This window comes from Asticcacaulis endophyticus, assembly GCF_014652575.1.
In the GTDB taxonomy this organism is placed as follows: domain Bacteria; phylum Pseudomonadota; class Alphaproteobacteria; order Caulobacterales; family Caulobacteraceae; genus Asticcacaulis; species Asticcacaulis endophyticus.
This window is the reverse complement of the sequence record NZ_BMZB01000001.1, coordinates 689,897-747,567: the sequence shown is the minus strand read 5'-3', so window position 1 is coordinate 747,567 and position 57,671 is coordinate 689,897. Positions and strand designations below refer to the sequence as shown.

Below are 57,671 nucleotides of genomic sequence, written 5' to 3'. Positions count from 1 at the left end.
ATGAAAGAAGGTCCACGGCACCGTTTGGGTCGAGGCAATCACATCGGGGGCCGCAGTTTCCGGCATGTCCACCCGAACCTGAGCATCCTTACCCAGACTCCAGATATTCAGACAGATAACCACCCAAAGTGGCAGTAACCACCACAAAGGGAGCGCTCGGTTATCAATAACCGCGACCGTCATATCAATTGCCCCTGAATAATACTCAGACCGTAATGAAATTAACGCATCATTAACCCTTTGAATTACGCTACAAACAATAACCTATACGGGCATAATATACCCGTACAGCCTTTTATTTGGTTAACTGATATGATGATTTATCACGTTTGGTTTCAATAGAAATTTGTCTTTATTATCAGCCGATAAGCTCACCCAACCCCACCGATCCGTGACTTGACATTGCACCGTTTCAGCCCAAAAACTTTGTGATCACATTTATTGAGGCTTCCCATGTCACCCAAAGCCGCCGATCTTATGGCCCGCCGTCATGCTGCCGTTGCCCGCGGCATCGGCCACGCCACCTCGATTTTCGCGGCCCGTGCCGAAAATGCCGAACTGTGGGACGTAGATGGACGCCGCTACATCGACTTTGCCGGGGGGATCGCCGTGCTCAATACCGGCCACCGCCACCCGAAGGTTCAGGCCGCCGTTCTGGCACAGTTGGATGCCTATACCCACACCGCGTTTCAGGTTGCGCCCTATGAGCCCTATATCGCTCTGGCCGAAAAGCTGAACGCGCTCGCCCCCATCGACGGGCCAGCCAAAAGTGCCTTTCTGACGACGGGTGCCGAAGCGGTCGAAAACGCCATCAAGATCGCCCGCGCCTATACCGGCCGGGATGGGGTGATCGCCTTTAGCGGCGGGTTTCATGGCCGCACGGCACTGACCTCGGCGCTTACGGGCAAGGTTGTGCCGTATAAAAAGGGATTAGGGCCGTCTCAGGCCGGGGTCTATCACGTCCCGTTCCCGTCCGAAGCGAGCGGCATCACCGTCGAGGACAGCCTGAAAATGCTGTCCTATCTGTTCAAGGCTGATATTGACCCTTCGGCGGTCGCGGCCATTATTATCGAGCCGGTACAGGGCGAAGGCGGGTTCCTGATCACCCCGCCGGAGCTGATGCGGGCCTTGCGCAGCCTGTGCGACGACCACGGCATAGTCCTGATCGCCGATGAGGTTCAGACCGGTTTTGGACGGACAGGTAAGATGTTTGCCATGGAAAACTATGACGTAAAACCCGATCTGATCACTATGGCCAAATCGCTGGCGGGCGGTTATCCGCTGTCCGGTGTGGTGGGTAAGGCCGCCATTATGGATGCACCGGACTTAGGCGGACTTGGTGGCACTTACGGCGGTAATCCGGTTGCTTGTGCGGCGGCGCTGGCGGTGCTGGAAGTCATTGAGACGGAGCATCTGCTCGACGCCGCCAACCGTCAGGGGGCCTGGTTCATCAGCCGCCTGACCGAACTGTCCCAGCGCAATGACATCGTCCCGATCAGTTCGGTGCGCGGCCTAGGTGCTATGATCGCCTTTGATATCGTCACCGAGCGCGGCCGTTTTACCCCCGATGCCGCCACCACCAAGGCGGTGACAACAAAGGCGCAAAGTCTGGGCCTGATCCTGCTGTCGTGCGGGGTTTACGGCAATACCATCCGCCTGCTGGCGCCGCTGACCGCCCCGGACACCGTGATTGAAGAGGGCTTCAACCTGATGACCGAGGCGCTCAAGCTATAGATGATTTAACGGCTTTCTTTTTAACGTCTAACGGGACGCACGGATGAGATATGGCCTTCAAGACCGATCCTGCGCAGGGATTCGTAGCTGCCGTCCACCACCGTGCAACGACCGCGGAAGAAGGCGTTTTCGCACACTTCCCACGCCCCGCGGCCACGCACATCAAGCGAGCGGGCCACATCGTTAAAGCGCATACCGCTCAAGTCGGTGATAGCGTCATTAATGGTAATGCTGCGGCCATTAAAGCCGTTGCTGGAATAGAGGGTGAGGGACGAACCATAGCCACCACCACCACCACCACCGCCGGGGCCGCCCGGATAACCGCCACCCGGTCCGCCGGGATATCCCCCGACCTCACACCACAGATTACCATTGCGGTTTTCAACCCAGCCGCGGCGGCAGTCGCGCAGACTCAAAGACGTGTATCTGTAACCACCGTTCTTGGTGCGGCACTGGGCGGTCAATTGCCCGCGCCGGACATCAATGTCGCGGCAGGACTGGCGGTAATTGCCTTCGGGCAGATTGTTACCGCCCGGCCCGCCGCCCCAATGGCGCTCTTCGGCCTGGGCGCTGGCCGACGCCGGCGACAGGGCTACGATTGCACAAGCGGCTAGTGCGCTCAGCGACGACCACATAAGGGTTTTGGATTTAATAGCAGGTATTGCGGTAAACATGAGCGAGGCTCCCTGTTAGAGCGTTTTCCCATCAAATGGAATCATTTGATGGATAGATGAGAGCACCACATAAAAATTAGAGCATTTCATCTGATGTAATCAGATGAAAATTTGCTCTAGGAATGGCACGCTTAACTATAGACGCACCCGATATGAACCTGACCTGAACGCGCGGGTTAGCGTCATGCCGGATTATAGCCCTAAGCCGACAGCACATCCAGCAGGGCCGCCTTATCAGGGCTTAAGGTCTCACGCCGCACCATCAAAGCGCCCTCCAGCGTGCGGCGATAGATGTTGTTGACTGGCGCGCGTTCACCTCCGACCAGATCGCTCAGCAGGCCGCGCACATGGTCGAGCGTATCATTAAAGCGGGCCATGATCGCAGCGATGCTGGCATGGTCATCGTCGCGCCAGCAGTCATAGTCGGTGACGATGTTCAGGCTTAGGTAATTGATCTGGGCTTCACGGGCCAGAAAGACCTCTGGCGCTTGAGTCATGCCGACCAGATCGGCACCGATGGTACGCAAAAATTCGCTCTCGGCCTTGGTGCCCAGACGCGGCCCATCGACGCAGGCATAGGTCGCCCCGGTGTGAACCAGAAGATTACGTGTATCCGCTGCCTTTTGCACCCAGCGCGTCATGTCCGGGCAGGCGGGTTCTGCCGTCGAAATGTGCGCCGACAACCCGCCGCCGAAAAAGGTCTTTTCACGCGGATACTTGATCAGGTCGATATATTGCGACGCCAGCACCAGTTGCCCCGGTTGCAAATGTTCGCGCAACGACCCCACCGCCGATACCGCCAGGATCTGCGTCACCCCCAGAACTTTGAGCGCATAGATATTGGCGCGGTAATTGACTTCATGGGGCAGGAACTGATGGTGGCGGCCATGACGCGGCAGAAAGCACACCGCCTGCCCGTTCAACTCTGCCCGCACAATCGGGCCTGACGGAGCACCAAAGGGCGTATCAACCTCAACCGTGTCGATAACGCTAAGGTGATCCAGATGATAAAGACCGGTTCCGCCGATAATGGCCAGCATGGGTAACACCTTCTTTGTAATGGTCGTGACAACCTAACGGTAATCTCAGCCCGGTCAAATATCGTCTGATTGACAAGTGGTCATTTTTCAAATCTAGTCATAATCAAACATAATTTGTCACGACTTCTCACGCGGTTGGAGACATATGGGCTACAGGGAGATATCCATGCGTACTGTTTATGCAGCCATAACGGCGGCGTTTCTATTTGCGTCCTCAGTATCGGCTCAAACCACCACGCAAAATTTCGATAGCGGCTGGGTGTTTGCCAAGGGTGATGTCGAAGGCGCGGAAACCATAGCGGGCGCAGGCTCCGGCTGGGAAAAGGTCAGTCTGCCCCACGACTGGGCCATTGCCGGGCCGTTTGATCAGTATGCGCCGTCGACCGGCTCCGGCGGCTGGTTGCCGACAGGTGTGGTCTGGTATCGCAAGCCGTTTACCCTGCCCGACACCGACAAAGGCAAGCGCGTCTTTATCGAATTTGACGGCATTATGGAACGCGGCGGCGTGTGGATCAATGGCCACCATGTCGGCCACCGGCCCAACGGCTATTCCAGCGTGCGTTATGAGATCACGCCGCACCTGAAATATGGTCAGGAAAACGTCATCGCCGTGCGGGCGGATACCTCGGCGCAGCCGGCCTCACGCTGGTATGCCGGAGGCGGCATCTATCGCCACGTCAAGCTGATCACATCGGGCGATATCCATGTCGACGGCTGGGGCACCTATGTCACCACGCCGGTCATCGAAGCGGGTCGCGCCACGGTTAAGGTCGAAAGTGCGATCATCAACCACTCGAAATCCGAGCGCACCGCCCATCTGGAAATCAGCCTGACCGGCCCGGATGGCAAGCCTGCGGGCACCTTCAAGGGCGCGCCGCAAACCCTACCGGTCGGTCGCAGCCTTAAACTGAACGCTGAGGGCGCGATTATTAATCCGAAACTATGGGATATCGGTCAGGGCCATCTTTACCGCGCCGACATTAAGGTCATCTCTGATAGCGGCGAAGTTCTGGAAACCGACACCCAGAGCTTTGGCGTGCGCCAGATCGAGTTCCGCGCCGACACTGGCTTTTGGATCAATGGCAAAAATGTAAAGCTCAAAGGCACAGCCATCCATGCCGATGGCGGGGCGTTCGGCATGGCCGTGCCGCTGTCGTTTTATGAACGCCGCCTGCGCGGTCTTCAGGCGCTCGGCGTCAATGCCATCCGCACCGCCCACCATCCATTCTCACCGGAATTCCTCGACCTGTGTGACCGGCTGGGTATCGTTGTTATGAACGAAGCTTTTGACATGTGGACGGTGGCCAAGAGCCCGAACGACTATCATCTGTTCTTCACGGACTGGTCGTCGCTGGATGCGCGCGATTTCGTCAAGCGCGACCGAAACCACCCGTCGGTCGTCATCTGGTCGATCGGCAATGAAATCCACGACACCCCCTATCCGGTGGTCGCTAAATCGATCGTGGCGCGCCTGAAAACCATCTTCAATACCGAAGACCCGTCGCGGCCGGTGACCATGGCTCTGTTCCGGCCCAACACCACTAAGGACTATGAGAACGGTCTGGCCGATATGCTGGATGTGGTGGGCCAAAACTACCGCGAAAATGAACTGGCCAAGGCCCATGCCGATAAGCCGACTCGTAAGATCATCGGCACCGAAAACGGTAAGAACCGCGCCAACTGGTTGCCGGTGCGCGATAATCCGGCCTATGCGGGCATGTTCCTGTGGACCGGCGCCGACTATCTGGGTGAGGCCGACCGCGCCGGTTGGCCGTTTATTTCCAATCCGTCGGGTCTGGTTGACCGCACGGATGTCGTCAAGCCGATCGGCTGGGAGCGGGCGTCGTGGTGGTCAGAGACGCCGGTCGTCAAGATCGGCCGCCGCGTTACCGAAGTGATTGATACCTCTGAGTTACCCACCATGGTTGGCGTCGCAATGCCGCAGCCCAAGGGGCCGGGCGTGCTCAATGACTGGACGCCATCTGATAGTTCAGCGCACACGGAGAAGGTTGAGATCGTCACCAATGCGGCTGAGGTTGAGCTGTTCCTGAATGGTAAGTCCCTCGGCAAAAAGCCACGTAATGCCGACGACAGCGCCATCAAATATGATGTGGCTTATGCCGCCGGTACGATCCGGGTCGCAGCCTTCGATGGCGCGGGCAAAAAGGTGGCCGAGGATGAACTGAAAACGGCCGGGGCACCGGCGGCGGTGCGCCTGATCGCCGAACAAACCGCCATTGCCCCGACCTTTGATGATATTGGTTATATCCGCGCCGAAGTCGTCGATGCCAGGGGCGTGCGCGTGCCAAACGCCAGCACTCAGTTAACCGCAGCGGTTGACGGGGCCGGTGCGCTGGCCGCCTTTGACAATGGTGACCCGACCGACTCGACCGTGTTCCAGTCTCCGACTCGTAAGGCATGGAACGGTCGGGCTCTGGTGATGGTGCGCGCAACCGAAACCACAGGTAAAATCAAGGTCACCGTCAGCGGCGATGGGCTTAAACCCGCAACCGTCACGCTCAACGCGAGGAAGTAATAATGCGCCAGATACTGACCCTTACCGCAGCCCTGATCGCCCTCACCCTACCTGCCGCCGCGCAAGACAGCTTTCCGGTGACCATCACGGTCGATGCCTCAAAACCGACCGGGCCGCTTAAACCCGTCTGGCGCTTTTTCGGGGCTGATGAGCCCAACTACGCCACCATGAAGGACGGCCAGAAACTGCTGGCGCATCTGGGTGAACTTAAACCCAAGCAGGTCTATTTCCGCGCCCACAACCTGCTCAATACCGGCGATGGCACCGCCGCTTTCAAGTGGGGCTCGACCAACGCCTATACCGAAGATAAGGACGGAAATCCGGTCTATAACTGGATGATCACCGATATGATTATCGACAGCTACCTTGACCGTGGTGTGCGGCCCTATCTCCAGATCGGGTTTATGCCGGAGGCCCTGTCGTCGGGCCCCAAAGATATGCCTTACCGCCATTCGTGGCGGCCCGGCTTCAAGTACGAACTGATCGAAGGCGGCTGGAATTATCCGCCCAACGACTACAAGAAATGGGAAGAACTGGTCTATCAATGGACCAGGCACAATGTCGAAAAATACGGCAGGGACGAGGTTCTGACCTGGTATTTTGAGGTGTGGAATGAACCGAACGGCCCGTCCTACTGGAAAGGCACACCCGAAGAATTTTATAAGACCCACGACTATGCCATTGCCGGGGTCAAACGCGCCCTACCCGAAGCCAAGGTCGGCGGGCCGGATGTCGCCGGTTCCGGCGGCGCGTTTATGGACGGCTTCTTAAAGCACGTTGTGTCGGGTAAAAACTACGCCACCGGTGAGACCGGAACACCTACGGACTTTCTGGCCTTCCACGCCAAGGGCAGCCCCAAATTTGTGGATGGACATGTTCAGATGGGCATGAACAACCACCTGAAAGCCGTCGATAACGGCTTTAAGAAAATTGCCGCTATCCCTGAGCATAAAAACACCCCCATCGTCATCGGAGAGAGTGATCCGGAAGGCTGCGCCGCCTGCCCCGGCCCGCAAAACGGCTATCGCAACGGCACCATGTATTCTAGCTATACCGCCGCCTCCTTTGCGCGCATCTGGGAGCTGTCGGAACGGCATCAGGTCAATCTCGACGGGGTGCTGACCTGGGCTTTTACCTTTGAGGATCAGCCGTGGTTTGCTGGCTATCGTCAATTGGCCAGCAATGGCATTGACCTGCCCGTGCTCAATGTCTTTCGCATGTACGCCAAGCTGGGGCCAGAGTCGGTGACGGCCAGCAGTTCAGCGCAATTGCCACTTGATGATATGATCTCAGGCGTGACGCAAAAGAACGATGTCGGCGTCATGGCCACCCGCGAAGGCTCAAAAATTGCGGTTATGGTCTGGCACTACAATGATAACGACCAGAAGGGGCCGGAGGCGAACCTTAGCGTGAAACTGTCTGGATTGGGCAAGGCCAAGGTGCGCAAAGTCACGCAGTATCTAGTCGATCCGCACACGGCCAATGCCTATGCCGAGTGGCAAAAAATGGGCTCACCGCAATCGCCCGATCAGGATCAGTATAAGGTGCTTGAGGCGGCATCAGTCATGCACCCCAAAACCCTTGCCCCCTTGACCGTCACTAAAGGGACGGCAGGCCTGGATATCACTCTGGTTCGGCAGGGGGTTATGCTACTGATCATCGATTAGCCATCTTTTATTTCACAGCGCTTTTACTGGTCACAGAGTTGCCATTATCCGGCGATGATATACCCTTATGGGCATCAGGGATTTCAGGAGGCTGGCGGATGATCACACTTACCGTAAATGGCAAGGCACACCGGCTTGATGTGCCCGAAGACATGCCGCTTTTGTGGGCGCTGCGCGATGAGCTTGAGCTTCCCGGCACCAAGTTCGGCTGCGGGGTCGCCCAATGCGGAGCCTGCACGGTGCATATTGATGGGGTTGCCACCCGCGCCTGCGCTACCCCTGTGGGATCGCTGGAAGCCGGGGCCAAGATCACGACGATTGAAGCCATTGGCGCCACCGCTCAGGGCAAGGCCCTGCAAGCAGCCTGGCTTGAGGTTGATGTCATGCAGTGCGGCTATTGTCAGGCCGGTCAGATCATGTCTGCGGCGGCCTTGCTGAAGACTACGCCCAAACCGACCGACGATGATATCGATGCGGCCATGGAGGGCAATCTGTGCCGCTGCGCCACCTATAAGCGCATCCGTGAAGCCATTAAATCGGCCGCCGGTGTGGCGCTGACCGACACGCGGGAGGCTTAACTATGGATGATGCTTCTTTTAAACCGTCTCGCCGTTTGTTTCTGGCATCGGGTTTGGCTACCGGTAGCGCACTTGTGGTCGGGTTCGGCTTTGATGCCGTGGCGGCCAGCGAAGGTGCCACCCGACTGGGCGATTATGTCGCCATTGCGCCCGATGGTGTGGTCACCATCCGCGCCAAGAACCCTGAAATCGGTCAGGGCATTAAGACCATGCTGCCCATGCTGATCGCCGAAGAGATGGATGTGGCGTGGGAACAGGTACGCATTGAGACCGCCCCTGCCGACGAAAAACGCTTTGGGGCGCAGTTTGCGGGCGGGTCGATGTCCACGCCCATGAACTATGAACCCATGCGTCGGGTGGGTGCGGCCACGCGAGCCGTGCTGATCGAAGCGGCGGCAGTGGTTCTTAAAAAGCCTGCCGCCGAACTGACGATCGAAGCCGGTGTCGTCCACCACAAAGCCTCACGCACAAAAGTGCCGTATGGCAAACTGGTGGCCGCGGCGGCTATACTCAAGCTTCCCGATCCGGCCAGCGTCACCTTAAAACCCGACAGCGCCTTTACCATCATCGGCAAATCCAAGGGCGGTTACGACAGTCCGGCCATCGTCGAAGGCAAGCCGATCTTCGGTATTGATGTGGCCGTCCCCGGCATGAAATATGCCGTCTTCGTCAAGCCGCCGGTTTACGGCGCGAAACTGAAATCGGCCAATATCGATGTCATCAAAGCCTTAAAAGGCGTCACCCATGTCTTTACCCTGCAAGGGTCCGGCGATTTCCACAGCCTGCAGGACGGGGTGGCGATCGTCGCCGACAAATGGTGGTACGCCAAGGCCGCACGCGATCAGTTAGAGATTGTCTGGGATGATGCCGTAGGCTCCCCTCATGATAGTGCAACCTATGCCGCCAAAGCCAAAGAACTGGCTAAGACCAAAGGCGCTTCGGTGGCCTCAAACGGCGATACCGATGCCGCCCTCAGCAAGGCCGCCAAAAAGATTGAGGCCTGGTACGAAGCCCCGTTCCTCGCCCACGTCCCAATGGAGCCGCAAAACTGCACGGCCAAGGTCACGGCTGACGGCGTTGAAATCTGGGCACCGACCCAAGCCCCCGCGTGGGGCCGACCTCATGTCGCCAAGGCTTTAGGCATATCTGAGGATAAGATCACCATCCACATGATCCGCTGCGGCGGCGGCTTTGGGCGCCGACTTGAAAACGACTATATGGTCGAAGCCGCGGCCATCGCCCAAAAGGCCGGTGTCCCGGTCAAGCTGGTCTGGACGCGTGAAGATGATGTCGCCTACGACTATTTCCGCCCCGGCAACTACCATAGGTTTGAGGCGGCCATTGAAGGCGGCAAGATCACGGCCTATAAGGCCCGCGCCGTCACCTTTGCCCGCGACGGCAAGGTGGCGCAGGGGGCCGGTATCGGGCCGCACGATTTTGTGCCGCTAATCAGCCCGAACTACGTCCTTGAACAGCACCTGATCGAAACCCTGATCCCCACCGGATATCTGCGCGCGCCGTCATCAAACGCGCTGGGTTTTGTCCATGAATGCTTCCTAGATGAAATCGCGGGCGCGTTGAACAAAGACCCGTTTACCCTGCGTCAGGAGATCGTGGAGGCGGCGATTGCGTCGCCTCGCCCAGTTAAAGACGGTGAGCGCGGCCCGTCTTATGAGCCCAAACGGCTTAAGGCCGTGCTGGAGACTTTGCGTACCCGCAGCGGCTGGGATGCGGCCAAATCCGGCAATGGCATCGGCTATGGTGTGGCGACCTATTTCAGCCATCGTGGCTATTTTGCCGAAGTGGCCAAGGTCAAGGTCGATGATGATGGCAACTGGAAGGTGCTTAAGGTGTGGGTGGTCGGCGATGTCGGCCGCACCATCATCAATCCTACAGGGGCCGCCAATCAGGTCGAAGGCTCGGTCATGGATGGGATCGGTGAAATGATGTCGGAGATTACCTTCGATAAGGGCCGCGCGGTTCAGAGCAATTTTCAGGACATACCTATGATCCGCATGTCTCAGGCCCCGCATATCGACCTGCATTTTGAGCTGTCGGATAATGGACCTACGGGATTGGGCGAACCCGCCCTGCCGCCGGTTATCCCTGCGGTATGCAACGCCATATTTGCCGCCACCGGCGTGCGGGTGCGTAAGCTGCCACTGCTGCCGGAAACAATTGCGAAAGCGGCGCGGACCTGAGTGCAGATAGCTCATCCGCACTATCAGGACTATGTGCTGGATACCTACCTCGGCTGGCGGGGTGAGGGGCAGCGCTGTGCTCTTCTGACCCTGATCGCCACCACCGGCGGGTCGCCGCGCCCGGTCGGATCACAGATGGCCGTGTGCGAAGACGGTCGCCACGTCGGCATGATCACCGGCGGCTGTGCGGAAAGCGCGCTGGTTCATGATGCGATTATGGCTATTGATCAGGGTTCGGACTATATTGAGCGCTATGGCGAAGGGTCGCGCTTTAAGGACATTACCCTGCCGTGTGGGGCCGGGCTGGACATCCATTTTGCCGTGACTCTGAGCGATGATGAGGTGCGCCGAATTGTGGACGCACACGCCGCCCGTAAGCCCGCGCAGATGGTGATGGGCGGATTTGTGCGCCGCTATCGCCCTGCGGGTCGGATCGTGATTGTGGGTCAGGGTCCAATCGTCATTATGCTGGCGCAACTGGCCGTGATGGCGGAGATGGAAACGGTTATCTACAGCCCTGATGCGATGATTGAACAGGCCCTGCCTGATGTGCGGCCTCTGCGCGGTGACGGCGATTTTGACGCTGATCTGCTGGATGCCAACAGCGCGCTAATCACCCTGTTTCATGACCATGCGTTTGAGCCACTGATCCTCAAAGCCGCCCTGAACAGTCCGGCGTTTTATATCGGGGCCTTGGGCAGCAAACGCGCCCATCAAGCCCGTCTGAAAAGTTTGCGCGGTCAGGGTGATGTAGGGCGTATTCACGGGCCGGTCGGGCTGGATATCGGGGCCAAAACGCCACCGGAAATTGCTTTGTCGATTATGGCGCAGATTATCGAACACTGGCGCAAATCATGACGCTGGCCGCGATCATACTGGCCGCCGGGGCGTCACGGCGATTTGGAACTGAGGATAAGCTACAGGCGCGATTAGCTGACCGCACCGTGCTTGACGCCGCCATTGTCGCCACCGAGGGACTGGCGCAGCGTATAGTCGTCACCCGCGCCCCTACGCCTGTGCCCGAAGGCGTAAAAGTGGTGATCAATCCCGATGCCGATGCGGGCATGGGTGGATCGCTGGCGTTAGGGGTGGCATCGCTTGCCCCATGCGACGGGGTGTTTGTGGTGCTCGGCGATATGCCTCTGATCCCGCAGACGGTTTATGTGCAACTGGCCGACCGCTTGCCCGGCCATGATATTGTAGTGCCGACGCATGACGGGCGCGATGGCCATCCGGTGTTGTTTGCCGCCACCTGCTTCGATGACCTGCGCGCATTGTCCGGCGACACAGGGGCGCGCGGCCTGATCACCGGCGGTCGTTACCGCGTGGCACGTCTTGAGGTTGGCACTGAGGCGATAGTGCAGGATATTGATACCAAAGATGATCTGACGGCGCTGACAAACCGGTCTAAGACAGCCACATGAATACACCTGATCATATCATTGCCGCCCAGAGCCGCATCGCCGGCTTTGTTCATCGCACGCCGCTGATGGAGTCAGGCACGCTCAACGCCATGCTGGGTCACCGCATTGTCTTTAAGTGCGAGAATCTGCAAAAAATTGGCGCTTTTAAGGTGCGCGGGGCGATGAATACCCTGCTGACCCTCAAAGAACAGGGTGCAATGCCGGAGCGGGTGACCTGTTTTTCGTCGGGCAATCACGCTCAGGCCGTGGCTTACGGCGCCAAAATTCTGGGCTTGAAAGCGACCATTTTTATTCCGCAAACCGCCTCATCGCTTAAAGTTGCTGCCACACGCGCGCACGGGGCCGAGGTTGTGGTCACCAAAACCCGGCAGGAAGCCGAAAGCGCGGTGCAGGCCGTCATCGATCAAGGGGCGGTGTTCATCCATCCCTATGACGACGACCGCGTCATGGCCGGTCAGGGTACAGCCGCCTTGGAAGCGTTTCAGGATGGTCCCGCATTTAGTGCGGTATTCGCACCCTGCGGTGGCGGTGGGCTGGTGTCCGGTACCTGGCTGGCCGCGCAGGCTACATCCCCCGAGACCAAGGTTTTCGGGGTTGAACCGCTCAATGCCAATGACGCCGCCCGCACTTTGCGCGACGGGAAGATTTTCAAATGGGAGCAAGCACCGGATACCATCGCTGATGGTGTGCGCACCCTATATGTCAGTGAACGGACATTGGCCTTTCTGAAACAGACCGCCGGGGTGCTTGAGGTCTCAGAAGACGATATCATCTACTGGACCCAGTGGCTGACCCATCTGCTGAAACTGACTATTGAGCCGACCTCGGCCGGCTGTATGGCCGGTGTGGTGGCATATCTGCGCGCCCAAACGACGCCGCAGACGGTTCTGGTGATCCTGTCGGGCGGCAATGTCGCCCCTGAAACTCAAGCCCAAATCTGGGCTGAGGATCGTCTGGGGACAGTGCCGTGTCTTTAACGGTTGGCTGCCGTCATAAAAAATTGACCTGAAATCGAAATAAATCAATCCCTTGAGGTGGACATGACCGGCTGGATAGGGGATTAATTCTATGGGGGCGCGCTAAACGATATTTTTAAGGACTAAGCATGGCCCAATCCGGCAATCCCAACACCGCCAAGACGACCCAAACTAAGGACGTGCCGGTGCTGCCGATCTGGAGTCTGGTGGTTCCCGTGGCCGGTTTGCTCGCCATAGCGCTCCACGCCGCCTATCTGGGGCTTTTCGGGGTTATTGTCGCCGCTATCATCATGATGGGCTGCGTGCTGGCCGCCGTTCACCATGCCGAGGTTGTCGCCCATAAGGTCGGTGAACCGTTCGGGACTCTGGTGCTGGCCATTGCGGTCACCATTATCGAAGTCGCCCTTATTGTGTCGCTGATGATGTCCGATCCGGGCGAAAAGGCCACGCTGGCGCGCGACACGGTCTTTGCCGCGGTGATGATCATCATGAACGGGATTGTGGGCTTATGTCTGCTGGTCGGGGGCGCACGCCACCATGAGCAGAAATTTGTGCTACGCGGCGTCAGTTCGGCCTTTTGCGTGCTGGCGGCGATGGCGTCTTTGTCGCTGATCCTGCCGAACTTTACATCGTCCGCACCCGGCTCATTCTATTCCCCGCCGCAGCTTATCTTTGTGGCCGTGGTATCGCTGATCCTTTATGGTACCTTTGTGCTAGTGCAGACGGTCCGGCACCGAGATTATTTCCTGCCGGCCGGTGATGGCGATCTGCCGCAGGATGTCCATGCCGAACCGCCCACCCATCTGCAATCATGGATCGCGGTCGGTGCCCTGATTGTCGCCCTGGTCGGGGTGGTTCTGCTGGCCAAAAGCCTGTCGCCCCATATCGAAGCCGCCGTCGGGGCCGCCGGTCTGCCGCTGGCGTTCGTCGGGGTGCTGATTGCCGGTCTGGTGCTGGCCCCGGAAAGTCTGGCAGCCGTCAAAGCTGCCCGCCGCAACCGTATTCAAACCAGCCTCAATCTGGCGCTGGGGTCGGCGCTCGCCACCATCGGCCTGACCATTCCGACCGTGGCGGTTTTGTCCGTGGTCATGGACTGGCCGCTGGCGTTGGGGCTTGATCCAAAGTCGATGATATTATTGTTGCTGTCGTTTATCGTCTCGATCTTTTCGCTCGGCACCGGACGCACCACAATCCTGCAAGGGATAACCCATCTGGTGATCTTCGCGACCTACCTGTTTGTGACGATTGTGCCGTAATTAACGGATAGAAGTGATTTCGATCTCGGACCCTGCCGCCTGTGCCTCATCACCCACGGATTTACCCAAAAGGGCGCGGGCCAGCGGTGAGACATAGGAAATGCTGCCCTTAGCCGGATCGGCCTCATCCTCACCGACAATGCGAAAAGTCTGGGTGCGGCCATCGTCGCGTTCAATCGTGACCGTGCAGCCAAATACGACCGTTTCGGGATGACTGACCGGCGCGATGCGCTGGGCCGAGCCTAAACGCGCCGTATAATAACGCAGATCGCGCGTCGCCCGTGCCATAGCGGTGCGGTCTTCGTTGATGCTGCCCGATGCCTGCGCGGCCCCATAGGCGGCCTTGGCCTCAGCAAAGGCGGCTTCAAGTTGGCTCAGGCCCTGCGGCGTGACCAGATTAGGATGGGGCGAGATCGGCCGATCCGGCAGATTGGCGGCAGCGGCTTCGTGATCTTCGTCTTTGGTAAAGGCAACACTCATGCTGAGAGTTTAGCATGGGCCTAGTTATCGCGCCAGCCAGCCGCCATCCACCGGGATGATCGCGCCGTTGACATAGTCCGACGCCTTGGACGACAGGAACACTGCTGCCCCTTTCAGATCGTCAGGCTCGCCCCAGCGCGCGGCGGGGATACGGTCAAGGATCGCCTTGTTGCGTTCGGCGTCGGCCTGTAGCTGAGAGGTCACGTCGGTGGCAAAATAGCCGGGGGCTATGGCGTTAATATTGAGGCCCTTAGAGGCCCATTCATTGGCCAGCAGCTTGGTAATGCCCGCAATGCCCGATTTCGAGGCCGTATAGGGCGGGACGCGGATGCCGCCCTGAAACGACAGCATGGAGGCGATATTGATGATCTTGCCTGACCCTTGCGCGATCATGTGGCGGCCCACGGCCTGACACATAAAGAATGCGGATTTGATATTGACGTTCATCACCGCGTCCCAGTCTTCCTCGGTGAAGTCAACGCTGTCGGCGCGGCGGATAATGCCGGAATTGTTGATCAGGATGTCGATCCCGCCCAGGGCCGAAATCGTTGTGTCCACGATCTCAGGGATGGGTGCGGTCGAGGTCAGGTCGGCCTTGATGAACACAAACTTGCGGCCCAAAGCTTCGACCTTGGCCTTGGTTTCATCCGGCGTGTTATTACCGACAGCGGCAATATCGGCCCCTGCTTCGGCCAGAGCGACTGCCATCGCCTGTCCCAGTCCGCGATTGGCCCCGGTAATCAGGGCGCGTTTGCCGGTCAGGTCGAACAGGTTAGACATAGGATAGCTCGCAAATCATTGGGGAGGTCTGTTAGCATAGCCCCCAAAGCCCGCGGATCAACCCTATTTCGGCGGATAAAGCCGAGCGTCCACCGCGGCGTTACGATCCACGGTCAGCTTGCCGTCCGCATATTTCACTTCGGCGACCTGAATGACCGTGCGCTGGTTCCAGTACGGATCGGTTTTGGCCTGTGGTTCACTATGCTGATGGACGAAGTAATAGATAAAGGCCCGCTCAACCCCGTCCTTGCCGGTACCTACGACAATATCAGGGTGCTGGCCCTTGTTGGTGTCGGTAGGCTGCGTGCCCGGCTGCTCCAGCAGGCGATCCGGTTGCAGCGTCCAGTCGGTCGCATCATCAGAGCTTAAGGCAATCAGGCCTTTCCACGCATCGGCCACCATCCAGTAGTGCCCTTTGAAACGAAACACCTTTGGCCCTTCGGCAGCGATATCAACCACCGGCGTGTCATTCCGCACCCAGGTCTTGAGGTCTTTGGAATCAGCGGCCAACAGGCGTGAACCCTTACGCTCATCCTTGAACCACATGCGGTAACTGTCACCGATTTTGATGACGCTGGCGTCGATCACCTTATCGCCCAGATCGAGCGTTTCGCCGCAGTCCCAGGTTTTTAGATCAGAGCTGGTCAGATGCACAATCTGGCGCGGATGGTTCCAGTTGGCAAACACGCCCGGCACAACCGTCAGCCACATATGCCAGGTGTCGCCGTCCTTAAACACTTCCGGCGCCCACAGGGTCTCACCGGTGCAGCTTTGCGGAATCGCCGCCTGCCCGCCATAACGCCACGTCAGACCATCGGTCGAGGTCGCAATACCAATCGGCGTGCCATGCACCCAGCGCACATCCTTTGGGTCCGGGAATTTCAGCGACGCCCGCCGGTTGGTGTAGAACATCTTCCATTGCGCATTTGGGGTGTCATAGACAATCGACGCATCCGCCGCCCCGTCAAACACCGGATCGCGATAGAGCGGTTTAGGGGCCTCAGCCGTAGCCTGCGCCATCACGGCGGGTGCAACCGCACACATCAGCCCCACGGCCAGATATAAAGATCGCATGGTTTTCTCCCGCTGTGTTATTATTGGTCTTAAACAATCAATTCAGATCATACACAGGCAGCGATCCCCGTAAAAGTGTAAAGGTTTCGCGCATATATTTTCACTAAAGAAAAGATTCATACATCCCTGACATAAAGTGCGTCATTTTTGCATCTGCGCTATGGCAATCCGGGCTGAACATCTTTTGGTCGCAAGACTCCTTGCCATATATCCGACGGAAATTTAACAGGCCTTGCGTATAATCCGACAAATGCCACTCTTCCGAAGAAGACCTAATAATGAAAAATAATAATCTACTCCTGTCTGGTTCGCGGTTTCGTGCTTTGAGGAACGGCACGGCGCTCAGCACTCTGGCGGCGCTGGTGTTAGCCGCGCCTGTGTGGGCACAAACAGCACCGACACCGGCCCAAACGCCCGTTCAGACGACAGCCCCGGCTCAGGCCCAGCCGCCTGCGACCGAAAAGAAACCTGATGAACCGCTCAAGACCACGCCGGTTGAGGCCGAAGCGCAGGAAGGCCCGACCACGACCGTGACCGTGGCTGCCGAGCGCCCGCAAAACCGCGCCGACCGTCAGGTGTATGACCCCAAGACCGACGCCGAAACCCCGGTCAGCGTGGCCGCCGATACTCTCAATAAGGTGCCGGGCGTGGCCGTTGATCCGGAAGGCAATGTCACTCTGCGCGGATCGGGTGTGACGATTCTGGTTGATGGCAAGCCGTCCACGGCCTTGCAGGGCGAGAACCGCGCAGCCACCCTGCAATCCCTGGCGTCGGAAGACATCGATTCTATCGAAGTCATGAACAATCCGGGCGCGCAGTTTTCGTCCGAAGGTTCCGGCGGGATCATCAATATCGTCATGAAGCGCGGCCGTTTTGTGCAGCAAAAACCGACCCTTACGCTCGGCAAAGGCACGGATGACCGTTACAACGCCAATTTCTCGGCCAGCCGTCAGATCACGCCCAAGCTGATCCTGAACGGCAGCGTCAATATTCGTCACGATGGCCGCCCCAATGAATCGACCGATGACCGAAAGCGCATCAATGCCCTGACCGGTGAGACGACCCGTGCGGTCACGGAAAGCTATAACCCGCGCTTAAGCGATATGATGTCGGTTAACGGCGGGCTGAACTATCAGATCAACGACAATGACACCCTGGCTGGTAATGTCAGCTATCAGCGCCGTGAAGGCAGCAACACCGGCCTGAGCCACAGCCTGATCTATGATGTGAACGCCGTCCTGACGCAGGATTATAACCGCATCAGCCGCGGTGAAAACAACAATGAAACGGTTGAAGGTACGCTGCGGTTTGACCACAGAGGCGATACCGAAGGCGAGACCTTAAAGTTCAATCTGCGCTATTCGGAAAATACCGGCGACAGCCAGAGCGAAAACTCGACCCTCTATAGCTATGCCGTGCCCGCACGCACCGACAGCAGTGACCGCAGTAACCGCGACACCAAAGAAAAGCTGTTGAACCTGAGCGGTGACTATACCCACGGGCTATGGGGCGGGGACGCCTCGACCGGTTTCGATATCCAGAACCAGAAAAGCTACAGCCGCACCTTAAATCAGCGCACCGGCGGCACCTCGCTTATTCCGGATCAGGACACGATCACGGATATCGTGCAGACCATCAGCGCCTTTTATGTCAATTACAGCAAGGCCTATACGGATAAGCTGAGCCTCAGCAGTGGCCTGCGGGTTGAACGCACCGATGTCGAGATCAAGACCGGCACAGGCGGCGAAAGCAACTACACCAATGTCACGCCGAGTGTGAACCTGAGCTATATATTGTCGCAGGCGGAGCGTTTGCGCGTAGGCTATTCGCGCCGCATCCGCCGTCCGGGCGCTATGGAACTTGACCCGACCATTGTCTATTATAGTGATCAATACGCCTCTGCGGGTAATGCCGACCTGAAACCGCAGGAAACCGATAAGTTCAGCGTCCGTTACGAATACCAAAAAAGCGGCTACAGCTATAATGTCGAAGCTTTCTACAGCAAGGACTCAAAGGTTATTGCGCCGGTTAGCTACTATATCTCTGATACGGTACTGCTGCGCACCCGCGCCAATCTGGGTGAGCAGCAGTCCGGCGGCCTTGAAATGTCATTTGATGGCAGGCTGACGGAAAAACTGCGCATGCGGGCCTCTAGCACGGTCACCTATTTCGAGGTGCAGTCCTATGATCGTAACCTGATGCCTTATGAGCGCACCGGCACTAACGTCAGTGGACGGATAAATGCCGACTACAAGATGACGGCCAAGGACACCGTGGGCGTGAACATCAATGTGCAGGGTAAGCGCATCGATCGCGAAAGCTATACCGATCCGTTCGCCACGGCCAATGTCAACTATTCGCACCGTTTCAGCAACAAGCTGTTTCTGTCTCTGAACGTGACCGATATCTTTGAATCGGCCAATACCAAGACCTATACCCGCAGCGATACGCAGGAAGGTATCCGCGAGCGTAAGCAACAGGGGCAAGTGGCCTATCTGACCCTGCGTTATGTCTTTGGTGAGGTGCGCGGCACCCAGCCGCAAGAGGATATGCCCCAGGGCCCTCGTGGGCCGCGCGGCAACTGGGGCGGTGGCCCCGGTGGTGGCGGGCCGATGTAATCAAGTTAAAAACCCCGGTCGAAAGTCCGGGGTTTTTTGTGCGCTTAATCGACCGGATTTTTCTGAAACCAGTCAACAATCCCCGGCATATCATCCTCAAAACCGCCGGGAATATAGATATTGAGCACACCGGCACGGTCCGGCGACTGGTTTTCAAAATCGTGGATCACACCGGCGGGCACACGCACGAACGACCCTTTGGCGGCATCAATCCACTGATCCCCAACCAGAAAGGCGACGCGGCCTTCGATGACATAAAAGATGTCTTCGTTGTCGCTATGGACGTGCTTGCCCGGCCCGCGGGTATAGGGCTCAAGCCACCATTCCGAGATCGAATAGCGGCCGGAAGTTTCTTCACCATCCGATTTAAAGATGCTGGTCATGCGGCCCAGCGGGTAGCGACGGCCCTCACCGGGGCCAAGAACGATAGCGGTCTGTTCGGTTATCATACGGCAGGCCTCCGTTATAACTAAGCCTACCAACTTAAGTGTATTATCGACTTAGAACAACTCAGGTGACAGAGGTGTGAAGAGTTCCGTGATCAGCGCGTTATCGACGTCGTCCGCGTGCGCAGGCGACCAGCGCGGATTTTGGTCCCGGTCGACCACCACAGCGCGCACGCCCTCAGCGAAATCAGCCCTGCGGGTCAGGCGGCGCGCCAGCCGGTATTCCTGTATCATCACGTCTTCAAAGCGGGTCATGGCGCGGCCCATCCGCAGGTGTTTCAGGGTCACCGTCATGGATACCGGACAGCGGGTTTTGAGTATCTGCGCCTGTGCTCGTCCCCAGTCACTACCGGCCTCAAGGGCTGTGATAATCTCCGGCACGGTATCACCGGCGAATGCGCGGTTGATCTCGGCCATATGCGGCGCGTAGGCGGGTTCAGCCAAATGGGATTTGAGCAAGACGTCACTGCCATTCAAAAGCCCCGACTTAAACTCTGCCGCATCGGCCACATAGTGGGTAGCAATACCAGCAGCAACCACATCCGCCCCCTTCAACCGCGCCCCGGTCAGCGCCAGCCATGTGCCCAGATACCCTGATAATCTCGGTAAAAACCAGCCTGCGCCCACATCGGTAAACAGACCGATGGCCGTTTCCGGCATGGCAAAGACGGTGTTTTCGGTCGCGATCCGGTGCGCGCCATGGACCGAAATCCCGACGCCACCGCCCATGACAATGCCGTCCATCAGGGCGATGACCGGCTTGGGGTAGTTATGGATCAGCACGTTCAGCCGGTATTCGGCAGTAAAAAACGCTTCCATCAGCTTGCCATCGCCACCCACGCTATCGGCCAGAGCGCGAATATCACCCCCGGCACAAAACCCGCGCGTGCCCTCGGCATGGTCGATCAGGATACGCGCCACAGACGGATCATCGCGCCAGCCGCTTAAGGCTTGCGCCATCGCTTCAACCATCGCAAGGGTCAGGGCATGCAGGGCTTTGGGCCGGTTCAGCGTGATCCGGCCCACGTCATCCACCCGGCGAATAATCAGGTCTAAGGTCATGCGACCGTTTTACACGGTTTCGGTGATGCGTGTCTTTATTTGCCGCGCCGCCATCAGCCTGGCGCGCGCCAGAGTGTCGGCAACGTCCTGGGTCATGCGTCCATCGCGCTTCGCCGCCGCAAAGATACCCTCCAGACGTGGCCCGATGGCATCAACCTGAGCCCGCACCGTCGCAAGGGTCTGGCCGCCCAGATATTCGCCGCTGACCATGATGATGCCGCCGCCATTAATGACATAGTCCGGCGCGTACAGAATATCGCGATCGGCCAGAATCTCACCGGCTTTCGGTGTCAAAAGCTGGTTGTTGGCACCGCCCGCGACAATCGGCGCTTTCAAACGGGCAGCCACGTCTTCGGTAATCGCCCCGCCCAAAGCGCAGGGGGCGATGACATCGGCGTCCTGCACCAATATGCTGTCAACGCTTGTGATATCGGCCTGATAACGCGACTGCATCAGGGCCACGCGATCCGGGTTGATATCGGCCACGATCAGGCGCGCCCCGCGCTCATGCAGTTCCTGACACAGGTGGCCGCCGACGCCGCCCAGCCCCTGCACCGCCACGCGCACCCCATTTAGGTTGTCGCGGCCCAAACGAGTGCGCACCGCCGCTTCGATGCCGACGCGCACCCCGCGGGCGGTAAAGGGCGACGGATCACCCCCGACCCCACCGGCACCGGTCGCCAGCCCCGACACAAAACGCGTCTCGGTCGCGACCATCTTCATATCGGCCACCCCGACCCCGACATCTTCGGCGGTGATATATTGCCCGCCCAGACTATCGACCGCCCGACCAAAGGCGCGAAACAGGGCGGCGCGATTCTCAGAATGCACCGGCCCCACAATAACCGCCTTACCCCCGCCCAGCGGCAGATCGGCCATGGCGTTCTTATAGCTCATGCCGCGCGACAGCCGCAGCGCATCACGGCGGGCATCGCCAAAGCTGTCATAGGTCCACAACCGGCACCCGCCAGCCGCGGGCCCCATGGCGGTCGAATGGATGGCGATAATCGCCTTAAGGCCGGTATCCGGATCATCGACCTCAAGGATCTTTTCGTGGTGGTCGAAATCGGGATGATCAAACATGGTGGACTTCCTTAAGGTTAGATATTTCGGTCTTGGCAACCGGACGGGACAGGCGCGCCATCAGGGCGTCACGCTGAGACTGCATGTCCTGAATGGATTTAAGCTTGATGTGACCAAAGCCCCTGACCTCTTCGGGCAGGCGGGCCAGCGCCACACAAGTGTCGGCCCTGGCAGGCGTAAAGACGGCGCAAAGCCGGGTGATCAGTACACGGTAATCGTCGATCATCTGGCGCTCCAGACGCCGCTCTTGTGTCGCGCCGAACGGATCAAATGGCGTGCCGCGTAAAGCTTTGAAGCGCTTAAGCACGGCAAAGGCGCTGAATATCCACGGCCCGAAACGCCTTTTTTTCGGCACACCAGTCGTCGGGTCTTTGCGCGCCCACAGCGGCGGAGCCAGCCAGACACTGACCTTGGTGACGCCCTCAAACTGGGCGTCGCGCAGGGCCGTCATCTGCGGATCGGTATGCAGGCGGGCGACTTCGTATTCGTCCTTATAGGCCTTGAGCTTATAGAAATTACGCGCCACGGCCTCAGTGAAACCAGCATGGCCGGTGGCCTTGGCGCGATCCACCAGCGTCAGATAATCCTCAGCATAGGCGGCGTTTTGATAGGCGGTCAGATCCACGACGCGGCGGGCCACAAAGGCCTCAAGATCAAAGGCGGGCGACGGGGGCGCGGCCTCGGTGACCCGTCCAGCGGCATGTGCCCGCCCCAGAGCAAAGGCACGTAAATTAGCCTCGACATCCGCCCCGTTCAGCCGGATCGCCTGCGTAATGGCGGCGCGTGACAGGGGGATCAGACCGGCCTGCCAGACGGCCCCCAGCAGGATCATATTGACATAGACCGCATCGCCCAAATACCGCCGCGCCAGTCCGGTAGCTGTGATTTCGGTCAGGGTTTTGCTGGCCAGCCTGACCCGGCGCGTCATGCCGTTGCGGTCAAAACGCGTGCGGGTATCGACCGTAAAATCCGCCGTCGAAGTCAGGTCAGCGTTCAGCGCCACCACCGTCTTATCGGGATTCATCAGGGGCAGGGTCGATTTGGCGTGAGCCTGCACCATGTCGGCGGCGATGACGACATCAGCCTGACCCAGCGGTATACGCGGGCCATTGGGGATTGCCCCTTGCAGGCTGAGGCGCAGGTGGGAATCGACCCCGCCGCCCCGTTGGGCCAGACCTTGCTGATCAACGGCCGTGACTTGCAACCCGTCAATATGGGCGGCCATGCCTAGAATGGCACCCAGTGAGGTCACCCCCAGCCCGCCAATGCCGGTGATCAGCAGGTTGAAGGTAGAGGTCAAAGCAGGCGGCATCACTTCCGGTAAATCAGAAATAATGCCGGTCATGGCGTCGGCGGGCGCCCGCTTCACCTGCGCCCCCTCAAGGGTCACAAAGCTGGGGCAAAAGCCGTTCAGGCATGAGGTATCGACATTGCAGGCCGATTGATCGATCTCACGCTTGATGCCAAACTCGGTGTCTTTGGGGGCGACCGCGATGCAGGCCGATTTGACTGAGCAATCGCCGCAGCCTTCGCACACGCGCTCATTGATAAACACTCGCTGCGTCAAGGCCGGGGCGTGACCGCGCTTGCGGCGGCGGCGCATTTCGGTGGCGCAGGCCTGATCATAGAGCAGCACCGTCACGCCCTTGGTGGCGCGCAGTTCGGTCTGCACGGCCTCCAGGTCATCGCGGTGCCGGAAAGTCACGCCCGCAGGCAGGGCCGGATCATGGCGCCAGCGGTCGGGTTCCGGCGAGACAAAAACGATGCACTTCACCCCTTCCGCCGCCACCTGCGCGGCTAATAGGGCGGGTGTCAGATAGCCATCGACGGCCTGCCCGCCGGTCATGGCGACCGCATCATTATAGAGGATTTTGTAGGTAATATTTAAGTTCGCGGCGGCCGCCTGACGCAGGGCCAGTATCCCGGAATGGAAATAGGTGCCGTCGCCCAGATTAGCAAAGACATGGGCTTCATCGGTGAACGGGGCCTGACCCATCCAGGTGATGCCCTCAGCCCCCATATGGGTATAAAGCTCCGACCGGCGCGGCAGGAAGGTCGCCATATAGTGACAGCCAATCCCTGCCAGAGCGCGCGACCCTTCGGGCAGCATGGTCGAGCGCGAATGGGGACAACCGGCGCAGAAATAGGGCTTACGGGCATGGATCGGCACCGTCTGCTCACGGCTGTGGTGACGGGCCGTTAGCCTGCGAAGCCGCTCCGGTGCGACCGCGCCATCAGGCATGATATGGGCGATGGCCAGTGCGACCTCAACCGTTTCCAGCTCCAGAACCTCGGATACCAACGGGTGGCCATCAGCGTCCTTTTTGCCGAGGATGCGGGGGTGGTTGGGCAGGGGGTAGAGCGCGTTTCTTAGCTGGCTCTCAATAACGTCGCGGCGCTCTTCGATGACCAGCACGGTTTCCAGCCCACGGGCAAAGGTGGTGGCGGCCTGCGCATCCAGCGGCCAGACCATACCGACCTTCCATACCCGCAAACCGACGTCGCGGCAGGCGGCAGCATTCAGACCCAGCAGGGTCAGGGCCTCCATGACCTGATGGAACACCTTGCCCGACGCCACAATCCCAAGCCGCGCGCGCGGCGCATTGAGCGCGATCCGGTCTAAGCCATTCAAATGACCAAAGGCCACTGCGGCGGGTAACCTGAAATGGCGGTGGCGGAACTCCTTGGCCTGCGGCGGGTCAGGCACACGGATATGCAGCCCCTCCGGCGGCAGGTCTATGTCAGGCAAATTAGGTGTGCCTTCAAGCGATGGGAGGGTGATGCTGGCACCCCCATCCATCAGGTCGGAGACGGTTTTCAGCGCCACCCAGCAGCCGGCAAAGCGCGACATCTCAAGCGCCCGCAGACCAAAGTCGAGGATTTCCTCGACGCTGGACGGGGCTATGATCGGGATTTCGGCATCGATCAGGGCGTGATCGCTTTGATTGGGCAGGGATGACGACTTACACGCCGGATCATCGCCAACCAGTGCGACCACGCCGCCATAGCGCGACGTGCCGGCCATATTGGCGTGTTTGAGCGCGTCGCCTGAGCGGTCAACGCCGGGGCTTTTGGCGTACCACAGACCAAATACACCGTCTTTTTTGGCGCCTGAAAATAGCGGCACATGCTGCGATCCCCACACGGCCGCCGCCCCCAGGTCTTCGTTGACGGCGGGCTGAACGACGATATCGGCGGCGTCTAAATAGGCTTTGGCCTGTTCAAGTTGCAGGTCGTAGGTGCCGAGCGGTGAGCCGCGATAGCCGGAGATAAAGCCGCCGGTATTGAGCCCGTTCAGGCGGTCGAGGGCGGCAATCATCAACGGCAGCTTCACCAACGCCTGCACGCCGGTCATATAGGCTGGCCCGCCACTCAGCCTGTATTTATCCTCAAGCGTCACACCGGTGCGCATAGGCGTTTCCTGTAACTTTATACGGCTTGAGAAGCCATGTGTTTTCAGGACAGATTAACCCCATATAAGCAAAATTACTTTCTGATCATTGCGCGCATTGCACAAAAATCCGGAATGAAATTCTGAAAATATATGTTATCGTAGAATAAAACTAATAGCCGGAAACAGGGAAATGCCGAGAACCACCGACACCAAAGGTCTGGACGAGACCGACCGGAAAATCCTCAGATTGCTGCGCACAAATTGTCGGCTGACGACGCAGGAAATCGCCGATCAGGTGGGGTTGTCGCAGACCCCGTGCTGGTCGCGGATCAAGCGTCTGGAGGAGGCCGGGGTCATATCCGGCTATGTGGCCATCCTTGATCAGGCCAAGGTCGGACGGCCCGATACCTTTATCGTCGAGGTCAATCTGGAAAACCATGATGATGAAAAGATCGAGAACTTTTCACGACACCTTCAGCAATTGCCCGAAGTGATCGATGTCTATCTGACGACCGGCGAATTCGACTATGTGATCATTGTCGCGGTCGATGGACCGGAAGGCTATGAGACCTTCCTGCGCAAAAAATTATTGAAGTTCGAGGGCATAAAACACACCCGCTCGATCTATTGCCTGCGCCGCCTCAAGCGCGACGTATCACCTATGATTTAGGCCTCAACCGGCTGCGGAACCGACAGATCAAGCGCCTGAAGCTGGCTAAGCCTTGCCTGAAGGCGCGGGATATTGCGAGCGGCATAATCCTTGAGCGGGCCGGTGGCATCATCGCGGACATAGGCTTCGAATACCGACACCGCCCCCTGATAAACGGTTTGCCCCACATCGACAAAGGTTTGATCAAAACCAGCGGCTTTGGCATGCTGCAGATCGTCGACCCAGCCATGATAGATCGGTTTAAAGTTCGATTTCTTTTCGCTCACGCCCGAAGATGGGCTCCGCGAGGGCGGCGAACGATCGCCGACGCCCGGTCGGGCGCTTTCGCTCGATAAAACGTCGTTTTCTCTCGCCACATCCATGATCTCAATCAGGTCGCCGGTGACGTCACCTTCTTTTTCGAGCACATGGTCGGCAAAGGCGCGTACATCGTCATTGGTGGATTTTTCAACCGCCAGACGGGCCAGACTGCTTTCAAAGGCGTTCAGGCTGCGGGCGGTTTTCAGGAAGGTCTCATCCGATACCCGCGCCAGACGTTTGCGCAGGCGGTGCAGGCGCACATCCTCCGCCAGGCGCAAGGCAAGGCCCGCAATCCCTAAAATACCCGCCGCAAACTTCAGATGACGCATAATGCAACCCTTAAGCAAACCTGCATCTGGTTATAGGGGGCTAAATATAAGTTTTGAATGGGACTCAAACGCGCTGACCGTCAATACCAACTTAACGAGCCTTAGCCATAGCCAGTTTCGAGCGCGGCGCATGACCCAGCGCTTCGCTGATAAACCATGCCGTCTCTATGATGGCGTCAAGGTCAACGCCGGTCTCGATCCCCAGCCCGTTCAACATATAAAGCACGTCTTCGGTCGCGACGTTGCCTGATGCCCCCGGCGCATAGGGGCAACCGCCCAGCCCGCCGACCGAGGAATCAAAGGTGGCAATGCCGTAATCGAGCGCGGTTAGAATATTGGCGAGCGCCTGCCCATAGGTGTCATGAACATGCACGGCCAACCTGTCCGCCGGAATATGCGACAAGACCTGATCCAGCAGACGCGCCATATCGGCCGGTGTTGCAGCCCCGATGGTGTCGCTTATGGCCACCTCATAACAGCCCATGTCGATCAGGTTTTGCGCCACATTTAACACCGCTTCGGGCGCAATCCTGCCTTCATAGGGGCAGACAAAAGCGCACGACACATAGGCCCGCACCGGCACCTGATCTTTTTCAGCCGTGGTCAGAACGGGTGCAAAACGGATCAGGCTGTCTGCGATCGTGGCATTGATGTTTCTCAGGCTGAAGCTTTCGGAGGCCGAGGCAAAGACCGCGACCCGGTCAGCCCCCGATGATATCGCCCGCGTGTAGCCGATGAGGTTAGGGGTCAGGGCGCTATAGCTCACCCGCGCATCCCGCGCAATACCGGCCATGACCGCCTCAGCGTCGGCCATTTGCGGCACCCATTTGGTAGAAACAAAACTGGCCGCTTCGATGTGCGTCAGACCCGCTGCCGACAGACGGTTGATCAGGTCGATCTTGACCGGCACAGGCACCGTGACCGCTTCGGATTGCAGGCCGTCACGCGGGCCAACTTCATAAAGAGTGACACGGGTGGGGCGGGTCACTTCGTATCCTCAAACAGTTCACGCCCGATCAGCATCCGCCGAATCTCGGACGTCCCGGCCCCGATCTCGTACAGCTTGGCGTCGCGCCACAACCGGCCCGTGGCATATTCGTTGACATAGCCATTGCCCCCCAGACACTGGATCGCCTCACCCGCCAGCCAGGTCGCTTTTTCTGCCGCATAAAGTATGCAGCCCGCAGCGTCCTTACGCGTGGTCTCCCCGCGGTCACAGGCCTGCGCCACCGCATAGACGTAAGACCGGCACGCCCCCCAGGTGGTGTACATGTCAGCCAGCTTGCCCTGCATAAGCTGAAACGTGCCGATCGACTGACCGAACTGCTTGCGCGCATGGACATAGGGCATGACGATATCGAGCCCCGCCCGCATGATCCCCAGTGGCCCGCCCGACAGCACCACCCGCTCATAGTCCAGCCCTGACATCAGCACATTGACGCCGCGCCCGACCTCACCCAGCACATTTTCCACCGGCACTTTGCAATCTTCAAACACCAGTTCGCCAGTGTGGGAGCCGCGCATCCCAAGCTTATCGAGTTTCTGCGCCACGGAAAAACCTGTGAAACCCTTTTCGACCAGAAAGGCGGTCAGGCCGCGCGCGCCGCCGTGCGGATCGGTGCGGGCATAGACGACTAGCACATCGGCATCGGGGCCATTGGTGATCCACATCTTGGTGCCGTTCAGCACATAATAATCGCCGCGTTTATCCGCCCTGAGCGTCATCGACACCACGTCCGACCCCGCCCCCGACTCGGACATGGCGAGCGCACCGATATGCTCACCCGATATCAGCTTAGGCAAATAACGGGCCTTCTGATCGTCGTTTCCATTGCGCACAATCTGATTGACGCACAGGTTGGAGTGGGCGCCATAAGACAGGCCGACCGAGGCCGAGGCGCGTGAGATTTCTTCCATGACGATGGTGTGGGCCAGATAGCCCAGACCAGACCCGCCATAGACTTCGGGCGCCGTGATCCCCAGCAGACCAGCCCCCCCCATCCGTCGCCACAGGTGCATGGGAAACTGATCCTCACGATCGGCCGTGGCCGCCAGCGGTGCAATCTCACGCGCGGCAAAGCGCGCCGCCAGATCGCGCAGGGCCGTAATATCGTCATCATGGCCAAAGCTCAGATGTGGGAAATCAAACATCAGGCAACTTCCTCATCGACAGGGGTGATGGTCATCAGCACATCGTGGCCGCACACCTGCTGACCTATAGTGGCGCTCAACCTCGTCACCCTGCCGTCGCAGGGCGCTTTCAGGGTGTGCTGAAGCTTCATGGCCTCCAGCACCAGCATAGGCTGGCCCCTGGTGACGCGGGCATGCTCAAAAACCTCGACCGCCACCACCAAACCCGGCATGGGGGCCTCGATCACCACAGGACCGGTCGGGCGCTGAACGGCGTGTGCGGTAAAACGGCGTAGATCGGGTGGACTGACCGGCGGCTGATTGAGCCACCAGCCATCGGTGGCTCCCCACGGTGAATTTGGGTCTGACAGCGATTTATGCTGCGCAATATCCGGCCACGGGATCATCAGGTCTTCGCGGTGCCGTTCGATAAAACCGGTATCAATCTCTCCCGCCACAAACACGCGTGCCGAGATCAACCGGCGCAGAAAGCTGAGGTTGCTGGTCAGTCCCTCGACCCGCGTATCGATCAGAGCCTGACGCAAACCGGCAATCGCGGCGGCCCGATCCTTACCGTGCGCAATGAGCTTAGCGATCATGGGGTCGAAATAGATACTGACCTCATCGCCTGCCTGCACGCCGGTATCGATGCGGATGCGGTGCGCAAACTCCAGCCGGGTCAGCGTACCGGCTGAGGGCATGAAATCGGCATAGGGGTCTTCGGCATAGAGACGGGCTTCAATCGCATGACCGGTCTGGGTGATCTGAGCTTGCATCAGCGGCAGGGGTTCGCCGCGCGCCACCCGGATCTGCCATTCGACCAGATCAAGGCCGGTGATCATCTCCGTCACCGGATGTTCGACCTGAAGCCGGGTGTTCATTTCCATGAAATAGAACTGGCCCGTATCCGTATCGAGGATGAATTCAATCGTACCGGCACCCTGATACTGGATGGCCTGTGCGGCGCGCACGGCGGCATTGTGCAGGGCATGGCGAGTGGCATCACTGAGGTCAGGAGCAGGGGCTTCTTCGATCACCTTTTGATGGCGGCGCTGCATCGAGCAGTCACGGTCAAACAGGTGTACGACCTGCCCGTGGCGATCCCCAAACACCTGCACCTCCACATGGCGGGGGCGGGTGATATATTTTTCAATCAGCACCTTCGGGTCGCCAAAGGCTTTTTTCCCCTCGGCCTGCGCGGCGGCCAGGGCGTGGGCAAAATCCTGCGGCCCGTCGACGCGGCGCATCCCTTTGCCGCCACCGCCAGCCACAGCCTTGATCAGCAACGGATAGCCGATACGGTCGGCGGCCTGTTGCAGGGTATCAGCCGACTGATCGTCGCCATGATAGCCGGGGGTGACCGGCACACCGGCTGCCTCCATCAGCGCCTTGGCCGCGCCTTTGAGCGCCATGGCCCGCATGGATTCTGGCGACGGGCCAACAAAGATCAGGCCTGCCTCAGCGCACATTTCGGCAAACTCTGCATTTTCCGACAAAAAGCCATAGCCGGGGTGGACGGCATCGGCACCGCAAGATTTGGCGATCTCGATAATCCGGTCGCCCCGCAGATAGGTCTCGGTCGCTGTCACCCCACCCAGAGCATAGGCTTCATCGGCGTCTTTCACGAACACAGCGCGGGCATCGGTGTCAGCATAGATCGCCACCGTGCGGATACCCATCCGCTGACAGGTGCGGATGATGCGGCAGGCGATTTCGCCGCGATTGGCGATCAGCAGTTTGCTCATCGGGTTAGTCATTGGGCACCCAATCGGCTTTGCGTTTGCCAAGGAAGGCGGCCACGCCCTCCATGCCCTCAAATGAGGCCCGGCGCGCAGCAATACGGTCGGCGCACACGCTCAAAAGATCGTCATCTATGGCTTTCCCCGCCACATCGGCCAGCAGGGTTTTAACTTCCGCCATCGCCTTTGGCGCATTGCGCAGCAGGGTGGCGATCAGGGTCGTAAGCGTCGCCTCCCCATCCGCACACACCTCATGGATCAGGCCGATGGACACGGCGGTTATGGCATCAAACGCCTCGGCGCTGATCATGTACCGGCGGGTCTGTGAGGGGCCGATCTTAGCCACCACGAACGGCGATATCACCGCCGGGATCAGGCCCAGCCTAACCTCGCTAAGCGCAAAGCTGGCATCGGGGGCGGCAATGACGATATCGCAGCACGCCACCAGCCCTACGCCCCCGCCGATGGCCTTACCGCGCACCAGCCCGATCACCGGTTTAGGGCAGGCGTTGATGGCCGCAAACATGCGCGCCATTTTCAGGGCGTCTTCGCGGTTTTCGGTTTTCGGTTTGGCCGCCGAGGCCGCCATCCATTCCAGATCAGCACCGGCGCAGAAATTAACGCCGGCATGGGTCAGGACGATCACCCGGACGTTTGTGTCCCGCCCCAGCAGGGTGAAGGTGTCTTCCAGATCATCGATCAGGCGGGCATCAAAGGCATTATGCCGCTCAGGCCGGTTGAGGATGACGCGGGCAATGCCATCAGCGATATGTAGCGATAGGGACGACATGCTGTGACCTCACATCCTGAATATACCAAACCGGGTCGGTTGAATCGGGGCATTCAAAGCCGCCGACAGCGACAACCCCAAGACCCGGCGGGTGTCAGCAGGGTCGATCACCCCGTCGTCCCACAGGCGCGCCGATGCATAAAAGGCATGGCTCTGGGCCTCGAACTGTTCGATATAGGGGGCCTTAAAGGCGGCCTCATCCTCTAGCGACCATGTGCCGCCTTTGGCTTCAATGGCATCGCGTTTAACGGTGGCCAGAACCCCTGCCGCCTGTGCGCCGCCCATGACCGAAATACGCGCATTGGGCCACATCCACACAAAGCGCGGATCAAAGGCCCGTCCGCACATGCCGTAATTACCAGCCCCGTAGGAGCCGCCGAAAATCAGGGTCAGCTTAGGTACATTGGCACAGGCCACCGCCGTCACCAGCTTTGCACCATCACGGGCAATGCCTTCGTTTTCGTATTTTTGGCCAACCATAAAGCCGGTGATGTTTTGCAGAAAGATCAGCGGTATGCCGCGTCCGGCGCACAGTTCCACAAAGTGCGCGCCTTTTAAGGCACTCTGCGAAAACAGCACCCCGTTATTGGCAATAATACCTACCGGATAGCCATAAAGATGGGCAAATCCGGTAATCAGGGTTTCCCCATAAAGCGGCTTAAACTCATCAAATTGCGAACCATCGACAATGCGACCGATCAGTTCGCGGGCATCGATAGGCTGCTTTGGATCGGCCGGGATCAGGCCGTAAAGTTCCTCAAGGTCATACGCCGGTGCCTGCACCTCCCGTACCGCCACAGATACCGTTTTTGTGCGGTTCAAATGGCGCACAATTCGCCGCGCGATCTGTAGGGCCTCGGCATCATTATCGGCCAGATGATCGGCCACGCCTGAGCGTCTGGCGTGCACATCGCCACCGCCTAAGTCTTCGGCGCTGACCACTTCACCGGTCGCGGCCTTAACCAGCGGCGGCCCACCTAAAAAGATCGTCCCCTGATGGCGCACGATGATGGTTTCATCCGACATGGCCGGCACATAGGCCCCGCCCGCCGTGCAACTGCCCATCACGACGGCGATCTGCGGGATATTGCGGGCTGACATCTGCGCCTGATTGAAAAAGATGCGGCCAAAATGATCGCGATCAGGAAAGACCTCGTCCTGATTAGGCAGGTTGGCGCCGCCGGAATCGACCAGATAGACACAGGGCAAATGGTTGGTCAGGGCGATTTCCTGCGCCCGCAAATGCTTCTTGACCGTCAGCGGATAGTAAGTGCCGCCCTTAACCGTGGCATCATTGCACACGATCATGCACTCGGTGCCTTCGATCCGGCCAATGCCGCAGATGATCCCGGCGGACGCAACCTGTTCGGCGTAAACCCCATGCGCCGCTAACGCTCCGATTTCCAGAAAGGGCGAGCCCTGATCGATCAAGGCGGTAATGCGATCACGCGGCAAAAGCTTTCCACGGGCGACATGGCGGTCACGGGCAGCGGCGGGCCCGCCCTCAGCTATGCGGGCGGTGAGCGCGTGCAACTCCGCCGTCATGGCTTTCAGCCGCGCGGCATTGGCGCGAAAACCCTCAGAGGCGGTATCGATGTCGCTGACCCAGATGGTCATGTGGATTCCCTGTATTTACCCGTAGGATAGCCATCTTGTTGAAATTGATAAAATCGATTATAAAAATAGAATTGATAGAAATTTTCTATTCATACTGGTGCAAACATGCCTCCCTCCGCCACGCCTTTGGCGCGCCACCTCCCACGCCAAGGCAGGGGAGTATAATGGACCCTTACCTGCTGCGTTATTTTCTGGCGGTGGTTGAAACCGGCTCATTTTCCAAGGCCGCCAGTGCCTCGTCCGTGACCCAGCCCACCCTGTCGGCCGGGATAAAACGGCTGGAAGAGACGGTTGGGGCCGCCCTTTTTGTGCGCAACAATAAGCGGGTGTTTCTGACCACCGCCGGGGCGCGGTTCCTGCCCCGCGCCAAGACCATCCTGCATGAATGTAATCTGGCTCTGGCTGAAGTGGCGCAAGGTGTCACGGCACCGGTACTGCGGCTGGGCGTGCTGCATACCCTGCCGTCACAACGGATCGCGGGCCTGATCAAAAGCGTTCGTGCGATACATCCGAACACGCAGTTTGAACTGTCGGATGGCACCGAGCAGGAACTGCTCAACCGCATGGATGAGCGCGGCATCGACTTTGCGCTGTCGATCCGGCGGGTTGAGGATGACCGTAGTGTGCCGCTTTATCGTGAGGGCTATAGCCTAGTGCTGCCGCCGGATCACCCTTTGGCTGGCGCGGGCACGGTACGCGGCGAAGACATGGCTGATCAGCCGATGATCGTGCGATCTTTCTGCGAAGTTCTGTCTGAAACCAGCCGCTATTTCACCGACCGCAATGTGCGACCGCCACTGGTTTACCGTACCCGCCATGATGAGCGCGCGCTGGATATGGTGTCGGCAGGGGTTGGTGCCACCGTCATGCCCCAAAGCTATCAAACCAGCTATCAAAATGGCGCCGCCGCTTTTGTAAATCTGGAAGGGTTTACGCCGACGCGTCAGATCGGACTGTTCCGGCCGCGCCATGAATTGCCACAAGCCGTGCGCGCGATTGCCGATGACTTTATGCGGCAGGCTGAGGACTATTTTCAGTCCACGTATTTTCGGGCATAAATTACCGTTAAAGGCCGCCTGCGTCCAATTGCCGATTGACCCAAATATGTCCTCAGCCTATGGTCGTGGGGTGGGGAGAGGTTATGGGGCTTAGGCTTTCCGACAGTCAGACAGACGCGAGCGTTTCCGCATCGGCGGCCGCGCCTGTGGGCGTGTCTGTGACCCCGGAATCTGTGACTCAGGATCAGGCCCGCAGCCTGATTGATGACGTCAATGGCAGCGGCTACATCCAGACCCACTTCGCCCAGGTTAACCCGCCTAAGACCGAGATGCCGCAATGGCTCAAAGATGTGCTGCACTGGCTGGGCGATGTCATCACCGCGATCGGCAAGATCATGGCACCCCTTGGGCCCATCCTGCCCTGGCTGATTTATTTTCTGGTGTTTGCGCTGGCGGTACTGGTGCTATCGCCGTTTGTGCGGATGCTGATCCGTCAGCAGATTGAACGCTTCCTCCCGCGCGATGTGATGAAACCTGAGACGATGTGGCGGCCCACCAAAGACGCCGCTGCCGCCCTGTTGCACGATATCGACGCGCTGGCGGCCAAGGGTGACTATGATGAAGCCGTGCATTTGCTGTTGCTGAGGTCGGTGGCCGATCTGAACGCTTACCGGCCCGATCTGGTGCGCAGCCATTATTCATCGCGCGATATCTTAAGCCATCCGCTGCTGCCATATGATGCGCGTCCGGCATTCGGGGAAATTACGCGCTGGGTTGAAATGAGCTATTTCGCCGGTATCCGTGTCGGGCGCGAAGGGTTCGACGCCTGCCGTCAGGCCTATGTCGATTTCGTCGCCATCGAAGGGATCGGCTGATGAAACTTAATCTCCGCCTGCCCCCGCTTAATCGTCTGCTACCGATGATCGTCGGCCTGTTGTGCGTCGGCCTGTTTGCGACGGCGGCCCTGATCCTGATTTCGCCGTCCTTCGATCCGGACAGCCCGCAGTCAGCCGATGCCGGCGCGATCTCACCGCACGGCTTTAAAGGTATCTATAAACTGCTCGATGCGCGCGGTTACCGCAGCGATATCAACCGCCGCGAAACCGGCCCGCAACAGCGCTATGATCTTGAGATCATCACGCTTGAAGATGTCGATAGCGTCTTTGCGCTCTATGCTTTGGAAATGCCTGCCGCTGATACGATTGATACTGCTGAAAGCGGGCAGACGGCGTCTTCAGCGAGCGCGGAGGAGGCGGCATCCGAAGATAGCTCGGACCGTGAATATGAAGCGATCCTCGCCCGACGCAAGGTGGCCGAAACGCGTGCCTCAGTCAGTGGCCCCGAAGACATAGGTGAAGCCACCCGTGGCGCGGATAAGGCCAAATCCGATCACATCCTTTACGACGCGCAAGGGGACGCTGTCCTGATCGTACTGCCGAAATGGCAGGCCGCACCTCACCGCACCCGTCCGCGCTGGTCGCAAAACGAATGGACGCAGCCTTACAGCACTTTGCTTGATCTGATGCGATTGCTGTCGGACACCCGAACCGAAACCTCGGATCTGGAAAAATCCGGTGAAAAGATGATCATGACGCGGCCTGTGGTGCCAGTCGATTATCAGTTTGCCCGCGCCCCCACCAAGGTCTCGCGCACCCTGACCCTGCAACCCGCATCGGGCCAGACCCTGTTTACGGCTCCGCTTAAGGCCGGTAAGATCAAGGGCCTGCAATCGGTCGTGGCGACGCCTAAACTCACCCCGATCCTGACCGGCCCAAAGGGCGAAATCGTGCTGGCGCGCGTTAATGCCCTGCCCGGTGAAAAACCATACACACATCCGGTCTATCTGCTGACCGACCCCGACCTGCTCAATAACCAGATTTTGGGCGACCCGCAAAAAGTCGTCACGGCCCTGACCCTGATTGACGCTGTACGTGGTAAATCGGCCACCCCGCCGTCGGTTGTGTTTAACCTCACCTTCAACGGCCATTCGGTCGACAAAAGCCTGCTGCACCATATCGCCACCCCACCGTTTATTGCCGTGCCTTTGGCCTTTATGGTGCTGGGGCTGGGCCTGATGTGGGCGGCCTTTGCCCGCTTTGGCCCCGCCCATGATATGACCAAATCGGCACCGCTGGGGCGCGGGGTCAGCATACTGGCGGACAATGCCGCGCGCCTGCTGGGCAAGGCCGGACGCGAGCCGAAACTGGCCCCGCTCTATGCCCAGATGATGCGCGATGCGGCCCTTAAAGCGCGCGGCTATATGGGCCACGCCACCCTGTCGTCCGATGAACTGGCCGATCAGTTGAGCGCGCGCACGGGGACCACCGAAACCTATAGCGCCATCGCCCGCGACGCGACCAAAGTGACCACGCCTGCCCATCTCATCAGCCTGTGTCAGCGCCTGCATCAATGGCGTCTTGAGACGGGCGATATCAAACCCCGCACCACCCCATCCAAAACGGAGAGCTGACACCGTGCAAATATCCGACATTAAATCCTTAGCGGACCAGCTCAGGGCCGAAATCGCCAAGGCGGTGGTGGGCCAGGCCGATACGGTCGAGCTTATGCTGGTGGCGCTGTTTTCGGGCGGCCACATCCTGCTCGAAGGGCCTCCCGGCACCGCCAAGACCCTGTTGGCGCGGGCCTTTTGCCAATCGCTTGATCTGCGCTTTGGCCGCATCCAGTTCACGCCGGATATGCTGCCCGGCGACATTCTGGGGTCGAACCTGTTTAACTTTCAGACCTCCAGCTTTTCGCTCAGCAAAGGGCCGATTTTCTGCGATCTGTTGCTGGCCGACGAAATCAACCGCACCCCGCCCAAGACTCAAGCCGCCCTGCTTGAGGCCATGCAGGAGCGGTTTGTGACGCTGGATGGCACCCGCCACGATCTGGGGGCGCGCTTTACGGTCATTGCCACCCAGAACCCGATTGAACAGCAGGGCACCTATCCCCTGCCCGAAGCGCAGCTTGACCGGTTTTTGTTCAAGCACATTTTAAGCTACCCCAGCATCGAGGAAGAGCGACGCATCGTCAGCCTGTCGGGCAATGCGGCGGCGACCGATACTACGCTGAATATTTCCCGCGTTATCGATGCCGCAACACTGGCTCAGGCCATTGATGTGGTGGCGCAGGTTAAGCTGAATGACGCCAATCTCAACTACATCGTCAACCTGATCCGGGCCACCCGCGAAGTGGCGCAACTGAGCGTCGGCGCGTCACCGCGTTCGGGCGCGCTGCTGGCGCGGGCCGCACGGGCGCGCGCTACACTGGATGGTCGTGACTATGTGCTGCCCGATGACATCAAGGCGCTCTATGCCCCCTGTATGCGCCACCGTGTGCTCTTATCGGCGTCGGCGGAGATCGAAGGCGCCAATGTCGACAGCGTGCTGCAAAGCCTGCTGGAACGCGTTGAGATCCCCAGATAGTCATGTACCCCACCGCCCGCCTCATTACGATCCTTGTCCTGTGCGTCGCCTTAAGCATCGTGCTGGCTTTGGCGTGGCCGCAAGGCTGGGTCTGGGCGCCGCTGGTCATGCTTGGGGTTTTGGGGCTTTCGCTGTTTGACGGGCTATTTGCGCCCTTGTCACGCACACTTAAGCTCGACCTGAAAACCCCGCGTAGCATGGGCGTGGGCCGTGACTATGTCTGGCCATTCAGCCTGACCTTCACGGGCCGCAGACCGGGTGCGCTTGAGGTGCGGTTTGGGGCCAATCACCTGCTGATCGTCAGCGATACCGCGCAAGCTATCACCGATAATGAGGGGGCCTTCCACGCCGAACTGGCGCTCAAGGCCCATGCCCGCGGCGTGGCGGTTCTGGAGGATATCCATATCCGTTATCGCGGGGTTCTGGGGCTGATCTGGATTCAAAAGCGCCTGACGCTGGATCGCCAGATCGTGGTCACCCCGGACATCGAAGGTGTACAACACGATGCGTCGGAGCTGTTTTCCTACGACAGCATTTACGGCGTGCGCGTGCAGAACCAGTTGCACAATGGCTCGGAATTTCATGCCCTGCGTGAATATGATGCCAGTCAGGACCCGCGCCGGATCGACTGGCGCTCCTCGGCCCGCCACCTCAAACTGTTGTCGCGGGAGTTTCAGGCCGAACGCAATCATCACATCGTACTGGCCTTTGATACCGGGCGGCTGATGGGAGAGCCACTGCTTGGCATCAAACGGCTGGATCGGGCGCTCTATGCCGGACTGTTGCTCGGCTATTGCGCGCTGAAAATCGGCGATAATATCCGTAGCTTTGCCTTTGCGTCACAGCCCTATCACATCGCCCCGCAGGTATCGGGCATGCAGGGCTATGAGGTGTTGAAACATCAGCTATCGTCCCTGTCGGACATGGCCGAAGAGTCCAATCATACGCTGGCTCTGGCCGATCTTAATTCGCGCATCGGGCGACGGTCGCTGATCGTGCTGTTTACCGATTTTATTGACGAAATCAGCGCCGACCTGATGCTGGAGGCGCTCAACCGCCTGTCGAAAAAGCACGTTATCATCTTTGTGGCCTTCCGCGACGAAGTGCTCGAAGATCTTGCCGCCAAACCGCCACTCACGCCCGAAGATGTCAGCCGCGCCATTTTCGCCCAGCGCCTTTTGACCCAGCGCGAAACCGTCCATGCCCTGCTGCGCCGGCAGGGGATTGAGGTGCTGGAGGCGCCGACCGAGCAAATGGCCACGCTCATCGTCACCAAATATCTGGCGCTCAAGCAAGCCGACCGGTTGTAGGAGGATCACATGAGCGATGAAGACCCCGCAAAACCCGCCCTGCAACTTAAGAGCCAGAAATTTCGTGACGCCCGCGAAAAAGACTGGCGCACCTTAAGCCGGGCGCTGGATCGCCTTGATCAGGGTAAGCTGAACAGCTTTTCGACCGATGAACTTCTGAACCTGCCGGTGCTGTATCGCTCAGCCGTGTCGTCGCTGTCGATGGCGCGTTCGATCTCGCTCGACCGCAATCTGATCGGCTATCTTCAGGGCTTATGTGCCCGCGCCTATATGGGCATCTATGGGCCCCATGCCCGTTTCAAAGATATTCTGACCGGCTATTTCGGGCGGCAGTGGCCTGAAAGTGTGCGCCGCATCGGGCCGGAGTTTTTATTGTCTCTGGCCTGTCTGGTGATCGGGATTGTGGCGGGCTGGCTGTTGTGTGCGGGCGATCAGAGCTGGTATTCGGCGCTGGTCGGCGAAGATATGTCAGGCGGCCGCAATCTGTCGGCCTCGGCCGCTGATCTGAAAAAAACCCTTGAGGGCAGTACTGATGGACTGGCCGTCTTTTCGGTCTTTCTGATGTCGCACAATACCCAGGTATCGATCTTTGCCTTTGCGCTCGGGGTGATTGCGGGCATACCGACGGCCCTTTTGATCCTGCATAACGGGATGCTTTTAGGGGCCATGCTGTGGCTGTTCGCGCGCCAGGGGCTGCTGGTCGATTTCGCCGGCTGGCTGAGTATTCACGGCACGACCGAATTACTGGCCATAGTCCTTGCCGGTGCCGCCGGGTTTCACATGGCGCGGCGGATCATGTTCCCCGGCAATCTGACGCGTAAGGCCGCGCTGGTTGACGCGGGTAAACTGACCGGCTCAGTCATGCTGGGGGTCGCCATCATGCTGCTTCTGGCCGGACTGCTCGAAGGCTTCGGGAGGCAGCTAATCACCGACACCTCGGCGCGGTTTGGCATAGGGGCGGTGATGCTGGTGACCTGGACGGTCTATTTCACGCAGGTCGGGCGGCGTCTGACGCTTAAATTCGAAGAGGCTGATCATGGCCGCGCCTAAGACCCCGCCCATACTGGATGATACCCTAAGCTTTGACGCTCAGGGCAAGTATCAGCGCCGCGTCACCTATATCACCACGCCCGAAGGGGTGCGTCTGCCGTTCATCACCGCGACATTTGCCGAGCGGTTGGGGGCGTTCATCCTTGACTATCTGATCATCATTGCCGCCCCGGTGGCCCTGATCCTGCTGTTTTTTATTCTGCCGTTTGAGCAGGTGGACTGGAAGCGCGCCAAAGGGTTAGGCGACATCCTGATGATCCTGTTTTTCATGGCCATGTTCTTTGTCCGCACCGGCTATTTCATGGCGTTTGAAATGGGGCCTCGCGCCGCGACACCGGGTAAGCGGGTGCTGAAAATCAGGGTTATCGCCCATGACGGCGGACACCTGACACCGGTGATGGTCATCACCCGCAATATGTTGCGTGAGGTCGAGTTTTATCTGCCGCTGACCCTGATGGGCATGACCATGCAGGGCGGCGGCTGGGTGGCGCTGTCGGCGTTTTTATGGACGCTGGTTCTGGCCCTGCTGCCGTTGTTCAACCGCGATCAGGCCCGCTTAGGCGATTTTCTGGGCGGCACCCGTGTGGTCCATATGCCGCGCCAAAGTCTGGGCATTGATCTGGCCGATACCGAGGCTGACCGGCGCAGCGGTATCATGTTCAGCCGCGCCCAGATTGAGGCTTATGGCGAAAAAGAACTGGGTGTGCTGGAGGAAGTCTTACGCGAACGCAGGCCCGCGACCATGGCGGCGGTGGCGACCCGTATCAAGACTCGCATCGGCTGGGACGATCCTAAAAATACCAACGATGTGCCGACCGATGAAGCCTTCCTGCGCGCCTTTTACGCGGCCTTACGGGCCCATCTGGAAAGCCGGATGCTGCTCGGTAAACGCCGCAAGGATAAGCACGACGAGGTGCGCTAGTTTTTAGCTGGTCGCTCTTCCTGATCCATCAAATGAGTCCATTTGATGGGAAAATGCTCCTACAAAAAAGCCTCCGCGATTGCGGAGGCTTTTTCTTAACCGATCAACACCTGATTACGAAAAACCAAGGTTACGAAAAGACATTGGCGACCGCATCCGGCGTATGGGCTTCCTTGGCGCGGCGCAGACACAGATAGATGGCGACCACAAATACGAACGTCACCAGAGACGCAACACTGCTGACGATCATTTGAATGGTTAGGCTCACCACCGGCGGAATGGTCGAAGCCATAAGCCCCAAAGGCAGGCCAACAGCACCACCCGCCAGAGCGGTCAAGATCCCAACGACCAGCAGGATAAGAAAGATCTGCCAGCGGTGGCCCTTGGTCAACTCCCAGCTACGTTTAAGGGCGCCGATTACGCCAATGCCCGGTTCCGCAATATAAACCGTAGTTGCCACATAAAGGCCCAGCATCACGATAAAGCCCGGAATAATCAGCAAAATGAAGCCCACCATGATCAGTACCGTCGACAGTAAGCCCACAATAATCAGGGGAATCATATTCGCAAAACCCCGCCCGATCGACGCCCCAAGGCTAAAGGGTTGACGCGCCTCACCCTTAATAATGATGTCGGTGAGTACTGAGATGCTCAACAGCGCGGCAATTATCGATACCAGCATATATATGCCGAATGGCAGATATATGCCTTGCTCTATCTGTAGTTCTGGCTTTTGAATATCAAAGCCGTAGCTAAAAAACAGGCCCAGAACCGCCGCCACCATAGGCAGGACGTAGACCAACAGCCCGGCAATAGCGATCTTGCCAAGATATTGCGACAACAGCCCAAAGCCTTCGTTGAGCGTGTTTCCAATCGTAAATTTCATAAGGCTCTCCCTTTTTAAATATATGAATTAAGCGATCGCTTCGGTCACAGCGTAACCGCAATCGCTGTTCTTAAGGGCAAGCGTATCTGATCCATTGGATAATGAAAATTTCACCCCATACCCCCTTAACACCCGCTGCGACCATAGGGTGAAATCTTAGCCCTGCCAACTGATTTTGTGGCTTGTGTTCTGCGGCAGTGGTGGCACGATCACCGCAAAAAACGGAGGATCACATGAAACGGTTTGGCGCAATATATCTGGGATTGTTGGTGCTTACGGCACCCACGGCCTATGCCTATGAGGCGGTCCGGCTGGACAGTTTTTCCGACGCCGTTCATCATTGGCAGAACCGCCACGGGAAAGACTATGTCCGCTATAGCGATGATCAAATCGTTGAAATCGCAGATAATATCCTTCTGTATCAACGCCAGAACGGCGGCTGGATCGAAAATCAGGACCCGGCCCGTAAGCTCAATGCGCAGGAAATCGCGGCCATCACCGCGCAAAAATCCGATCCACGCGTAAGCTTTGATAATCGCAATATCTATGCCCAGATCGAATATCTGATGGCGGTATATGATCAGACGAAAAGCGATAAATACCGCACCGCCGCCATGAAGGGGCTTGAGTTTACCCTGTCGCAGCAAATGCCGGTATGCGGTGGCTGGCCCCATACCTTGCCGCCCTCGACCGACTATCACCATAAGCTGACCATTGCCGATGAGGTCACCTCCGGTAACCTCAGAATGTTGCGCAAAATAAGTCTGAAACAGGCACCGTTTACATCGATCGATGAGGCGACCCGCCAGACGACTGAAGCGGCTTTGAAACGCGGCGATGACTGCGTGTTAAAGCTGCAGATCCGGCAAAACGGGACGCTGACCGGCTGGGCCGGACAATATGATCCGGTAAGCCTTATGCCGTCGAAGGGCCGTACTTTTGAACTGCCCGCCATTGTGTCTCAGGAAACCGTGGCCATGCTCGATTACCTGATGAGCATAGACCACCCGACGCCGCAACAGATCGCCGCCATTGAGGGTGCGGTGAACTGGCTTAAGCGCTCTGAAATTAAGGGTTATGCCTTAAAGACCATACCACTCGACCCGCCGGTTAAGTACGACTACCACACCGCCACTTTCGATCGTGAACTGGTGGCCGATGATAAAGCCCCACCTCTGTGGGCGCGGTTTTATGACCTCACCGACAACTCGGTCGTTTTGGCGAACCGCGATGGGGTGCGGGTCAAAACCTATGCCGATATCCACCCGGAGCGCCGGTCAGGCTATAGCTGGTACGGCGACTGGCCGCAGCGGTTGATTGAGGTTGAGTATCCGGCCTGGAAGGCCCGCCATTCGGTCAGATGAATTTGATTTAAGGTGAAGCCGGGTGCGCCCCTGTGCTAATCATCGGGCAAACTCACAACAGGATTTTCCACATGACCGACTATCCCACAGGCTTTGGCGAGCGCACCCACCATAAGGCAGCCGGTGTCTCTGATGACATCGAGTACGAAATCAAAGGTCAGGAGCTTCAGTTCGTCGAAATCGAACTCGACCCCGGCGAAAGCGCGGTTGCCGAAGCGGGCGCTATGGTTTGGAAAGACTCAAGCGTCGGCATGACGACGGTGTTTGGCGATGGCTCGGCGCAGCAGAGCGGATTTATGGGCAAGCTGTTGGGAGCGGGTAAGCGCCTGCTGACCGGCGAGAGCCTGTTTACCACCGTCTTCACCCATAATGGTTCTGGTAAGGCGCGGGTGGCCTTTGGCGCGCCGGTGCCGGGCGTGGTCGTGCCGCTGAAGCTGGATCAATATGGCGGGCGTCTGATCTGCCAAAAGGACTCGTTTCTGGCCGCGGCTAAGGGCGTATCGATTGGCATCCATTTCCAGCGCAAGATCATGACCGGCCTGTTTGGCGGCGAAGGCTTTATCATGCAAAAGCTGGAAGGCGATGGCTGGGTGTTCGTGCAGTTCGGCGGCATGGTCATTGAGCGCGAATTGAAAGCCGGGGAACAATTGCATGTCGATACCGGCTGCGTCGCCGCCTTCACCGATACCATCGATTTCGACCTGATCACCGCCGGTGGCGTCAAGTCCATGCTGTTCGGCGGGGAGGGTGTTTTCTTCGCGCAACTGACCGGACCGGGCAAGGTGTGGATTCAGTCCCTGCCGTTCTCGCGCCTGTCAGGCCGGATTTTGGCGGCGGCCGCCGGGGGCGGGCAATCACGCGGCGAAGGCTCCGTACTCGGAGGATTGGGCGATCTGATCGGCGGCAATCACTGATTGGCGTAATTATTTTGCCACAGCCTGCGGGCCCTGAATCATGGTGAACACTTTTTTAAACAATTAGGCCGCACCCTTCATTACACGCATAAATTGTTTGTGCGCTGCAATATAAGGGTCGAGTCTGATGTTTAAAGGGTTCACCAAGTCCAGTGTGCGTGAAGATCAGGCGGTAATTGCGGCGTTAAATGCTTCACAGGCTGTGATTGAGTTTACGCCAGACGGTTATGTACTGACGGCCAATAGCAATTTTCTACAAACGGTAGGTTATAACCTCGAAGACATAAAGGGCCGGCATCACGGCCTGTTCTGCGATCAGGCCTATGTCGATAGTGAAGACTACCGCAGGTTTTGGCGCGATCTGGGCAATGGTCTGTTTGCCTCAAATGAGTATAAGCGCTTTGGCAAGGGCGGGCGCGTCATCTGGCTGCAGGCGACCTATAATCCTATTCGCGATGAGCGCGGCAATGTGGTCAAGGTTATAAAATTTGCCTCCGACATCACTGACGCCAAGCTGAAAGAGCTGGACTACAAGGGCAAGATGGCGGCCATCGGTCGCGTGCAGGCGGTCATCGAATTTACCACTGATGGGACTATATTGACGGCCAATGACAATTTCCTGAAAACCCTGGGCTATACCCTAAAGGATATTGAGGGCCAGCATCACCGCATGTTCTGCGATCAGGCCTATACGCAGTCAGCAGACTATCGAACCTTCTGGCGAAATCTGGCGCAGGGTGAGTTTCAGGCGGGTGAGTTCAGGCGTTTGAAACGCGATGGTTCGGACGTCTATATTCAGGCGGCCTATAATCCTATTTTCGATGATGCCGGCGCGGTGGTGAAGATCGTCAAATTCGCTACGGATATTTCTGATGTGGTGAGAAAACGCCTGCGCAACGAAACCCTCAATCAGAACCTCAACGGGGTGATCGAGCAGATATTGGTGTGTAACCGGATGGCGGGCAGCGCCTCCGACGCGTCGTCCGAAACTGGCGCGATTATCAACTCCGTGGCGGCCGCGTCCGAGGAACTGAGCCAGAGTGTGCGCGAAATTTCCCACGCAATGACCAGCGCCAAGGTCAGCGTCGAGGGGGTGTTCGATCACACCGCCCACGCCAATACATCGGCGGGCACGCTCAATAATTCAGCCACGGCCATGAACAATGTCGTCTCAATCATTCAGGATATCGCCGGGCAAATCAACCTGCTGGCGCTCAACGCCACCATCGAGTCCGCCCGGGCGGGTGAGGCGGGCAGAGGCTTTGCCGTGGTGGCGTCCGAGGTCAAGTCCCTGGCCAATCAGGCAGCGCGCTCAACTCAGACCATCGCCGCTGAAATCGCCAACATGCAGGCCGTCACCAACGAAGTGGTTGATGCACTGGGCCTGATTACTCAGTCCATGACGGGTGTGCTGGAGAACGTGTCCTCAGTCGCCAGCGCTATTGAGCAACAAAATGCCGCTACGGGTGAGATCAGCCACAATATGCAGACGGCGGTGGGTGCCGTGGGTCAGATCAATGACAGCCTGAGCACCATCAGTGAGACCTTTACTCAGGTCGCGGACGCTTCGGCCAAGGTTAAGAGCGAGATGGAAACCTTAGTGGCCTGACCTCTAATCCGTCACGCCTTTGAGGCGACGGGCAATGGCCTGACGGCGTTCGGAATTAGCTTGACGCACGCGCTCAACCGCCACGATTTCGGTGGCGTTCAACAGATGCTCAATCACCCGGTCAAGATGGTCATGCATGGCCTGACGCGCGGCATTGCCTGAGCGGCTTTTGAGGGCGGCCAGAATATCGCCGTGCTCATCAATCCGCGCCCCCATACCCAGATTAGCCGCCCGCGCCAGAATATTGCGCGCCAGCGGTGACCGGTAGCGCCAGTCCCACAGGTTTTCGACACAGGAGGCAATCGCGCCGTTGCCGCTGATCTTGGCAATCAGGACGTGGAACTCACGGTCGGCCCGCTCGGCCCGCTCAGGGTCGGCATGGTGCATCTGATTAACCAGATCCTCAAGCTCGGTCACCTGCTCATCGGTGATCAGGGTCGCGGCCAGTGCGCACACTTCGCCCTCCAGCAGACGACGGGCTTCGATCAGTTCAAACGCGCCGATCTCAGAGTCTGAGAACGGCAGCGGATCAGGTTTGGTCTTGGTAACAATGATGCCGAGGCCATGCTTGGCTTCGATCATGCCTAAGATTTCCAGCGCGATCATGGCTTCGCGCAAGGTCGGGCGGCTGACGCCGTACTGCACGGCCAGATCCCGCTCCGGCGGCAGGCGATCACCGGGTTTGTAGCGGCCGGACTGAATATCGGCCGCGATGGAATCGGCGATGCGCCGGTAAAGTTTCTTCGGTTCAGACATCTGTGTTCATGTATCCGGACGGCCCAGAGCCGTACTTGCCCTCTACCTATGCCTGATTTGCGCCGCTTTAGAAAGACTTAACGCACTGAGTTCGCGGTACAAAAAAAGCGCAAAAAAAAGCGGCACACCCGAAGGCATGCCGCAAGGAAAGGACCATTTAAAAGGACGGTTTTTACCTTTGGATCAGAACTTACCACTCCAGCCGATGTGGTACATGGCACCAGGGTTGAAGTGGCTGTAGGCGGCATTTTCATAGCCGAACAGGGTGCGGAACGGCTCGTTAGTGATGTTGGTGGCTTCAAAGGTGATCTGACCCTCTGAACCCCAGAACGCGGTATTATAGCTGGCGGCCATATCGACCTGACCGCGATCTGTGGCTTTAAGCGGCAGCATCAGCCCGTTCTGAGGGGCACCGGCCACGATACGCTCATCGAACCAGACATAGCTGAGGCGGAACGACAGCTTATCATTTTCATAATAGCCGGTGGCATTGACGGTTTGCGGCGATAGCTGCGCCTTGGCTCCGTCAAAGCCGTCATCCAGATGGGTGTAGTTGGTGCTGAAGCCCAAACCGTCGACGATGAAATCGAGCGGCTGCACCCAGCCCAGCTCTATGCCGGTCAGGTTGATCGAGTCGATATTCACCGGCGTGTTGACAAATACCTGCGCCACCGACGGGCCGCCGCGATCATTGATGGCCTGCTGTTGCTGGGCCGTCAGACCGGCGAAATCAATGCCCAGATCGGTGAACAACTGGGTCGTCTGACGGACCTGCGTATAGCCGGTGACGTGCTTCTTAAATATCGCCGCACTGACATAACCCAGACCGCCGGTGTAGTATTCCGCACCCAGATCATAGTTTTCCGAATAGTACGGCTTGAGCGACGGATTGCCCGACGAAGCGTTCTGCGCCGACGGGTCAGAGAAGCTGACGCCCGGCAGGAGGCTGTTCGGGTTGGCGCGGGTCACGGTCTTTGAGGCCGCCGCCCGCACCAGCAGCTTATCGGTCAGCTTGGTCGAGGCGTTAAACGAGGGCAGGACGCCGCCATAGCTGGTTTCCAGCGTCTGGAAGGTGGTCACGCCATTGACGGTGATCGGCCCCGTCACGGTCTGATCGGTTTCAAACCAGCGCACACCGTAATTGACCTTCACATCAAAGGACGCGATCGGGAAGGTAGCGGCATATTCGCCGTAGAGGCCTTGGGTGCTGTCGTTAATGCGGCCCGAAGGCGTGCCCAGCGCCGAGCTGTTGGTGGCGGGGGCGGCTGCATTATAGGCGGCATAGTTGGTCGCCGCTTTCAGTTTATCGAGATCAGGCAGCACATGCAGGGTAAAGCCCGGCGTCCCGTCCAGAATATGGGTGAAATTGGACGCAGGCCCCGTGCCCAGATACCCGGCAATGGCCGTTTGCGGCACCGCCGCAAACGCAAAGGCTTGATAGTTGGCCGAGTTGTCATAGGCCTGAATGCGGCGGTCAGCCTCATCATAGGCGTAGCCGGTTTTCAGCACCGCACCATTGTCAAAGTCATAGATCAGATCAGCGTGGGCGCCTTGGGTATAGGTGCTGCGCTTGACGTTCTGAATATTGACGCGGTTCCAGGTCCAGCCCAGATTGGGGTCAGCGATATTGGCGCTGGGCGTGATGGTCGGGATATCGCCGTCATTGGTGTAGTTGACCGTCAGGCCTGAATTGAACGGCGTATTGAACAGGAAGCTGGGGGCCTCACGGAAGAAGACGCTGTGGGTGTAGTTCAGTTGCGCATCGAGGCGGAGCTTTTCATTGATCTGCCAGGTCATGCTGGGGTTGATATTGATGAAGTCGAGGTCTTCATCAAAGGTGCGCGCTTCGACAAACATGGCCGAGTTGGCAAAGGTGCCCGACGTCACGACATTGTTGGCATCGACCTTAAGATTCAGCGGCACCATACCGCCGGTCGCCCCGGTCGATGAGTTACGCACGAACCAGTTGAAGCTGGAGCGGTCATATTCGCCCTTGGCCTTGGCGCCCATGATATCGAGGGCAAAGCGCAGATCATCGGACGGACGATATTCAACCGCCGTCAGCAGGGTAATCCGGTCACGCTTGCCATCGATATAGTTCAGACGGCCCAGACGCGGGATCATGGCATTGGTCAACTGATTGGCCGTCAGGCCGGGGTTGAGCGCCAAAAGCTCCGTAAGACCCAGGGTCGCACCCGGCGTCAGACCATTGCCGGCATTGGCCGGAACGACCGTGGCGAAGCTGAAATTATTGCCCTGAGCGTTGCTGCAATCGGTGCTGCCGGTCGGACAGGCCAGATTGGCATTGCTCCAGCCGACGGAGTCAAAGCCGTCCGAGCGGGTGCGCTGGCTCGATCCGGCAAGGCCGACCAGAACGCCCCACTTGTCCCAGGTCTTGGAGAAGGTAATCGCGCCACGCGGGGCAAATTCTTCGGACGCCTGCCCATAGGTGCCGGACACGGAGACGCTGATGTGCTGGCCCTTGTTATCGAACGGGCGGGCATTGCGCATATCGACGATAGACATGCCGCCTTCAAGCTGGCTGGCCAGCGGGGATTTCGAGACGGTCAGGCGCGTGAACAGTTCGGACGGAAACAGGTCAAGATCGACTTCGCGGTTGGACGATCCTCCATCGATGCCGCCGTCAGAGGCCACCGCAACCCCGTTGCCGTTCAGGACGACCTTGGTGAAGCTGGGGCCAAGGCCGCGTACATTGACCTGAGTGCCTTCACCGGTATAGCCGTTGCGTGAAATCTGCACGCCCGGAATACGTTGCAGGGATTCCGCCAGGTTCAGATCCGGAAACTTACCCATGTCCTGCGCAAAGATGGAGTCGGTGAAATTGACGGCATTTTGCTTGGCGCGGGCTGAGTTCAGCAATGAACCGCGATAGCCGACCACGACCACTTCGGTGACGTCTTCGCTGGTAGCCGGTGGGGGCGTTGTGGCTTGCGGAGCCGCATCCTGAGCCCAAACTGATCCGGCCATACCGGCCAGAATGGTGGCACCGAGAAGGCTGGCGCGAGCCATGCGGGTACGCGCACGCACAGAGCGTGAGAACCTGATATCCATTTGTTTCTCCATGTATATGGCCTGACCAGCCATTGGCTTTTTTTGTTTTTTTGAAATTTTCACGGCGAGTGTGACCGCCAACTGTTAGCGCTAACTTCCCTTACCGCATTTGTCAATATGGTCAGACCAATAATAGCGTCGCGAGTTGCAAATGACTGAGCGTGTCATGACGGCTTTGGTTATTTACAGTTGATATCATTAAGATTTTTTGGCCAGACATAGGGCTGTAAGACCCTGACCAATACACACATTTCCCCACAGGCGCGTTTTTTCCGCAACACCTTACACGCCCTGAATTGACAGCGCTTACTTTGTCATACAAATTCGTGTTTTATGGCACAAATATCTGATATTTCGTTACCAGATATACCATCCAGAATGAATACAGTCTTTTATCAAGAAAAAGCTTGCGCAACCGGGGTGGATTTGGGTTATATATAAAATAGGTCATACCAATTACGCAGCAGTTACAGGCCTCGAAGATCACCAAAAGGCACGGACTAAAGCTTACTAACAAAACTGATCGCGGCCCAAAGCCACGACACGAGGGAACGGAACATCTTTAAATATGACAGCCTGTCGAAGGTGAGCGTCCGCCAACATGACGCCCATCATCAGGGCTGCGGCTTCGGAGTACTAAGCTAAATGAAAATCACGTCCGCCAAGGTTATTGTCACCTGTCCCGGCCGCAACTTTGTGACCCTCAAGATCATGACCGACGAAGGTGTCTATGGGGTGGGCGATGCGACACTCAATGGCCGCGAACTGTCGGTTGTGTCCTACCTCGAAGATCACGTCATTCCGTGCCTGATCGGGCGTGACCCGCACCAGATCGAAGATATCTGGCAGTTCCTGTATCGCGGCGCGTATTGGCGCCGGGGGCCGGTTACCATGTCGGCGGTTGCTGCCGTCGATATGGCGCTGTGGGACATTAAGGGTAAGGTCGCTAACCTGCCGGTCTATCAGTTGATGGGCGGCAAGTGCCGCACCGGGGTGATGGTCTATGGCCACGCCAACGGCACCTCGATTGAAGACACCATTGAGGTCGCGCAGTCCTATAAGGCGATGGGCTATAAGGCGATCCGCATTCAATGCGGGGTGCCGGGTCTGGCCTCAACCTACGGCGTCTCCAAGGACAAGATGTTCTATGAGCCCGCCGATGCCGACCTGCCGACTGAGAATGTCTGGTCGACGGAAGCCTATATGCGCATCGTGCCCAAACTGTTTGCTGCCGCCCGTGACGCCCTGGGCGACGAGGTGCATCTGCTGCACGATGTCCACCACCGCCTGACCCCGATCGAAGCCGGTCGTCTGGGGCGCGATCTTGAGCCCTACCGTCCGTTCTGGATGGAAGATGCGGTTGTGGCCGAAAATCAGGAAAACTTCCGCCTGATCCGTCAGCACACCACCACGCCGCTGGCCGTTGGGGAAATCTTCAACTCGATCTGGGACTGCAAGGATCTGATCCAGAACCAGTTGATCGACTATATCCGCGCCACGGTTGTCCATGCCGGTGGGTTGACGCATTTGAAGAAGATCGCCGCCTTTGCCGACATCTATAATGTCCGCACCGGCTGTCATGGCGCCACCGATCTGTCGCCGGTCTGCATGGCCGCGGCGCTCAACTTCGACATCTCGGTGCCGAACTTCGGGGTGCAGGAATATATGCGCCATACCGACGCCACCGATGAGGTTTTCCCGCACAGCTACACCTTCGATAAGGGCTTCATGCAGGTCAATGAAACGCCGGGTCTGGGCGTGGATATCGACGAAGACCTGGCCGCCAAATATCCGTATCAGCGCGCCTATCTGCCGGTGAACCGCCTGCAGGACGGCACCCTGTTTAACTGGTAAGGGCCTTAAGTTCATGGCCGTGCTGAAACCGCATCCCGACCGGCTGCTGCCGGCAGATCCCACCACCCGCGATATTGCCCGCAGGCTTTATCAGACGGTCAAAGGCATGCCGATCATCAGCCCGCACGGCCATACTGACCCGCAGTGGTTTGCCGATAATGAGCCCTTTCCCGATCCGGCGCAGCTTCTGATCGTGCCGGATCACTATGTTTTCAGGATGCTGTATTCGCAAGGGGTCGATCTGGCATCGCTGGGGATAGCCACGCACGACGGCACACCTTATGAGGCCGACCCGCGCAAAATCTGGAAAACCTTTGCCGACAACTATTACCTGTTTCGCGGCACGCCGTCACGCATGTGGCTGGATTGGGTGTTCTCTAAAGTTTTCGGCATCGACGTCACCCTGACGCCGGAGACGGCTGATCATTATTATGAGGTGATGGACGCAAGCCTTAAAACTGACGCCTTCCGGCCGCGCGCCCTGTTTGAGCGCTTCAATATCGAAGTCATCGCGACGACCGAAGGGCCGCTCGATGACCTGCGCCACCATAAAAAAATCCGCGAGGGCGGCTGGAAAGGCCGGGTGGTTACCGCCTATCGCCCCGATCCCGTCATGGACCCGGAACATATAGGCTTTGCCGAGAACCTGGAACGGTTCGGACAATTGGCGGGCGAAGATATCACAACCTTTGCGGGCTATCTGAAGGCGCACCAAAACCGCCGCGCCTTTTTCCGCGAAGCCGGGGCAACCTCAACCGATCACGGCCATGTCCGCGCCACCACCGCCAATTTGTCACCGTCCGAGGCGGCGGCCCTGTATGACAAAATCCGGTCAGGTGATTTTAGCGCCCATGAGGCCGACCTGTTCCGCGGGCAGATGCTGACCGAAATGGCGCGCATGAGCCTTGACGACGGCATGGTACTGCAACTGCATCCGGGCGTGTATCGCAGCCATAACCAGCATGTGCTTAACCGCTTTGGCCGAGATAAGGGCGCGGATATTCCGCTTTCGACCGAATATGTCCATGCGTTGAAACCCTTGCTGGATGCCTATGGCAACGATCCGCGCCTGACCTTTATCGTCTTTACGCTCGATGAAACCGTCTATGCGCGCGAACTGGCCCCACTGGCCGGTCACTATCCGGCGCTGAAGCTCGGCCCGCCGTGGTGGTTCCACGACTCACCCGAAGGCATGCGCCGGTTCCGCGACCAGATGACCGAGACCGGCGGTTATTACAACACCGTCGGCTTTAATGACGACACCCGCGCGTTTTTTTCCATTCCCGCCCGCCATGATGTGGCGCGGCGGATGGATTGTTCGCATCTGGCGCGACTGGTGGCTGAGCATCGCCTTGACGAAGACGAGGCCGCCGAGGTCGCCTATGATCTAAGCTACAAACTGGCCAAACAGGCCTACAAACTATAATATCAAAATAAAAACGGGAGGTTTGAGATGTTGCGATGGATAGTGGCGGTTTGCGCCCTTATGTTAGCGCTACCGGTGCAGGCCGAGGACGGTTATGACCTGTGGCAGAGATACCGTCCGGTCGAGGCAGGCTATGCCATCCCCGCCACCTCTATCGTTTCCGAAGGCACCACCCCGCCCCTCATCGCCGCCGCGCAAGAGCTTGAGCGCGGCTTGAGCGGTTTGTCAGGCAAAGTGATTGAGGTCGGCACCCTCCGCGATAACGCCGTCATCATTGGCACGCCGTCCAGTTCGGCGGCCATCGCCCTCCTTAATCCTGACCTGACCAAGGCTGGCGAAGAAGGCTTTATCATCCGCACCACGCGCCTCAATGATAGACCCGTGACGATCATCGCCGCCAACCGCGATATTGGCGTGCTATACGGTGTTTTTGAATATCTGAAACTGATCCAGACCCGTCAGCCCCTGACCAGCCTCAACATCACCGATGCCCCAAAGGTCAAGCTGCGCGTCCTCAATCACTGGGACAATCTCGATGGCTCAGTCGAGCGCGGTTATGCGGGCACGACCATCTGGGACTGGTGGAAGCTGCCGGATGTCAGGCACCCGCGCTATACCGACTATGCCCGCGCCAATGCCTCGGTCGGGATCAACGGCACAGTGCTTAATAACGTCAATTCCAATGCCGTGTCGTTGAGCCCCGCCTATATCGCCAAGACCGCAGCCCTGGCCGACACCTTCCGGCCCTATGGCATCAAGGTCTATCTGTCGGCGCGCTTTTCGGCCCCGATCGAAGAGGGCGGATTGAAAACCGCCGATCCGCTAGATCCGCAGGTGCGGGCGTGGTGGAAAGCCAAGGCGGATGAAATCTATGCCGCCATTCCCGATTTTGGCGGCTTTCTGGTCAAGGCCAATAGTGAGGGCCAGCCCGGCCCGCAGGACTATAAACGCAGCCATGCCGACGGCGCCAATATGCTGGCCGAAGCGTTAAAACCGCACGGCGGCATCGTCATGTGGCGCGCCTTTGTCTACAGCCACGAAAAGCCTGATGACCGCCACAAGCAGGCCTACGATGAGTTCAAAGCGCTGGATGGTCAGTTTGCTGACAATGTGCTGGTTCAGGTCAAAAACGGCGCTATCGATTTTCAGCCGCGTGAACCCTTCCATCCGATGTTTGGGGCCATGCCGAAGACCCCGCTGATGATGGAGTTCCAGATCACCAAGGAATATCTCGGTTTTTCGACCCACCTCGCCTACCTCGGCCAATATTATGAAGAGGCGCTGAAAGCCGACACCTTTGCGGGCGGTAAGGCGGGCAACACCGTCGCTAAGGTCGTCGAAGGCGCGGTCGATAACCACACACTGACCGGTATTGCGGGTGTGGCCAATATCGGCATGGACCGCAACTGGTCGGGTTCTGATTTCGATCAGGCCAACTGGTACGCTTTCGGGCGGCTGGCCTGGAACCCGCAGGCCTCATCGCGCGCGATTGCCGACGACTGGGCCCGCATGACCTTTTCCAATGATCCGGCCTTTGTGGCACCCGTGGTCGATATGATGATGACCTCACGCGAAACCGTGGCCGATTACATGACGCCGCTGGGGCTGCATCACCTGATGGATACCGGCCACCATTATGGGCCAGGGCCGTGGGTCGATAATCTGGAGCGCGCCGACTGGAACCCGGTCTATTATCACAAGGCCGATATCAATGGCATTGGCTTTGACCGGATGAAAACCGGCTCGAACGCCATTGCTCAGTACACCCCAAAAGCCGCCAAACTCTGGGCCGAGCCAAAGACCATGGATGAGCGCTATCTGTTGTGGTTCCATCATGTGCCGTGGGATTATAAGGTTAAATCGGGACGTACCCTGTGGGATGAGGTGGTGGTGACCTATTCTAAGGGGGCATCCGATGTGACCACCATGCGCAATCGTTGGGCGTCGCTTAAGCCTTACGTCGATGCGGATCGTTTTGAGGCCGTGGCCACTAATCTGATGATCCAGGAACGCGAAGCCAGATGGTGGCGCGATGCGTCGGTCGCCTATTTCCAGTCGATTTCCAAACGGCCCTTGCCCGCCGGTTATTCAGCGCCGGAAAAGACACTGGAATATTACAGGTCACTGAAATTCCCGTATGCCCCCGGAAACTGATCGACTTTAAGCCAAAAGCACGTCACTTTCTCCGAGTATACGGAGGGTATCAGCATGTGTTTTTCGGCCCCGGTCAGCTTTGCCGCCAGCGCCTTTATCGCCACGGCGGGCGTCATGGCCCTGCGCGAAACCACATTAAAAACCGAGCGCCCGTTCGCGTCGGTGCCGCTGCTGTTTGCTATCCAGCAGTTTATCGAAGGCTGCCTGTGGGTGCTTTTGCCACAAACCGGAACCGGCGTGGCGACCCATGCCCTGACCCAGGGTTACGCCGTCTTTATCGGGGTGATCTGGCCGATCATCATACCCCTGTCGATCCTGCTAATTGAGCCTGACCTGATCCGCAAACGGCTGATGCAGGTGGTTCTGCTGCTCGGCGTTGCCGTGGCTGCCTTTACGCTGATGATCATCCTGAAATACGGTGTGGCCGTGCAAATGGTCAATCAGTGCCTAGTCTACACCAATCCGGTCGGGGGCGGGTTCTGGATACGCAGTGCCTATGTGATTGCGACCTGCGCAGCGTTCTTTATCTCCAGCCACGTCAGCGTGCGCGTGATTGGCATGGCCATGGTGGTCGGCTTTGCCGTGGCCTTCAGCTTTTTCAGGTTAAATTATCCGTCGGTGTGGTGTTTCTTTGCCGCACTGGTCAGCGCGCTCACCTACTGGCATTTCCGACGCAAAAAGACAGATGACGTTAAGGAAACCCTTACGGTGTAATCATTCTGAACCGAATGTGATTGGCTTGATCTGGTTTTGAGACCCTATTATAGTGACGAAAAGTCGTTACGTCGCTTGCAGGCTCCAATTCCATGACCTCATCTGTCGTTACATCTGACCATTACCCCACACCTACGGAACGCCGCGCCGACCTGATCGTGCATGTGGTCGGCCTGTGCATGGCCCTGTTTGGGGGCGGCATTGCGCTTGGGCTTGCCATCAGTCACGGCTATCTGGGTAAAGTCGCCGCCGTCAGTGTCTATGCGCTTGGCTTTGTTGCCATGCTGGCCTTTTCGACCGCCTATAACTTCGCCAAGCCGAACTGGCAGCCGTTTTTGCGACGGCTGGACCACGCTGGCATTTTCCTGATGATTGCCGCCAGCTACACGCCCTTTACCACTCAGGCGCTGGAGGGCGGCTGGGCCATCGGCATGACGGTGGCGGTCTGGACGCTGGCGGGCTTAGGTATGGCCGGAAAGCTGTTCTTACCCTCTTTGAGCAAGGTCATCTGGATCGTGTTCTATCTGGCACTCGGCTGGCTGATCGTTATTGCAACCAAGCCCATGATCCGCGAAGTGCCCATGCCCGCCCTGATAATGCTGGCGGCCGGCGGCGTGCTCTACAGCGTGGGCACGATTTTTTACATGAATAAGCGCCTGAAATTCCGCCGCGCCATCTGGCATGGCCATGTGCTGGCCGGAGCCTCTGCCCACTATGTCGCCATCCTCGTCGGTATTGTGCTGGCGGTGAAATAGCCCCCACCTGTGGCCATAAAGGCGCAGCCCCTATGCTGCTTTGCAACATTTGTCCGTGTTCACTCTTCCCAACGCTGTTATTTGACGTTAAGGTGTCATATCGGGAGACCGATGGGCAGGATTGCGACGGGCAAGTGTAATTTATGCTTAATTATCTATTATTTGCAGAATCCCGTCAGACCGCCTGAAAGTTGGCGTATATTATTTTGGGGTATTATCCAGACACTCGCGGAGTTTAGGCATAGTCCTTGCTCAGCGCTTCGCACCGGCGGGTTTATGTCCCGTTTCGGGTGATGCCGGAATATGGATTTTACAGGTAATTTTTAAAGCGGGCTGACTGACAAGTGCTGTTCAATTCAATTGAATTTATTGTCTTTTTTATAGCGACCGTCATCGGCTACATGCTGATGCCGTCTCGTTTACGCTTACCCCTTTTACTGATCGCCAGTCTGGTATTTTATGGCTGGTCAGGGCCTTTATTCCTGGTGCATCTGCTGGTGGCGGCGGGTCTCGTCTACTATTTCGCAATCGCGATAGAAAAGGCCGAGGATAAGCCCCGCAAGCAGATGATCATGACCATCGCCATTGTGCTGTTGGTGCTCAATCTGGTCGGTTTTAAGTATACCTCGTTCTTCAATGAATCTTTGCGCGGCCTGTTCGGCTGGTTTGGGGCATCCTATAATGTCCCGGTTCTGAACATCATCCTGCCGCTGGGGATTTCGTTCTATACTTTCCTGATGATCGGCTATCTGATCGACACCCTGCGCGGTGATAAGGCCGAGCGTGATCCGTGGGTGTTTGGCACATTTGTGTTCTTCTTCCCCAAGATGATCGCGGGCCCCATCGAGCGCGGCAAGAATTTGCTGCCGCAATTACGCGCGCCCCTCACAGGCTTTAACTACGCCCTGATGACGGCGGGCCTGCAACTGATGCTGTGGGGTGCGTTCAAAAAGGTCGTGGTCGCTGACCGCATCGCGCCGTTCGTCAACCGGGTCTATGATGACCCCCATGCCTTTGATGGCGTGGCCATGGTGTTTGCAACCTGGCTCTATGCCTTTCAGCTTTATTTCGATTTCAGCGGCTATACCGACATCGCGCTCGGTGCCGCCATGGTGTTTGGCATCAAGCTGCTGCCAAACTTCAACCGCCCCTATTTCGCCGTGTCCATTCAGGATTTCTGGAAGCGCTGGCATATATCTTTGAGCTCATGGCTTAACGACTACGTCTATACGCCGTTTTCGCGCAGCCGCTGGACCGGGCTTAAGATGTATAATCTGATGCTGGCCGGGATGATGCTGACCTTTGTGGTGTCCGGTTTCTGGCATGGCGCCAACTGGACCTTCATCGTCTGGGGCGCGCTGCACGGTAGCTATGTGGTCGTGTCGCTGCTGGCGCAAAAGCCGTGGAACAAGTTTGCCAAAAATTCCGGCCTGACCAAGCGCCCCAAAACCTACCGCGCCCTCAAGATCGGCGTGACCTTTTTCCTCGTCTGCTTTGCCTATATCTTCTTCCGGTCGGACTCGCTGGCCGATGCGGGCTATATCATCAGCCATATGCACACCGGCTGGGGCGGCTTTGCGGGCAGCATCCGTTCGGTGATCGACGGCAAGCTGGCCGAAATGGCGCTGGCGATCCTCGGCATCATCGTGGTCATGGCCCCTGAGTGGTATAAGGATCACGCCAAGGTTGGCGATATCTACCGCGCCCTGCCGTCATGGCAGCGCTGGGGACTGGTCTATGCCGCCACGGTCGCCGTCGTCATTCTGGGGGCCTATTACAACCTCGACCAAAAATTCATCTATTTCAGGTTTTGATGATGGACAGCGAAACGCCAAAACCAAATGAAGGTGACGCGGCGCTGCC

At 58.2% G+C, this 57,671-nt stretch carries 47 protein-coding genes (2 of these 47 running past the window's edge); 28 read left to right on the top strand and 19 right to left on the bottom strand.

Going from position 1 to position 57,671, the window contains the following annotated elements:
* A protein-coding gene (locus tag IE102_RS03445) for a hypothetical protein (RefSeq protein WP_189484974.1) crosses the window boundary here: on the bottom strand, positions 1-183 show its 5' portion. It extends 438 nt beyond the left edge of the window; only the first 183 of its 621 coding nucleotides appear in the window; it begins with the start codon at positions 181-183; its stop codon lies off the left edge, out of view.
* 270 nt (positions 184-453) lie between these two features.
* On the opposite strand from IE102_RS03445, the gene gabT reads away from it, so the two are divergent.
* On the top strand, positions 454-1,734 hold the full coding sequence (gabT, locus tag IE102_RS03440) for a 4-aminobutyrate--2-oxoglutarate transaminase (RefSeq protein WP_189484973.1): 1,281 nt from the start codon (positions 454-456) through the stop codon (positions 1,732-1,734).
* Between the two features lie 20 nt (positions 1,735-1,754).
* Here the strand turns inward: gabT and IE102_RS03435 are convergent, their stop codons facing one another.
* Together IE102_RS03435 and mtnP are read right to left on the bottom strand one after the other, a co-directional pair.
* A complete protein-coding gene (locus IE102_RS03435) occupies positions 1,755-2,408 on the bottom strand; it encodes a beta/gamma crystallin-related protein (RefSeq protein WP_189484972.1) in 654 nt (217 codons plus the stop codon).
* A gap of 200 nt (positions 2,409-2,608) precedes the next feature.
* The gene (mtnP, locus tag IE102_RS03430) at positions 2,609-3,448 is read right to left on the bottom strand and encodes an S-methyl-5'-thioadenosine phosphorylase (RefSeq protein ID WP_189484971.1); all 840 of its coding nucleotides are present in this window, start codon (positions 3,446-3,448) and stop codon (positions 2,609-2,611) included.
* Between the two features lie 166 nt (positions 3,449-3,614).
* Between mtnP and IE102_RS03425 the strand changes: the two genes are divergently transcribed.
* The 8 genes from IE102_RS03425 to IE102_RS03390 all read left to right on the top strand — a co-directional run bounded on the left by IE102_RS03425 (position 3,615) and on the right by IE102_RS03390 (position 14,087).
* Positions 3,615-5,984, top strand: coding sequence for a glycoside hydrolase family 2 TIM barrel-domain containing protein (locus IE102_RS03425; RefSeq protein ID WP_189484970.1), 2,370 nt, complete (start codon positions 3,615-3,617; stop codon positions 5,982-5,984).
* 2 nt (positions 5,985-5,986) lie between these two features.
* Complete coding sequence (locus tag IE102_RS03420; RefSeq protein WP_189484969.1) at positions 5,987-7,651, top strand: GH39 family glycosyl hydrolase; 1,665 nt, start codon at positions 5,987-5,989, stop codon at positions 7,649-7,651.
* A 98-nt stretch (positions 7,652-7,749) separates the two neighbouring features.
* Positions 7,750-8,229: a (2Fe-2S)-binding protein gene (locus IE102_RS03415; protein ID WP_189484968.1), complete on the top strand. Its 480-nt coding sequence runs from the start codon at positions 7,750-7,752 to the stop codon at positions 8,227-8,229.
* A gap of 2 nt (positions 8,230-8,231) precedes the next feature.
* Entirely contained in the window at positions 8,232-10,430 is a 2,199-nt protein-coding gene (locus IE102_RS03410; RefSeq protein WP_189484967.1) for a xanthine dehydrogenase family protein molybdopterin-binding subunit, read from the top strand.
* Complete coding sequence (locus IE102_RS03405) at positions 10,431-11,288, top strand: XdhC family protein (RefSeq protein ID WP_229807541.1); 858 nt, start codon at positions 10,431-10,433, stop codon at positions 11,286-11,288.
* Positions 11,285-11,854 carry a nucleotidyltransferase family protein gene (locus IE102_RS03400; protein ID WP_189484966.1) on the top strand — a complete coding sequence of 190 codons (570 nt, stop codon included), beginning with the start codon at positions 11,285-11,287 and terminating at the stop codon, positions 11,852-11,854. The genes IE102_RS03405 and IE102_RS03400 overlap by 4 nt, the downstream gene beginning before the upstream one ends.
* Positions 11,851-12,831 (top strand): serine/threonine dehydratase, encoded by a 981-nt coding sequence (locus tag IE102_RS03395; protein ID WP_189484965.1) that lies wholly within the window; start codon positions 11,851-11,853, stop codon positions 12,829-12,831. Before IE102_RS03400 ends, IE102_RS03395 begins: the two co-directional genes overlap by 4 nt.
* Positions 12,832-12,959: 128 nt before the next feature.
* Positions 12,960-14,087: a calcium:cation antiporter gene (locus tag IE102_RS03390; RefSeq protein ID WP_189484964.1), complete on the top strand. Its 1,128-nt coding sequence runs from the start codon at positions 12,960-12,962 to the stop codon at positions 14,085-14,087.
* On the opposite strand, the gene greA is transcribed toward IE102_RS03390, so the two are convergent.
* The 3 genes from greA to IE102_RS03375 all read right to left on the bottom strand — a co-directional run bounded on the left by greA (position 14,088) and on the right by IE102_RS03375 (position 16,421).
* Positions 14,088-14,567 carry a transcription elongation factor GreA gene (gene greA / locus IE102_RS03385; RefSeq protein ID WP_189484963.1) on the bottom strand — a complete coding sequence of 160 codons (480 nt, stop codon included), beginning with the start codon at positions 14,565-14,567 and terminating at the stop codon, positions 14,088-14,090.
* A 24-nt stretch (positions 14,568-14,591) separates the two neighbouring features.
* Positions 14,592-15,347, bottom strand: a complete 756-nt coding sequence (gene kduD / locus IE102_RS03380) for a 2-dehydro-3-deoxy-D-gluconate 5-dehydrogenase KduD (protein WP_189484962.1) — start codon at positions 15,345-15,347, stop codon at positions 14,592-14,594.
* Positions 15,348-15,410: 63 nt separating this feature from the next.
* Complete coding sequence (locus tag IE102_RS03375) at positions 15,411-16,421, bottom strand: glycoside hydrolase family protein (RefSeq protein ID WP_229807540.1); 1,011 nt, start codon at positions 16,419-16,421, stop codon at positions 15,411-15,413.
* A gap of 278 nt (positions 16,422-16,699) precedes the next feature.
* Here IE102_RS03375 and IE102_RS03370 point away from each other — a divergent pair, with 278 nt between their 5' ends.
* Entirely contained in the window at positions 16,700-19,039 is a 2,340-nt protein-coding gene (locus IE102_RS03370) for a TonB-dependent receptor (RefSeq protein WP_189484961.1), read from the top strand.
* A gap of 44 nt (positions 19,040-19,083) precedes the next feature.
* On the opposite strand, the gene IE102_RS03365 is transcribed toward IE102_RS03370, so the two are convergent.
* From IE102_RS03365 to IE102_RS03350, 4 genes are read right to left on the bottom strand one after another with little or no spacing between them, the layout of a single operon-like run.
* Positions 19,084-19,488 carry a cupin domain-containing protein gene (locus IE102_RS03365; protein WP_189484960.1) on the bottom strand — a complete coding sequence of 135 codons (405 nt, stop codon included), beginning with the start codon at positions 19,486-19,488 and terminating at the stop codon, positions 19,084-19,086.
* Between the two features lie 51 nt (positions 19,489-19,539).
* On the bottom strand, positions 19,540-20,547 hold the full coding sequence (locus tag IE102_RS03360; protein ID WP_189484959.1) for an enoyl-CoA hydratase/isomerase family protein: 1,008 nt from the start codon (positions 20,545-20,547) through the stop codon (positions 19,540-19,542).
* 9 nt (positions 20,548-20,556) lie between these two features.
* A complete protein-coding gene (locus tag IE102_RS03355; protein ID WP_189484958.1) occupies positions 20,557-21,630 on the bottom strand; it encodes a Leu/Phe/Val dehydrogenase in 1,074 nt (357 codons plus the stop codon).
* Complete coding sequence (locus tag IE102_RS03350) at positions 21,623-25,063, bottom strand: indolepyruvate ferredoxin oxidoreductase family protein (protein ID WP_268247468.1); 3,441 nt, start codon at positions 25,061-25,063, stop codon at positions 21,623-21,625. Before IE102_RS03350 ends, IE102_RS03355 begins: the two co-directional genes overlap by 8 nt.
* Positions 25,064-25,214: 151 nt before the next feature.
* Here IE102_RS03350 and IE102_RS03345 point away from each other — a divergent pair, with 151 nt between their 5' ends.
* Positions 25,215-25,694: an Lrp/AsnC family transcriptional regulator gene (locus tag IE102_RS03345; protein WP_189484956.1), complete on the top strand. Its 480-nt coding sequence runs from the start codon at positions 25,215-25,217 to the stop codon at positions 25,692-25,694.
* Here the strand turns inward: IE102_RS03345 and IE102_RS03340 are convergent.
* From IE102_RS03340 to IE102_RS03315, 6 genes are all read right to left on the bottom strand, one after another.
* Positions 25,691-26,323, bottom strand: a complete 633-nt coding sequence (locus tag IE102_RS03340) for a DUF4142 domain-containing protein (RefSeq protein WP_189484955.1) — start codon at positions 26,321-26,323, stop codon at positions 25,691-25,693. The two genes, IE102_RS03345 and IE102_RS03340, sit on opposite strands and share 4 nt — an antisense overlap.
* A 91-nt stretch (positions 26,324-26,414) precedes the next feature.
* The gene (locus IE102_RS03335; protein ID WP_189484954.1) at positions 26,415-27,311 is read right to left on the bottom strand and encodes a hydroxymethylglutaryl-CoA lyase; all 897 of its coding nucleotides are present in this window, start codon (positions 27,309-27,311) and stop codon (positions 26,415-26,417) included.
* Positions 27,308-28,474, bottom strand: a complete 1,167-nt coding sequence (locus tag IE102_RS03330) for an isovaleryl-CoA dehydrogenase (RefSeq protein WP_189484953.1) — start codon at positions 28,472-28,474, stop codon at positions 27,308-27,310. The genes IE102_RS03335 and IE102_RS03330 overlap by 4 nt, the downstream gene beginning before the upstream one ends.
* Entirely contained in the window at positions 28,474-30,198 is a 1,725-nt protein-coding gene (locus IE102_RS03325; RefSeq protein ID WP_189484952.1) for an acetyl/propionyl/methylcrotonyl-CoA carboxylase subunit alpha, read from the bottom strand. The genes IE102_RS03330 and IE102_RS03325 overlap by 1 nt, the downstream gene beginning before the upstream one ends.
* A gap of 4 nt (positions 30,199-30,202) precedes the next feature.
* Positions 30,203-30,982, bottom strand: a complete 780-nt coding sequence (locus IE102_RS03320; RefSeq protein ID WP_189484951.1) for an enoyl-CoA hydratase-related protein — start codon at positions 30,980-30,982, stop codon at positions 30,203-30,205.
* A 9-nt stretch (positions 30,983-30,991) separates the two neighbouring features.
* Entirely contained in the window at positions 30,992-32,599 is a 1,608-nt protein-coding gene (locus tag IE102_RS03315; RefSeq protein WP_189484950.1) for a carboxyl transferase domain-containing protein, read from the bottom strand.
* 164 nt (positions 32,600-32,763) lie between these two features.
* On the opposite strand from IE102_RS03315, the gene IE102_RS03310 reads away from it, so the two are divergent.
* From IE102_RS03310 to IE102_RS03280, 7 genes are all read left to right on the top strand, one after another.
* Positions 32,764-33,657, top strand: a complete 894-nt coding sequence (locus IE102_RS03310; RefSeq protein WP_189484949.1) for a LysR family transcriptional regulator — start codon at positions 32,764-32,766, stop codon at positions 33,655-33,657.
* 158 nt (positions 33,658-33,815) lie between these two features.
* Positions 33,816-34,472 (top strand): hypothetical protein, encoded by a 657-nt coding sequence (locus IE102_RS03305; RefSeq protein ID WP_229807539.1) that lies wholly within the window; start codon positions 33,816-33,818, stop codon positions 34,470-34,472.
* The gene (locus tag IE102_RS03300) at positions 34,472-36,067 is read left to right on the top strand and encodes a hypothetical protein (protein ID WP_189484947.1); all 1,596 of its coding nucleotides are present in this window, start codon (positions 34,472-34,474) and stop codon (positions 36,065-36,067) included. The genes IE102_RS03305 and IE102_RS03300 overlap by 1 nt, the downstream gene beginning before the upstream one ends.
* A 4-nt stretch (positions 36,068-36,071) precedes the next feature.
* A complete protein-coding gene (locus IE102_RS03295) occupies positions 36,072-37,022 on the top strand; it encodes an AAA family ATPase (protein ID WP_189484946.1) in 951 nt (316 codons plus the stop codon).
* Between the two features lie 2 nt (positions 37,023-37,024).
* A complete protein-coding gene (locus tag IE102_RS03290) occupies positions 37,025-38,332 on the top strand; it encodes a DUF58 domain-containing protein (protein ID WP_189484945.1) in 1,308 nt (435 codons plus the stop codon).
* A gap of 9 nt (positions 38,333-38,341) precedes the next feature.
* The gene (locus IE102_RS03285; RefSeq protein WP_189484944.1) at positions 38,342-39,382 is read left to right on the top strand and encodes a stage II sporulation protein M; all 1,041 of its coding nucleotides are present in this window, start codon (positions 38,342-38,344) and stop codon (positions 39,380-39,382) included.
* Positions 39,369-40,304, top strand: a complete 936-nt coding sequence (locus IE102_RS03280; protein ID WP_189484943.1) for an RDD family protein — start codon at positions 39,369-39,371, stop codon at positions 40,302-40,304. Before IE102_RS03285 ends, IE102_RS03280 begins: the two co-directional genes overlap by 14 nt.
* 130 nt (positions 40,305-40,434) lie before the next feature.
* Here the strand turns inward: IE102_RS03280 and IE102_RS03275 are convergent, their stop codons facing one another.
* Positions 40,435-41,190, bottom strand: a complete 756-nt coding sequence (locus IE102_RS03275; RefSeq protein ID WP_189484942.1) for a DUF7847 domain-containing protein — start codon at positions 41,188-41,190, stop codon at positions 40,435-40,437.
* A gap of 233 nt (positions 41,191-41,423) precedes the next feature.
* Here IE102_RS03275 and pelA point away from each other — a divergent pair, with 233 nt between their 5' ends.
* From pelA to IE102_RS03260, 3 genes are all read left to right on the top strand, one after another.
* Positions 41,424-42,554, top strand: a complete 1,131-nt coding sequence (pelA, locus tag IE102_RS03270) for a pectate lyase (protein WP_189484941.1) — start codon at positions 41,424-41,426, stop codon at positions 42,552-42,554.
* A gap of 71 nt (positions 42,555-42,625) precedes the next feature.
* Entirely contained in the window at positions 42,626-43,468 is an 843-nt protein-coding gene (locus IE102_RS03265; RefSeq protein ID WP_189484940.1) for a TIGR00266 family protein, read from the top strand.
* Between the two features lie 127 nt (positions 43,469-43,595).
* Positions 43,596-45,077, top strand: a complete 1,482-nt coding sequence (locus IE102_RS03260) for a methyl-accepting chemotaxis protein (RefSeq protein ID WP_189484939.1) — start codon at positions 43,596-43,598, stop codon at positions 45,075-45,077.
* Positions 45,078-45,080: 3 nt separating this feature from the next.
* Here IE102_RS03260 and IE102_RS03255 read toward each other — a convergent pair whose 3' ends face one another.
* Positions 45,081-45,833 (bottom strand): FadR/GntR family transcriptional regulator, encoded by a 753-nt coding sequence (locus tag IE102_RS03255; protein ID WP_189484938.1) that lies wholly within the window; start codon positions 45,831-45,833, stop codon positions 45,081-45,083.
* A gap of 183 nt (positions 45,834-46,016) precedes the next feature.
* A complete protein-coding gene (locus tag IE102_RS03250) occupies positions 46,017-48,905 on the bottom strand; it encodes a TonB-dependent receptor (RefSeq protein WP_189484937.1) in 2,889 nt (962 codons plus the stop codon).
* 645 nt (positions 48,906-49,550) lie between these two features.
* On the opposite strand from IE102_RS03250, the gene manD reads away from it, so the two are divergent.
* From manD to IE102_RS03215, 7 genes are all read left to right on the top strand, one after another.
* Entirely contained in the window at positions 49,551-50,759 is a 1,209-nt protein-coding gene (manD, locus tag IE102_RS03245; RefSeq protein ID WP_189484936.1) for a D-mannonate dehydratase ManD, read from the top strand.
* A 13-nt stretch (positions 50,760-50,772) separates the two neighbouring features.
* Positions 50,773-52,185, top strand: coding sequence for a glucuronate isomerase (gene uxaC, locus IE102_RS03240; protein ID WP_189484935.1), 1,413 nt, complete (start codon positions 50,773-50,775; stop codon positions 52,183-52,185).
* A gap of 60 nt (positions 52,186-52,245) precedes the next feature.
* The gene (locus IE102_RS03235; RefSeq protein ID WP_229807538.1) at positions 52,246-54,339 is read left to right on the top strand and encodes an alpha-glucuronidase family glycosyl hydrolase; all 2,094 of its coding nucleotides are present in this window, start codon (positions 52,246-52,248) and stop codon (positions 54,337-54,339) included.
* A gap of 54 nt (positions 54,340-54,393) precedes the next feature.
* Positions 54,394-55,053: a DUF6629 family protein gene (locus tag IE102_RS03230; RefSeq protein WP_189484933.1), complete on the top strand. Its 660-nt coding sequence runs from the start codon at positions 54,394-54,396 to the stop codon at positions 55,051-55,053.
* A gap of 92 nt (positions 55,054-55,145) precedes the next feature.
* A complete protein-coding gene (gene trhA / locus IE102_RS03225) occupies positions 55,146-55,808 on the top strand; it encodes a PAQR family membrane homeostasis protein TrhA (protein WP_189484932.1) in 663 nt (220 codons plus the stop codon).
* 344 nt (positions 55,809-56,152) lie between these two features.
* The gene (locus IE102_RS03220; protein ID WP_189484931.1) at positions 56,153-57,622 is read left to right on the top strand and encodes an MBOAT family O-acyltransferase; all 1,470 of its coding nucleotides are present in this window, start codon (positions 56,153-56,155) and stop codon (positions 57,620-57,622) included.
* Positions 57,622-57,671, top strand: the start of a protein-coding gene (locus IE102_RS03215; protein ID WP_189484930.1) for a hypothetical protein. It continues 1,012 nt past the right edge of the window; only the first 50 of its 1,062 coding nucleotides appear in the window; the start codon lies at positions 57,622-57,624; its stop codon lies off the right edge, out of view. Before IE102_RS03220 ends, IE102_RS03215 begins: the two co-directional genes overlap by 1 nt.

Bases quoted from the DNA above. Each gene is read 5' to 3' on its own strand.
- gabT (WP_189484973.1), top strand. From the start codon at position 454: ATGTCACCCAAAGCCGCCGATCTTATGGCCCGCCGTCATGCTGCCGTT.
- IE102_RS03435 (WP_189484972.1), bottom strand. From the start codon at position 2,408: ATGTTTACCGCAATACCTGCTATTAAATCCAAAACCCTTATGTGGTCG.
- mtnP (WP_189484971.1), bottom strand. From the start codon at position 3,448: ATGCTGGCCATTATCGGCGGAACCGGTCTTTATCATCTGGATCACCTT.
- IE102_RS03425 (WP_189484970.1), top strand. From the start codon at position 3,615: ATGCGTACTGTTTATGCAGCCATAACGGCGGCGTTTCTATTTGCGTCC.
- IE102_RS03420 (WP_189484969.1), top strand. From the start codon at position 5,987: ATGCGCCAGATACTGACCCTTACCGCAGCCCTGATCGCCCTCACCCTA.
- IE102_RS03415 (WP_189484968.1), top strand. From the start codon at position 7,750: ATGATCACACTTACCGTAAATGGCAAGGCACACCGGCTTGATGTGCCC.
- IE102_RS03410 (WP_189484967.1), top strand. From the start codon at position 8,232: ATGGATGATGCTTCTTTTAAACCGTCTCGCCGTTTGTTTCTGGCATCG.
- IE102_RS03400 (WP_189484966.1), top strand. From the start codon at position 11,285: ATGACGCTGGCCGCGATCATACTGGCCGCCGGGGCGTCACGGCGATTT.
- IE102_RS03395 (WP_189484965.1), top strand. From the start codon at position 11,851: ATGAATACACCTGATCATATCATTGCCGCCCAGAGCCGCATCGCCGGC.
- IE102_RS03390 (WP_189484964.1), top strand. From the start codon at position 12,960: ATGGCCCAATCCGGCAATCCCAACACCGCCAAGACGACCCAAACTAAG.
- greA (WP_189484963.1), bottom strand. From the start codon at position 14,567: ATGAGTGTTGCCTTTACCAAAGACGAAGATCACGAAGCCGCTGCCGCC.
- kduD (WP_189484962.1), bottom strand. From the start codon at position 15,347: ATGTCTAACCTGTTCGACCTGACCGGCAAACGCGCCCTGATTACCGGG.
- IE102_RS03375 (WP_229807540.1), bottom strand. From the start codon at position 16,421: ATGCGATCTTTATATCTGGCCGTGGGGCTGATGTGTGCGGTTGCACCC.
- IE102_RS03370 (WP_189484961.1), top strand. From the start codon at position 16,700: ATGAAAAATAATAATCTACTCCTGTCTGGTTCGCGGTTTCGTGCTTTG.
- IE102_RS03365 (WP_189484960.1), bottom strand. From the start codon at position 19,488: ATGATAACCGAACAGACCGCTATCGTTCTTGGCCCCGGTGAGGGCCGT.
- IE102_RS03360 (WP_189484959.1), bottom strand. From the start codon at position 20,547: ATGACCTTAGACCTGATTATTCGCCGGGTGGATGACGTGGGCCGGATC.
- IE102_RS03355 (WP_189484958.1), bottom strand. From the start codon at position 21,630: ATGTTTGATCATCCCGATTTCGACCACCACGAAAAGATCCTTGAGGTC.
- IE102_RS03345 (WP_189484956.1), top strand. From the start codon at position 25,215: ATGCCGAGAACCACCGACACCAAAGGTCTGGACGAGACCGACCGGAAA.
- IE102_RS03340 (WP_189484955.1), bottom strand. From the start codon at position 26,323: ATGCGTCATCTGAAGTTTGCGGCGGGTATTTTAGGGATTGCGGGCCTT.
- IE102_RS03330 (WP_189484953.1), bottom strand. From the start codon at position 28,474: ATGTTTGATTTCCCACATCTGAGCTTTGGCCATGATGACGATATTACG.
- IE102_RS03325 (WP_189484952.1), bottom strand. From the start codon at position 30,198: ATGAGCAAACTGCTGATCGCCAATCGCGGCGAAATCGCCTGCCGCATC.
- IE102_RS03320 (WP_189484951.1), bottom strand. From the start codon at position 30,982: ATGTCGTCCCTATCGCTACATATCGCTGATGGCATTGCCCGCGTCATC.
- IE102_RS03315 (WP_189484950.1), bottom strand. From the start codon at position 32,599: ATGACCATCTGGGTCAGCGACATCGATACCGCCTCTGAGGGTTTTCGC.
- IE102_RS03310 (WP_189484949.1), top strand. From the start codon at position 32,764: ATGGACCCTTACCTGCTGCGTTATTTTCTGGCGGTGGTTGAAACCGGC.
- IE102_RS03300 (WP_189484947.1), top strand. From the start codon at position 34,472: ATGAAACTTAATCTCCGCCTGCCCCCGCTTAATCGTCTGCTACCGATG.
- IE102_RS03290 (WP_189484945.1), top strand. From the start codon at position 37,025: ATGTACCCCACCGCCCGCCTCATTACGATCCTTGTCCTGTGCGTCGCC.
- IE102_RS03285 (WP_189484944.1), top strand. From the start codon at position 38,342: ATGAGCGATGAAGACCCCGCAAAACCCGCCCTGCAACTTAAGAGCCAG.
- IE102_RS03280 (WP_189484943.1), top strand. From the start codon at position 39,369: ATGGCCGCGCCTAAGACCCCGCCCATACTGGATGATACCCTAAGCTTT.
- IE102_RS03275 (WP_189484942.1), bottom strand. From the start codon at position 41,190: ATGAAATTTACGATTGGAAACACGCTCAACGAAGGCTTTGGGCTGTTG.
- pelA (WP_189484941.1), top strand. From the start codon at position 41,424: ATGAAACGGTTTGGCGCAATATATCTGGGATTGTTGGTGCTTACGGCA.
- IE102_RS03265 (WP_189484940.1), top strand. From the start codon at position 42,626: ATGACCGACTATCCCACAGGCTTTGGCGAGCGCACCCACCATAAGGCA.
- IE102_RS03260 (WP_189484939.1), top strand. From the start codon at position 43,596: ATGTTTAAAGGGTTCACCAAGTCCAGTGTGCGTGAAGATCAGGCGGTA.
- IE102_RS03255 (WP_189484938.1), bottom strand. From the start codon at position 45,833: ATGTCTGAACCGAAGAAACTTTACCGGCGCATCGCCGATTCCATCGCG.
- IE102_RS03250 (WP_189484937.1), bottom strand. From the start codon at position 48,905: ATGGATATCAGGTTCTCACGCTCTGTGCGTGCGCGTACCCGCATGGCT.
- manD (WP_189484936.1), top strand. From the start codon at position 49,551: ATGAAAATCACGTCCGCCAAGGTTATTGTCACCTGTCCCGGCCGCAAC.
- uxaC (WP_189484935.1), top strand. From the start codon at position 50,773: ATGGCCGTGCTGAAACCGCATCCCGACCGGCTGCTGCCGGCAGATCCC.
- IE102_RS03235 (WP_229807538.1), top strand. From the start codon at position 52,246: ATGTTAGCGCTACCGGTGCAGGCCGAGGACGGTTATGACCTGTGGCAG.
- IE102_RS03230 (WP_189484933.1), top strand. From the start codon at position 54,394: ATGTGTTTTTCGGCCCCGGTCAGCTTTGCCGCCAGCGCCTTTATCGCC.
- trhA (WP_189484932.1), top strand. From the start codon at position 55,146: ATGACCTCATCTGTCGTTACATCTGACCATTACCCCACACCTACGGAA.